Consider the following 45,500-nt stretch of genomic DNA (forward strand, 5'->3'; position numbering starts at 1 on the left):
GGAGCTTAAAAATCTTTCGCAACTAAATAACGCGCTAAGCGCAAGTAATCTTCAAAAAAGTTACTCGAATTATTAAAGCCGCCCGGTAACATTTCATATTTACGATTTACAATATACGTGGGCGTGCGGCTAACCGAGAATTGCCGCTGCAACGAACTCATACGATTCGCCAAACTACGTGCCTGCATACTATTGGTAGCACGATTATACATTTCTTCTTCCACACCTAAATCAAGCATAATTTGCTTCAATTCGGTAACACTGTTGCTCATGCGGTTACGAACAAAGTGGTTTTGAAATACTCGCTCTTTAAATTGTTTATCTATACCGAGTACTATTGCAGTAGCCCAAACGCTTTGAATATTATCGCGAATAGCAGCATTTGGAACCACAATATTCACATGATATTTGTTAAAACTGCTACCAAACTCTTCTGCCAACATATCGCTGAATGGCGCATATTGATAACAACCACCACAGTAGAACGAAAAGAAATCAATTATTTCTGGCGCTCGGCTTGGCGTATCGCCAATTACCCGATAATGCACGCCTTCTTGAAACTCTTGTGCTTGCGTTGGCGTTAGCGCCACGAATACCAAGGTTACTAATGCCACTATTAATTTTTTCATGATGGTTCCTTGTTACTTCATCTACAACGTAGCCAAAATTAGAACAAGTTCGTTATTCGCTACTACAGGTTATATTTCTACAAGTATGTGCATTATGCCGTTAGTTGAAACCCTGCTGCAAGCGCAGCGGTTCTTCATCAAACGCAGCAAGCTGCTCTTTCAACGTTAAAATTTGTTGTTCCCAATAGCGCGGCTCTGCAAACCAACTAAAACTGCGCTCAAATGCCGGGTCTATCCACCGCTCCGCTAGCCACGCCATGTATTGAATGATTCGAAACGCACGCAAAGGTTCAATTAAACGCAGTTCGGCTCGATTAAAATCAGCAAACTCCGCATAACCCTCCAGTAAAGTTTCTAGCTGTAATTGCTGTTGCGCTCGCTCACCAGAGAGCATCATCCACAAATCTTGAATCGCTGGCCCTTGCCTACAATCATCAAAATCCACCAGCGTTAAACCTTCTGGCCGCCACAATAAATTGCCAATATGGCAATCACCATGCAAACGAATATGTTGATAATCATTCCATGGCACTAATTTTAGGCGCGCGATTACCGCCTTTAAAATTGCCGCAAAGGGCGCTTGCAAAGCAGAGGGCAATAACGGGCAGGCTAATAACCGCTGCTCATGTTGCGCCAGTATATCTAAATCAATTAACGATACTCGATGGGCAAACGGCTTAGCGCGGCCAACCATATGTAAACGGCCTAAATGACGCCCTAGATCTTCAAGCTGTTCTAGCTGTTCCGGTTCAAGTGCTCGGCCACCAATACTTGGGAATAGTGCAAACCGATAGCCTTTATAGTGCAACAGGCTGGTTGGTAATTGCAGCGGGCATACTACGGGAATCTCCGCTTCATGCAGTGCAAAGGTAAACTCATGCTCTTCTTCAATTTGCGCATCACTCCAGCGATTGGGCCGATAAAACTTCACTACATAACGTTTGTTATCTTCGGCTAAAAACTGGTACACACGATTTTCATAGCTATTTAACGGCAAAAGGCCTGACGTAGGGTACAGGCCTGTGCTTTCTATTGCATCGAGAATAAAATCTGGTGTTAAATCTTGAAAGCTAAATTCTGCCAAAAATAATTCCCATCATTCGTGTTACTGATAAATAAAGTTGGTTTGCACATTCTTCCGAACACGGGCGTCATCAATGGCTTCTATGGTAAACTGAATTTCTACCATGGGCATTTCCAAGAAGTAGGGGTCTACCGCCACGGTTACCGGCACAGATTCGGTAGATTCAGCACCGAGCGTTACTTCTTCAATACCTTGCAATTGCATATCGTTAATACCTGTTACTGTAACACGATACGTTTGCGCCACTTGTGCTTTATTGGTCATCCGCAAAGTATATACGTTCTCTACCCAACCTTGTTGGTTCTCTCGATACAAGGTATTACGATCGCGAATTACATCAAATTCCAACGGTATACGTAAAAGGATATCAGCCACCAATAGCCCAGTTAACACAATCAACGCGATGCCGTAACCTACGCTCTTAAAGCGAAATACTTTTGTTTCTCCGCCCTCTAAACGGGTTTGCGTAGTGAAACTGATTAGTTTTTTCGGATAGCCCATTTTTTCCATTACATCATCACAAGCATCAATACAGGCACCGCAACTAATACACTCATATTGCAAACCATTACGAATATCAATGCCAGTAGGGCACACCTGCACACACAAGTTGCAATCGATACAATCACCTTTATTAATGCTCGCCGGATCTACCTTGCGCTTGCGTGGGCCACGTGGCTCACCACGCTCAACATCGTACGCCACAATGTAGGTGTCTTTATCAAACATGGCAGATTGGAAGCGCGCATAGGGGCACATGTGAGTACACATAATTTCCCGCATCCAGCCCGCATTACCATAAGTGGCAAAGGTAAAGAACAGCACGCCCCCGGTAGCCCAGGCGCTCGCGTTGAAGGTGAAGAAGTTAACAAAGAGTGGGCGAATTTCGGAGAAGTAGCCCACGAAAGTAAGAGAGGTAAGTAAAGCCACGATAATCCAAGCCGAGTGCTTGAGAAACTTGCGCACAAACTTATCCGCATCCATAGCCCGCTCATCAAGCTTCATACGCTGATGGCGGCTACCTTCAATTTTGCGCTCGAACCACATAAAAATGAAGGTCCAAGTAGTTTGTGGGCAGGTAAACCCGCACCATACACGGCCAAACAACGTGGTAATTAAGAATAACGCGAACGCCGATATCATCAGTATCCACGCTAAAATTGTCAGATCTTGCGGCCACAATGTAAGGCCAAAAATACGAAAACGCTGCTCGAAGATATTAAATAAAATGGCTTGCTCGCCATTCCAAGTTAGCCATGGCAATGCGGCAAATAAGGCCATGAGTAAAAAACCAAGCACGCGCCGGGTAGTTTCTACTTTACCTTCGGTTTCCCGCACATAAATTTGATTGTTACCGGGTGGTTTAGCGCCCGAACTCGTGTTCGGCTTTTGAATGGAAACGTTCTTTTTAGGCGGTGCTGGCTGCACCTGGATAGGTTGAGCGGTAACCTGCTCATTTGCGTGTTGCCCCTTGGTGTTTTCTGCCTTTTGATCAACCACGATATGTCCTATCATCTAATCTAACCTGGGAATGGGTTGATTATACGCCCATTCCCAAGAAAGATCAGCGCCGTTCGCTGATCTAGATCAACCCTACACCGGTGGGGTAAGGGTTAAAAATGCCGCAGCTATGCCGAAATAAATCAGTACTCCCCCAGCATCGGCAATTGTGGTTACTAACGGTGCGCTTGCAACCGCCGGATCCCAGCCCAAGCGCTTGAGTAAAAATGGCAATAAAATCCCTACGAAGCTGCCCACTAGCACAATACTAATCATACTCAACGCCACAATTGGGATGATTACTGGATCTACTCGGAAAAATGCTACAGTGGAAATGGCAACGGCCATGGTTACACCCAAGCCCACTGATACCAGCATCTCTTTACCCAGCATATAAAACCAATCTTTTTTCTCAACATCATTTGTGGCCATACCACGCACAATCAGTGTTGCCGCCTGGGCACCGGTGTTACCACCAGAAGCAATCAATAAAGGTAGGAAAAATAGCAAGGCAATGTTAGTAGCAATCACTTCTTCGAAATACATCATTCCCAATCCCGAAAAAATGTTTGCGAATACCAGTAATACCAACCAATTAATACGGCTGCGGTAGATTAAAAAGGGGCTCGCATCTTTGATACCGCCCTCCAACTTACCAACGGTTGCCGATTTATGCATGGTATCGGTATCTTCTTCTTCCACAACATCCATTGCGTCATCGAAGGTAACCATGCCGATCAGCACATCGTTATCCGTTACCACTGGAATCGCGATTAAATCATAACGGCTGATAATACGAGCCGCTTCCGATTGTGGCATTTCCGGGGTAAGTAGGACTACATCACGCGTCATGATGTCTTCTACTTTTTCAGTAGGTGCCAGCGTAATGAGCTGACGTAGTGACACCACGCCTTGTAACTTATGATCTTTATCAATTACATAGGCTTGATATATGGTTTCTTTTTCCGGCGCGCTTTGGCGCAACCGGCGCAACGCATCATCTACTGTGCCGGTAACAGGAATTACCGCATAATCCGATGTCATTACCGAGCCCACGGTGCCTTCTTCATAGCTTGCTAAGCGGAGCAAATCTTCGCGCTCTTTTTTCGCCAGCCGGCGCATTACCGCGTCTTGTAATTTTACATCAAGCAATGAATATACATCGGCTCGTTCATCCGACGACATATCCCGAAATAACTGCGCCAACACACCAATTTCCATGTGGCTGGCCAAATCTTCTTGATTACTTGGTCGTAAATAACCGAATACTTCAGCCTGTTGCTCGCTTGGCATTTTATCGAGCAAGGCAAGGGCACTATAAACTTCAAAGTTTTGATCGATGTATTCAGCCACATCGGCTGCAGGGATATCAGCCAAGGCTGCGCTGAGCGCTTGATCGTCGCCTTGGGCAACTAAATCGATGAGGTGCTCGTAACCTTCGTATGTCATACGCAACGCTCCTTGCCGAATATCTGAGTAATGGCTAACTGGGTGCTTGATAAGTTACAGCAAGCCTGTGGAGCTAAATATAGTTGATAACGCACAGATATACTCCTTTCTTGCGAGGAGAGCGCGAAGACAAAACACGGATGTAAAATCGGTATGCAAATTGAGGCTAGCGAACATAGCTAACAAAAGGTGTTAGCCGAAATGCTTGCTGCAACTTTACCGTAAGCGTTCAAGCTCGATAAAGTCGCAGTGACACTGAATCAGAGTAACTGGGAATTTAACGAACGTGAACGGCATATTCGTCGTGGACTGTCCAAGACTTACTCTCTCCATTTAAAAACATGGTATAAGTTTAAAAAATAGCGTTGCGCTGGTCAAGTAAAAAGGCCATCACAGAACCATTAGAGTGTTGTAGGAATTTCCATCGTATCGGCATGGTTGCGGCTAAATAATTCCGACATCACACTGGTAAACTCACCACCATCGCGGTACACAAATAGTGCGGCAATATTATGCGTATTGGCGAACTGCAAACCCTCTTTTTCGCCCAAAACCAAGAGCGCTGTGGCGAAGGCATCGGCTTCTGCAGCATTATCGCCAAGCACATGAACGGCCGCTAAGCGATGTGCAATAGGTTTGCCTGTGGTTGGGTTAATAGTATGAGAATAGCGAACACCATCTTCCTCGAAGTAATTACGATAATCGCCCGAACCCAACATAACAATATTATGTAATGGTAAAATATGCCGCACAACTTGCTGATTATCATTCGGTGCTTCTATACCAATTCGCCATGGCCGTTCATCGCTGCGCATGCCCTGAGCAATTAAATCTCCACCTATATTAACCAAGTGATTCAATATCCCTAGCGAGTGTAAGTAATTACTAACTTCATCAACCGCATAACCTTTCGCAATACCAGATAAATCGATGAACACATCCGAATGGCGTGTTACCGTTTGCTCCGCATGGTTTAGCTCTACATAGCGATAGCCAACTTCAGCTAAACGCTGCTCTAAAGCTGCCGTATCTGGGGCCCGAGTGATTCTGCCCTCTGGGCCAAAGCCCCACAGATTAACCAACCCACCAATAGTGTAATCAAACGCGCCGCCAGATATTTCGGCAATATCAGCACCGAGCGCCAACACATAAAAGAGCTCTTCCGGAACCGCTACGGGCTCGCCAATAGGGCCCCGATTTATCTGATTTAGTACCGAATCATCGCGATAGGTAGACATCTGCCGGTCGATTTCATTAAGCACAGCCAATACGCCTGCACGCACTTCATCTTCAGCAAACTCATGTTGAGTGCCAATCGATACTTGAAAGTAAGTGCCGAAAATTTGCCCTTCAAGCACTTTCGGCTGCGGCTCTGAAGCGGGGCTACACGCACTAAGCACTATAACTGTAGCAAGCATCGCTACAGCTACTTTCAATTGCTGCATACCCACCTGTATCTGTTGATTCACTATCACAAAAACCACCTTATTTAATGTGCTTAAACTCAACGCTATGCTGTTTACTCACTATTATAGAAAATACCACAATAATAATCCGCCAAGCACCAACCGATAAATTACAAACGGCTGCATACCAATGCGTTTAATAAAAGCTAAAAAGTAATGAATACATGCATAAGTACTAATTGCAGAAGCCACAAAACCAATGAGTAGCACATCCCAGCCCATGCTGGTTCCGCTGCGCATTAAATCAAGCGTGAGCAATAAGCCCGCCGCCGCAATAATCGGGATCGATAACAAAAACGAAAAACGCGCGGCGGCTTCTCTACTCATGCCTAAAAATAGTGCTGCTGTCATGGTAATGCCCGAGCGTGATGTGCCCGGAATTAACGCGAGTGCTTGGGCAAAACCGATAATCAGTACATCTTTTAACGATAATGAATATTCATTTCGGGTTCCCCGGCCTTTCCAATCGGCGAAACCAAGTAACAAACCGAATACGATTAACGCGATACCCATGATCACTTCGCCGCGTAAAACACCCTCAGCGGCATCTTTAAAGATAAGCCCCAAAACACCTGCGGGGATAGTGCCGATAATCACCCACCATGCTAGCTTGGAATCTTTGGTTTTTTCGCCGCCAGCCAGTGCTCCCAACCAATCTCGTGCCATGGTGAAAATTTCTTTGCGAAAGTACAATACCACCGCCACTAGAGAGCCCGCATGTAAAATCACATCGAACTCAAGCCCTTGATAAACATCGCCAAGCCATTGCCCGGCAAGCACCAAGTGGGCCTGGCTAGAAATCGGCAGAAACTCGGTAATTCCTTGTACTAAAGCGAGCCAAAACGCAGTGATATAATCCATACCTAATTCCGTTTTACTGAAAGCGAACAAAAATACGTTAAAATAAGGCGGCGATTGTAGCAGAGAAAGACACTGAATCACCAATAAGGTACACTTCCTCAATAAAATTTCAGCGGAAGAATCTACTCATGAAAAACTACTTACAGTGGTTAATTAAAGGCCTTGCCATGGGTGCTGCCGATATTGTGCCCGGTGTTTCTGGCGGTACTTTAGCGTTCATTCTAGGTATTTATGAGCGGCTACTAAAAGCCCTTACTGCATTTAATGTGCAAGCAGTGCGCCTGCTTTTTCGGGGGCATTTAAAAGCACTTTGGCGGCATATCGATGGGGCATTTTTATTATGTTTGTTCGGCGGCATTTTGCTTGCCATCTTTAGCCTTGCCAACCTCATCGTATTTTTGCTCGAATTCCACCCCGTACCGCTGTGGGCGTTTTTTAATGGTTTAATTATTGCTTCATTGCCATTACTAGTGCGCAACATAAAGTGGAATCTACTGCGCTCGCTCTTGTTTGTGCTCGGCGCCATATTCGCAATGCTGATTACTACCCTTACCCCGATGCAAACCAACCCCTCTGCTTGGTTGTTCTTTATTGCTGGTTTTATCGCCATTTGCGCGATGATCTTACCCGGCATTTCCGGCAGTTTTTTACTGCTCATCATGGGCATGTATGCGCCCATGACCACCGCCGTAAGTGAACTACAGATTAGCGTACTTATGTTATTTGCACTTGGCTGTGCCACTGGGCTGATGATTTTCTCGCGAGTGCTTAGTTACGCATTAAAGCGCGCTCATGATGCGATGTTGGCATTACTTTCTGGTATTGTGCTCGGCGCACTATTTCGCATTTGGCCGTGGCAAATGGAAAACCAACTGGTAAGCCCAACCCGCTATAGCGAACAGCTAGGTTCCAGTGGAATAGTTTATGCCGTTGTAGCATTTATTATTGGCGCACTCGTGATTAGGGGCTTGCTTCAATTGGAAGAATTGTTTAAAAATGGAGCAAAGGAAACGCCATAACCTGCTCTTAAGATAACTATCGAGCAGCAGAAGGATTTGTATGCAACCCAATGTTCAGCAAGGCCTGCGTAAGCGGCACTTAGTTATTCTCTATCTCTGTATATGCGCCATATTACTAGTGGGCGTATATAATCGCTGGCAAGCAAATGCAGCCGCCTCTCGATTAGGGGCGGATACTTCTTCGCTATCCACCACACCCGCTTCCGTTCAGCCTGAAGAGCAAGCACCTAGCAGCCAAGCGGAGTATCCGGATGCTGACGCGCTTGCAGAGCAGATAGCAGCTTTAGAGGAAGAATACGAAACCCTACTCACCGAACTTGAACGGCAAACTAGGGCTGTGCCCGTTACGGAACTTGCCGAGATGGACCAAATGCAACGCCGTTTAGATTACCTAAATACTATCGCCGTAGAAACCACCGATCCAACAATTCGAGCCGCCGTTCCCAGCGTAGCTTTTGGCCTTATCCCTCTGCATGAACGCTTCGCGATGCATACCGATGATTGGCAGTTTAGTGATGAGCAGAACTTTATAGAGGATTTTTACCAGCAAATCGGGTTTCAAAATGCTGAACTTGAGGAATATTTCGAGAGCTTTATCTGCACCCACAGCCACTGTGATCTGCAATTTAGCGAGCTTCCCGATCACCTTTATTCGTTAATGCAAGCAGAGCACCAAGCCTTATCGGGTAAGCAAATTCGCTATCACCCATACTTGAGCCTTAGTATTCACAGCTCTCCTTCTAGCAACAGAATTCGCTTAATCATTGGCCGTAAACCATGAATAAAACCATGATTCACATTATTTTTATCCCCATCATCGCCGCTTTACTGTTGGCATGGGGTTACTTTGGCAAACTCAGTGCGATGCATACTAGCGCTACAGATAGCCCCGAGCACAGTATGCAGCAAGTAGCAGAAGGGGGTACCCTCACGCAAGGTAAAGGCCAACAGCAAAGCAGCGCACGGCCGAAAGAAGACACGCTAGAACAAGAATATGCGCGTGCCCAGCGCGCCTACCAGTACGATACAGATCGCCACCGAATTGCCGATCTTGAAGCTAAAATCGCGGCAGTTCGGGCTGAACTTGATGTGCTGGAAGCGCACAGCGAGCAAAGCGCTACGGCAGAAACCATGCGCCTAAACCAATTGTTAGCCGATTTTGCCACGGGCATTCAGAACAGCCGCCATAGCGATATTAACGAGTTTGCCACCAGCGAACCACGCCCAGATACGCAGCGCGCACTTACCGATTTTCTTGTTGCCAACGAACATGTACGCAATTTAGGCATACAGGTTGGGGAATGCAAAGCCTTTGGTTGCGAGCTGCACATGAACGGTAATTACCACGCCACTCAGCCCATAACGCAGGTTATGCAATTAAATCGCGCAATGATAGAGCATGGTGAAAGCGAATTTGGCCAAAGTAGCTTGCACCTCGTGGGCCATGGTGCGGAACAGCGATTATTACTGGTATGGCACTAAAAAAAAGCCCGCCATGAGGAATGGCGGGCTAAAAGTACGGTTTTATGGGGGAACAACCGCAGTTCACTTACACCCCAGGGAAACTAGGAGAGATATTAGCCCCCTAAGGTGTCAGATTTATGACACGCTAAACATATTGCTTATTCAGCAAGCGAGCGTGCCGTTCTAGCTGCATTTAATACGGCAGCTAACTTAATTGATGTTTGAATGCCTTGCGCAGAAATATCATGCTTCAGCAACACACCCACATGCGAATCAATACACATACCACAGCCAGCTAATGCTGATACTGCTAGGGAAAATAGTTCAAAATCTGCCTTATCAACACCCGGGTTCGCCATGCCATTCATACGCAAGCCAGCCGGAAGTTTGGCAAACTGTTTATCGGTGCATAAGTGTAAGAACCGATAGTAAATGTTGTTCATGGCCATTAAGGTTGCAGCTAACTTCGCAGCGCTCACTACATTGGCTTCTACTTTGCCTTCTGCCTCAGCTTCTACTGCAGCAATAAGCTCTTTATCATTCATTGCATACACCAGCGATAACGCAGTGCCATAAAACTGGCCAGCTGTTAAACCTGAGGAATCAACGTTACTAAATAAGTTTGATAAATTTAACTTGGTGTCTTTGCCGTGATCGCCAAGCAATTGTTTGTAATCTGCGATGCTCATAATGCCTCCAGCTGAAAAAATAATTTGGTGCGCGCTTTAGTAAATAGTGCTTGTTCCGTAGTGTTGCTGTGCTGATGAAAGGGCAGCGCTATGCTGCCCTTCATTGCTCACTACGATGCACTTATGCAACTCTGCAATTACAGAGTGTCGCCACCTAGTGGGCGGTTACAAGGGCACAATTCATCGGTTTGTAAACCATCTAAAATACGAACGATTTCAGCTGGGTTACGGCCAACGTTTAACGCGTTTACAGAAACGTGCTGGATTACATTGTGTGGATCTACAATGAATGTAGCCCGCAGTGCTACGTTTTCAGCTTTGTCGCGAACGCCTAAGCCATCTACTAATGCACCTGAAGTATCAGCAAACGAGTACTGATTTAAGCCGTTCAAATCTGGATGCTCTCTACGCCATGCAAGCTTCACGAATTCGTTATCAGTGCTGCCGCCAAGTACCACAGCATCACGATCTTCAAACTCTTCGTTTAATTTTGCGAACTCAACGATTTCGGTTGGGCATACAAAGGTAAAATCTTTTGGATAGAAGAAAATAACTTTCCACTTTCCTTCGAAGCTATCTTGCGTGATAGTTTCAAATGCACTTACGCCATTCTCTTCTGGCATGTTAAAGCCAGGCTTCGCTGCAACTACTGAAAATTCTGGTAATTTATCGCCGATTGTTAACATCTGTTCCCTCCAAGGAATACTTTGAGATGAAAAGTTATTAGTAAACCCATTGCTTTTGGTCCGTTACCCTTCTGTGCTAAGCCTTTAGCTCGTGTACAAGCTAACAACAATGCCAGCAGAAGAAATGGCGCAAACGTCTAGGTTTACCTACTGCAAAACTCGAGGCGTATAGTAATTACTTGATCGGATTGATTAAAACGAAGAAAAACTATTACTATAATCGGATAAACTAATTGTTCGTTTTTTCTTTGTGCCGGTATCGCTCTGCGAATGGTAACCAACAGAAAAACTTAAGGCGCAACACCAATGAGGGCTTCATGAGTAAACTTCCAAGTTTAAAGAATTTGAGCTATTTGCTCGCACTTCACCAGCACCAAAACTTCAATCGAGCCGCGCAAGCCTCGTTTGTAAGCCAATCTACCTTGAGTAGTGGTATTCAAAACTTAGAAGAGCAACTCGGTTGCCAACTTATTGAACGTGATCATAAATCATTCTTATTCACCGCTATGGGCGAAGAAATTGTAGAGCGTTCGCGCGCTATTCTTACCAGCACCGAAGAATTGGTAAACTACGCGCAAAGCCAAGGGAATGTAATGGAAGGGCCACTGCGCATTGGTTGCATTCCTACAATCGGCCCGTTTTTGCTAGGTGTACTCAGTAAAACGTTACAACAACAGTATCCCAAGCTCGAATTACTAATTCGCGAAGATACTACCCAGCAACTCATGAATTTCTTGCGGGATGGCGAATTAGATGTGCTCATTCTGGCATTACCCGTAGATTTGCAAGGTAACCAACAATGGATCGTAGGCAAAGACCCCTTCAAGATGGTACTTGCCCCGGCGGTGGCGGAAATAGCTGGCGATCCGGTAAATTACAACAAGCTTCCCGATAAAAGTATTTTCTTACTCGAAAAAGAACATTGCATGACAGGCCACGCTGTTACCGCTTGTCGGCTCGGCAACAAAGAAAAAATCAATCCATTTACCGCTTCCAGCCTGCATAGTTTGATTCAAATGGCGGAAGCATTAAACGGCGCAACCTTTGTGCCACAGTTAGCGATTGATGCTGGCATTTTGGCGGGTACCGATTTAGTAATAAAAGATCCTAGCGATGGTGAAGCCTATCGCGAGATCGGGTTGGTATTTCGGCCTACCACTAGCCGCCGGCAAACCTTCCGCAAATTGGCGGAAACTCTTGCTGAATTATTACCCGAAGCAACATTGCGCTAGTTGCTAACTTTCGTGCTAGCGCTAAAGCTTGCATTAACAGCGCAGCATATCGTGTGCAACTAGCTACTAGCCGCGTTTACTTAGCCTTTACTTGATCTAATCACTAGGCAATGCGGTAATAAACCGCATAAAACGGAGGAACGATCGATGAAATTATCTATGATCAGCACCACAGCTATAATCGCAGCAACCGCTCTTGGTACCGCTACACTGAGTGCGCATGCAGATACTATTAAAACCCGTTGGGTAGATGTTGAAGTGGAAACTGTCGCCTCCGGCTTGGTTCGGCCATGGGGTATCGATTTTTTAGATAACGGCCGCATGCTTGTTACCGAGTTACCGGGCCGTTTACGTATTGTTGAAGCCGATGGCACATTAGGTGAGCCTATTTCCGGTTTGCCAGAAGTGCGAGTGCGTAACCAAGGTGGGTTGCTTGATGTAGCGCTAGCACCCGATTTCGCCGAATCACAACGCATTTATATCAGTTGGTCTGAGCCCGAAGAGGAAGGCAGTAATGTTACCAGCACAGCTGTAGCCCATGCGCGCTTAGAAAATGGTGCATTGCATGATTTTACTCGCGTATTTAGCGGCTATCCGAAAGTAGATGGCGGCCGCCACTATGGTGGGCGCATGGTATTCACACCGAATGGTGAGCACTTATTTGTAGGTTTAGGTGATCGCGGCCATCAAATGATGCAATCTCAAGAGCTTGATAGCCATACGGGTACGTTAATTCGGATTCATCCCGATGGTTCAGTACCTGCCGATAACCCTTACGTAAATACCGAAGGTGCGTTGCCAGAAATCTATTCATACGGCCATCGCAATATTCAAGGTATCGATATTCAACCTAGTACCGGCAAAGTTTGGGCTGTAGAGCATGGCCCTCAGGGTGGCGATGAAGTAAACGCTCCGGAACCTGCCAAAAACTATGGCTGGCCCGTAATTACCCATGGCGAGCAGTATGGCGGTGGTGAGATTCCACAAGCTGTAGGTTTCCAAAATGAGGGAATGGAACTACCCGTTTGGCACTGGACTCCATCAATTGCTGTTTCTGGTATGAATTTTTACCGTGGCGATAAATTCCCTGCATGGGAAGGTAATATTCTTGCTGGGGGATTACGCGGCCAACAAGTGGCGCGCTTAGAAGTTGATGGTGATCGGGTAATTCACCAAGAGGTGATGGAAATGGAGTACCGTATTCGGGAAGTTCGTGTGGGTCCAGATGGTTATATCTACTTACTTACCGATGAACGAGAAAATGCAAAAATTTTACGTTTGCGCCCTGCTGAATAGCGACATAAGCAAACAAGCAGGTACAGAAGCCAATACTTTGGCTTCTGTAGCCGTAATTTTGAGGTAATGCATGCAGTACTTAGCAAATGTAATCGCTCCACAAAAGCTCGCTTCCCCAGCGAGCTTTTCTTTCCCTGCGCTTAAACCATCGCTGTGCGCGCTTGCCATTGTTGCCGCTATCACAGGGATAAACCCCGCTGCGGCGAACACCGAACAAAGCGCAACGAACGAAGTGCAAGGCGAGAATATTGAACGGCTAGTGGTTACCGCCACGCGCACCACTCGGCGTTGGCTTGATACACCGGCTGCGGTGGAACGCATAGATGTAGATACACTTACTCCCGGTATGCGCACCGATGCCGCTGAGCTACTGGAAGGGATTGCCGGTTTACAGGTAGATACCCGTTATAACTTCGCCCAAGATACCCGCATTACCTTACGTGGCTTCGGTGCCCGTGCCGCATTTGGAGTGCGCGGGGTAAGGTTACGGCTCGATGGTATTCCACTTTCTATGCCCGATGGGCAAGCACAAACATCGAGTATTTTGCTTGATGAGCCTAGCAGTGTAGAAGTTCTGCGAGGGCCACTTGCGGCTATTCATGGTAATTCAGCCGGTGGCGTTATTGATCTACAAACCAGCCGCCCGCTACAAAGCACTGTGGCGGCAAGCTTTAGTGCCGGCAGCGCCAATCGCGCACGGCAACATTTACGCAGTGTGTATGCGGCTGATAACCAAGCATTTACCTTCGATTATGCCCGCTTTCGCACCGATGGTGATCGGCCCAACGGTTCGGTAGAACGTGATCAGTGGGCGTTACGCTGGTATCGCGATATTGGTGAACTCGCCGAGCTTATTGTGCGTATCGATGACAACGATGCGCCGCTACTCGAAGATCCGCTGGCTTTAAGCCCCGAGCAATGGCAAGAAAACCCTAAACAAACCGCACCCCAAGCGGCTACATTTGGAACCCGAAAAACCATTCGGCACCGCCAACAATCAGCTACCTTGCGAGCGCGAGAGCAAGGCACCAACGAATGGCTTGCCGATTGGCAATTTTCGGTATGGAACGGCAAACGTGAAATTGAGCAATACCTCGCGTTTCCGGGCACGGCAATTAGCAGTTCCGGTGCGGTAATCGATTTAACCCGACATTTCCGTGGCCTAAACCTAACCAGTACCCTGCAACCACTGCAGCAAACACCATGGCAGCTTACCTTTGCGATAGACCAAGAATATCAAAAGGATGAGCGGCTCGGCTTTGTGAACAACTTCGGAGAGCGCGGTGATCTGCGCCGTGATGAAACCGGCCGAGTAGAAAGCCGTGATGTATCGGTAATCAGCGATTGGCAGTTTCATCCGCGCTGGGTATGGGTAGCAGGGGCGCGCCGAAGCAATATTGATTTCAGCGTTGCGGATCGCTTTATTGTTCCGGGCAATCCAGATGATAGCGGGGAAGTGCGCTATCAAGAAAATGCGTGGAGTACAGCACTGAATTTCGCCGTTACCGATACGCTAAGCGTATTTGCTGGCACTGGCCAAGGCTTTGAAACGCCCACGCTTACCGAGATGGCCTACCGCAACGAAGGAACCGGTTTAAACACCGCGCTCGCTGCAGCAAAAGTGCGCCAACATGAGCTGGGTATTAAAATGCAAAGTACCGCGTGGTATCTGCAAAGTGCATTATTCATCGTAGATAGCGAAAATGATTTAGTGGTAGACCAAAGCATGGATGGCCGCACTACCTATCGAAATGCAGCCAGCACCATGCGCGAAGGGTTTGAGGTTAGCAGCCGCTATGCGCTCAGTAATGCTTTGAGTTGGCGCGCTAGTTACACCTGGTTGAACGCTACTTACGGCGATGTGGCGGGTGATACCAACAGCGGCAACCGTTTACCCGGCTTAGCCCGCAGTAATTTCTTCCAACAATGGCAGTGGCAACCAGTAGCTACAGGTGCATGGCAGCCTCTTAGCTTGCGCCTTAATCATCACTATCGCTCCGCAGTGCCCGTGGATGATGCCAACAGCATGTATTCACCAAGCAGCCACATTTGGGGCATCGCCGCACAAACCGAATTACTGCGCGGCAATACACTCATTCAACCATGGTTGCGGGTAGATAACCTTACCAACAAAGCCTACGTTGGTTCGGTGGTAGTGAACCAAGGCAATGGCCGCTCGTTCGAGCCTGCGCCGGGCCGCATTTGGATGGCGGGAGTAACGCTGCGTTGGTAGCGTTACTCTGATGGCCTGAACACTAGTGGCAATGAGTGGCGATGCACAAACTAACTGCTATCTTCTGCAAGCCAACGATATAAAGTGCGCCGTGTAACCCCTAAAATTTCCGCCGCTTTACGCTTGTTGCCGCTGGTTTCGCGCAGTACATAACGTACATATTCTTGCTGCACTTCACTGAGCGGCCGCAGAGCTTTCGCGGGTTCTTCTTGGCTTGCTGAAAGGCCATTGCCATTAGTATCTGCCGATAGCTCATGCAATGCATCATTTTGGTATTGTTGAATACGCTCTGGAAGATGCTCTTTTTCTATGCTGTTGCCATTACAAAAGGTTACCGCCCGCTCAATCGCATTATGCAGTTCGCGCACGTTCCCTGGAAATGGGTATTGATATAAACAATCCATAGCCGCAGCGCTAAATATCGGCTGCTGTTCTTTGTCGGCGGTTAAATCGGCCAAAAATTGCTGCGCCAGTAACTCACGATCATCGGCGCGCTCGCGCAGAGGCGGTACTTGTAGCGCCAGCGTTTCTAAACGATAAAATAAATCTTCGCGAAATTCTCCGGCTTGCACTTTCGCCTCCAAATCTCGGTGAGTTGCTGCTAATAACCGCACATTTACCGAAGTTTCCTTATCGCTGCCTACCGGCCGCATAGTGCCTTCTTGCAGTACCCGTAACAATTTCGCTTGTAGCTTGAGCGGCATTTCACCAATTTCATCTAGCAACAAGGTGCCACCTTCAGCTTCTTTTAGTAAGCCTGCTCGGGCCTTTTGCGCGCCCGTAAAGGCGCCCGCCGCATGGCCAAAGAACTCAGATTCCATCAGTTCCGCAGGAATACCCGCACAGTTCACCGCCAAGAAAGGCGCCTCGGCACGCTGGCTTTCAGCGTGAATGGCACGTGCTACTAACTCTTTACCGGTGCCACTTTCACCTAAAATTAATACCGCCGTATCCGCTCCCGCTACCTGTTCAATTTGCTGATATAACCCACGCATGGCCCGGCTTTTGCCAAACATGCCATAAAATGTGCTGGCGCTGGTTTCCGCGCGCATGGTTGCCACCATGGTGGTTAATCGGCGGTGGTTCAGAAGTTTCGCCACAGTAAGTAACAAATGCTCCATATCTAAAGGCTTAGTAAGGAAATCATCCGCGCCTTCTTTTAGTGCCGCAACAGCCTGGTTTACCGTGCCAAAGGCGGTAATCAGCAGCATCGCTGGCGCCACTGGCAAGCCTTTTATCTTCGGAATTAAACTCATGCCATTGGCGCCGGGCAAGCGTAAATCACTGATCACCAATTCTGGCTGCCACGCTTCAATTTCAGGCCATGCCGCCTCAGCAGTATCCTGATGGCGCACTTGATACCCTTCCGCATCGAGCTCTTCAACTAACAGCTCGGCCAAACCTGGATCGTCTTCAACAATAAATATCCGTTCCCGCGTCATACCTACTCCTTATCCGCCGCAGCAAGTGGCAACCATAACCTTACTTCACAGCCCTTTAAGCCATCATTGCGATTACTAATCTGTAACCTACCGCCATGCTCTTGCACCACGTTATCAACAATTGCCAAACCTAATCCGGTACCTTCGCCTTCACCTTTGGTGCTAAAAAATGGCTTTACCAACTCACGTTGGTTAACGCCCTCAACTAGGCCCGGGCCATCATCTTGCACACAAATACAGAGCCACAGTTGCTCTTTAGCGCTAGTTGAATTCAGTTCCAATTCCTTGGGCGCCTCAGCATAAGGTAGAATTTGCGTACTTAATCGCACCTGCTGCGTTGCCACTTGCGCAGCATTTCGCAACACATTTACCAGCGCCAGCTCAAGCCGCGGCTCATCGGCGATTAAGCGCCAACCTTGCGGTATCGGTGTTGCATCCATCATCAGTTCGGGGCTGTTGGCGGGTTGCTCATGGCGAACACTGGCCGCCACTTCATTCACTAAGCGTTCTATTGCCACCGCAGCAACCATCGATTCTTGCTCACTTGCAGGCCTACAGTAATTTAATAATTGCTGCACAATGCGCGTAAGCCGGCCCACCTGACCTCGTATTGCCTGCAGTTGCCGATGATTCTCGGCGTCATCCGTAGCCTTTAGTAACCGCCGAGCGCGGCCATCGATCACCGTAAGCGGAGCGCCGAGTTCGTGAGCAATACCCGATGCTACGCTACCAATAGCGGCCATCTTCTCTTGGTGCTGAAGCTTGTTCGCCATCTCTTGTTCATGCTGCCGATGCACCTCAAGCTCGCGCTCATTCGCCTGCATGCTATCCAACATTTGATTTAGCCCGCGCGCAATATTCGCCAGCTCACCCGGCCCCTGCTCAGCGGCCCGATGCTCCCTGTCACCCGCTTCAACACGGTTCATGCTCTGTTTCACTGTATTCACATAGCGGCCTACGCCGCGATAGTGGCCAAAAATCACAATGGTAATCGTTAACAGGGCCATCATTGCCCAAATTCCCCACGCCCACAGGCTTAAGCGCTTGAACGAGGCATCGAAATCACTAGCTTGGCGATTAATTTGAATAAATCCATTTGCTTGGCGAAAATCATCAAACACGGGCACAAAATGCGAGTACATTTGCATCCCGGAAATCTGCCGCACCCGCTCCTGCTGCTCGCCCGTCATTACCAGCTCTTGGGCAACCCGGCTGCGCGATAAATCAGCCTCGGCGATACCGGCCGAAGCCACGCGATTGCCATTTACATCGAACACCGAAGCGCCATATACCCGGCCTATTTCAAACACCGAATCAAGGGCTCGCTGCACCGCTTCATCATCGCCCGCCACCAAAGCTTCACCTACTGGCACGCGTATCGCGCGCCCGAGTAGTTCCAAATCATCCTTCAGGCGCTCAGATTCCTGTACATTCATGCGCTCGAGGCCCACACCAATGCCAATACCTACCACGGCCAGAATCGGTAACACCACGTACAGCAGCAGCGCTCGTTGCATGCCTGAAAGCTCAAATACCTTCATCGCCTTTAATCTCATTACGCTTTTCACTACTACCTCCACTTTGCGAGCTTATAGGTTAGTTACATGCTCGCCTGTGTATCAAAAAGTGACACTCGTGACATGGTCAGAATTAGCACATGTGTCATTATTATACACAAATAGAGGCGGTTTGCTTAGTTGCTCGGGCCGGGAATATTGGCATAAATGAAAATTAATGCTTTAAATCATGTGTTTACGCCTGAACTTCAAAAGTTGGCACGGCTTTCGCAACACTCTTTAGTGACAACTTTTAAAAACATTCGATTTCGCCAAATTTTTGCAACGAATGGCCAAACCGTTCTTGAAGGAGGACACACTATGTTGAAACGTACTTTTGCACTATCTGCTATTGCCGCTGCAATGTTCGCGATGCCAGCAATCGCCCAGCAAGACGACGCTCAGGCATACGCTCAGCAACAAATGGAGCAAATGGCCAACGAACCGGTAACGGAAGAGCAGTTGGAAACCTTTGTTGATGCAATTGAGCACATTGAACGGATTAATGATGAATTTGTAGAAGCTCTTGAGAACGTAGAAACTCAAGAAGAAGCACAGCAGCTACAAATGGATGCTCAGCGTGAAATGGTTGAATCAGTAGAAGAAACTGGCTTAACAGTAGAAGAGTACAACGCGCTGGCTTATCGCCTACAGAATGATCCTGAAGTACAGGCGAAAGTAGAAGCAATTCGCGAAGACCGCGAGAGCTAATCGCTACTGAACTAACGATTCGAATAGCGATACAAAGCACAGGGCTGCCATTGGCAGCCCTTTTTGTGTGCGCTACTAACATTGCATTTCCTGCCATACAGCCGTTATGATTAGGCCACACAACAAAAGCTAGAATACATAACCACCGCATATCACGATAGAGGAACTCATCATGCGACACTTTACTTTGTTCGCATCGGCTTTATTGCTCGCAACTGCATGCTCGCCAGCAACCGAAACTGATACGAACCCTTATGCACCACAAACCGATGCCGATGGCTTGGTTGATGCACATTTCAGCGATACCTATTATCGCCACTTAGAAACCATTTCTTCCGATGAGTTTGAAGGCCGAGCACCCGGTACGCGTGGTGAAGAACTTACCATTGATTACATTAGCACCATTTTTCGTGAGCTTGGGGTGCAATCGTTCACCAACGAAGATTACACCCAACCAGTACCTTTGGTGCGTATTGCACCAAGCCGCGTTACGTCAATGCAGCTCAGCCACAACGGTGAAGCAAGTGAACTTGAATACCGTTCTGAAATGATGGGCTGGACCAATCGTGTAGTAGATGCCATTTCCGTGCAGGATAGCGAAATGGTATTCGTAGGCTACGGTATTGTAGCGCCAGAGTTTGGTTGGAACGATTACGAAGGCCTTGATGTAGAAGGCAAAACCGTAGTGATGTTTGTAAACGATCCGGGGTACGCTACACAAGATGCGGCACTATTTAACGGCAACGCCATGACCTACTATGGCCGCTGGACCTATAAATTTGAAGAAGCAGCACGCCAAGGCGCTACCGGTGCCATTATTATTCATGAAGATGGCCCTGCAGGTTATGGCTGGGGTGTAATTGCAGGTGGCTCACCTGTGCGCTTCACCATGAAAACCGAAAACAACAACATGCACCGTGTGGAGCTAGAGGGTTGGGTAACCGCAAACAGTGCTGAAAAACTGTTTGCCAATGCTGGCATCAGCTTAGCGGAAGCGCATGAGCGTGCTTTGGCTGAAGATTTCAGCCCAATTGCGTTAAATACTACTGTTTCTATGGAAGTGGAGAATGAGTTCTCTGATTTAGATACCTATAACATTATCGGCTACATTGAAGGTTCTAAGTATCCAGAAGAGCACATCATTTATATGGCGCACTGGGATCACATGGGTGTAGACCCGATCAGTGGTGAAATCTTTAACGGTGCGCAGGATAACGCAACGGGTACCGCGGGTTTGTTATCAATGGCCGAGAAGTTTGCTGCTGGAGAAACTCCAGAACGAACCATTGTTTTTGCTTTTGTGGGAGCTGAAGAGCGCGGCTTGTTAGGCTCCGCTTGGTACGGTGAAAACCCGTTGATGCCGCTAGGTAAAGCTGTTGCCGGCATCAATATCGACATGCTGTATGCCCATGGTCCGGTACGTGATTTCGTAGTGGTAGGGTGGAATAACTCGGATATGCAGAACTTTGCGGAACCGCACGTTATTGCCCAGAACCGCTACATGGCGCCAGAGAACAACCCAGAAGCGGGTATTTTCTATCGCTCAGATCATTTCAGCCTTGCCAAGCAAGGTGTGCCAGTGCTGTATGCAAAAGGCGGCGTTGATCACTTCTTTGAAGGGCGTGAATACGGCGAGCGAGAAGCGGCAGATTTCCTAGCCAATCGCTATCACAAAGTAGCCGATAAATTTAACCCGGAGTGGGATTTACGCGGCATACACCAAGATTTATGGGTGTTCTTCCGTGTTGGTAATGATTTAGCCAACAGCCGTGTATGGCCACAATGGGCGCAGGGCAATGAGTTCGAAGCGAAGCGTTTAGAAACTGCAGACCAACGCAACTAAGGTTCGGCTTAACATTATCCTTAGCTATTAAATGCTAACAAGCTGCTGCAACTTCGGTTGTGGCAGCTTTTTTATTGGCTACTTTTATTGCCTTCTTTGGTGCATAGTACTGGCGAAGGCATTTTTAATAGTAATTGATTTGCCTTACGAACTCGGATTTTTATTGTTTTTGTAAGTATCCGTAATATCACTTAACTTTCCGTCGCGTAACTGATAAATAACCTGTGCATTCATAATCGTTTCAGGCCGGTGAGCAATTACAATTTGTGTCATGCTCAGCTTTTGTATTGCTTGGTTTACGTATTGCTCTAAGCTCACATCTAAATGGCTAGTTGCTTCATCCATCAGCAATATTTTTGGCTTTCGGTAAAGAGCTCGCGCAAGCAATAAACGCTGCTTTTGGCCGCCCGATAGCGCACTGCCCATATCCCCCACCAGAGAATTGTAACCCATTGGCATTGCGCTTATATCCTGATGAATGCCCGCCAAGTTAGCCACCGCCAACACCCGCTCCATACTAAAATTGGGATCAAAAAAACTGATATTTTCTGCCAACGTGCCCGACATTAGCTGGTCATCTTGCATTACGGCTGCAACTTGCCTGCGATAATTGCGTAAACCCACGTGCTTTATATCAATACCATCGACTAACACCTTGCCTTGCTCCGGCAACAATAGCCCCAACATGATCTTCATTAATGTTGTTTTACCCATGCCAGAGGGCCCAATAATCGCGATTTTAGCCCCTTTGGGAATATCTATTGAAAGTTCATTAAACAACATCGGTTCATTATCAGCATAACGAAAACTTATATTTTTAAGACTAAGTTGACCGCTTATTTCTTTATCGGGAGCGCTTAAACCTTCATCTTCTTTATCAGTGAGGGCTATATCGGCAAGGCGGTCAAGATGCAGCCTTGTCATTTTTATTTCTATGAGCTTTTCAATAAGTGCTGCCATACGATTAGTAAATTGCGTTTTGTATGCCATGAAGGCGAACAACATACCCACAGTAATATCGCCACTCATTACCGCAAGGGCCGCTAAATACACCACTAAAACGTTCTCTAAACCAAAAAGTAACTGATTAATGGTTTGGTACGAAATTTGCCATTTACCTAATCGGTATTGTTGGTTAATGGCATCAGCATAGCGGTTTTGCCATTGGCTTAAGCGTTCTGTTTGTTGTCCAAACAGTTTAATGCTTTGCATGCCGCGTACCGATTCCATAAAATTGCTTTGCTCTTTAGCGCCCGCCATGATGCTAGCTTCTGTCAGTTGATGTAGAGGGCGGTATAAAATAAAGCGAATCGCAGCGTATAGAAGCACCGTTAATAAAACGACCACTGCCAATTTAGGGCTATACAAAAACATCATTACTAATACAGTAACCGCCATTAGCCCATCAATAATGCCCTCTACTAAGCTATTCGTAAGTAATTCACGCACAGCGTTTAACGAGCCGAAGCGCGATACCACATCACCCATATGGCGTTTATCAAAGTAACTCAGCGGTAAATGCAATAAGTGGCGCATTAAGTTAGTAGCCATTTGCACGCTCATAACCGAGCCTAAATGCAATACCACCCAACCGCGTAGGGTTTGCGTAACCACCTGAAACAAAACCAGCAAACCAAAACCTAAAGCCAATACAAGCAATAGAGGCTTATCGTGGCTAATGAGTACTTCATCCACCACTAATTGTGTGTAGTAGGGGCTTGCGAGCAAAAAGAGTTGGAGTAACAGAGATAACAGGAATAACTTACCCAGCGAGGGCATCAAGCCTTCAACTTTGGTCCAAAAAGCGGTAAACCCGAGCTGTACTCGCTCATCGATTTTCTTAAACTCTTGGGTAGGGCGAAGTTCTAACGCAACGCCCGTAAACGCTTTATCCACGTCACGCATGTGCAGGCGACGTTCACCCATAGCTGGGTCGAGAATGGTAATGCCATTACGGTGCACCTTTTTCAGCACCACAAAATGGTTCATTTCCCAATGTAAAATACAGGGAGTTTTTAATTTCTTTAAATCGTCTAAATCGAGCTTTAGAGCCCTACCCGCCAACTCTAGTTGATTACCGAGTAGCATCAGTTGCTGCAAATTAGCGCCTTTAAAAGAGACGCTATAACGGTTTCGCAAGGTAGTTAAATCGATTTTATGGCCATGGTGGTTGGCTATCATAGCCATACAGGCGAGGCCGCATTCAGCGGCTTCTGATTGGTAAATCATTTCCAAGCCTTCAAGAACTAATAATCATCAAGGCGATCTAAACTATAAAGCAAGCTCGTGATCTTGTGGACAACAAGTGCGAATAATACAGCCAGTATTACAATACTAAATAATTCAAAATCTGTTTGAGCTCGCAGTAGTATACCGAGGACGGCACCACCGATGGCTTCACCAAAATAGTGAGATGCGGTCTTCGGTATATAATCATGTCCGCAGTACTTACAAGTACCATTAAACTTATAAATTAACTCTAACCTGTCCTTTAGAACAAGCTTTTTATCACAATAGGGGCATTTTTCAGTTAACATATTAGCTCTTCTGTTTTATTGACGCCTGACTCAGACTCTTGCTTAGGGGACGCCGCTTACCATATAGATAGCCAGAGCTGAAAAATGCTGCAGCTGTCATAACAAGCCCTAAAAAAACCGCCCTCTGTTACATTTCTTAACTCAAGAGAACGCCTTCGAACCATATCAATATAAACGTAGAGAGATTCAATGCTGTATGAATTGAAAAAGCTGCAAAAAATGCAATTTTTTTAGAGTGCTTTCTCCAGTCTAAATAAGCGTTAGTAAAAATAAAAAATGGGAAGAATGTAAATATCCCCCACAAAGGGTAAAAAACAGAATGGGCCCCCGCCCATAAAAGTGCATTAAAGATAGAGATGTATACCAAGCGGACTGAAACAAAGGCTAACAGAATTTGAGTGGTAAAAATCATAAGTACTGTTTCGATAGCTGGACTAAGAATAACCGCTCTAAAAAAACCAAGTATCGATATATCCACGCCTGGCCCATCTTCTGGATTGCTAATTATAAAAGAGCCTATAATTAGCAATCCGTATGTGACTAGTAATGTTAGGGCTATCGCCTTAGCAAGGTACTTGCCAAGTCTTTTCTCTTGAAAAAGAATCATATTAAATAACTCATGAGTAATTAAAACATTGAGCGTGGTTGATTAATGATCGTTATTGGTTTCTTTCTATGATCCCAAAAGGAAACCACACCTTACCCCCGAGAGAATACCTCTGAGAGCTTTAAAAAAAGCAATAAAAAACCAAAAATCAAGCCAAAACCCGCGATATCAAGCATTAACTTCCCCACGTCAAATGGTTCCAAAATGAAATTATAATGCATCCCCAAAAATCGTGTAATAACGCTATGTATTACCCATGAAGCAATTAGGGTTTTTAAGCTTCTCATATAAAAACCTTTAATAATGTGTTGTATAGCCATCTAGGCTAACACCTAGATGGCTTCTATTATCCACTACTAATCTAATAGTATTACAACATACCGCTACTATCATTTTGTGTTACGTTATCAACACAATCCTGAGCGCTCATTCCCTCACATGGATTTTTGTAATTGTCAGGATGATTCGCATCTATTATGGCATCCATAATTTTGCCGAAAGTGTAACCAATCAACAACATTCTAGCTCCGCCACTCACTTCCTCCACTTGCTCAAACTTTAATTCTTGCATAGTATCTCTCCTTGAGACGATTTACGTTTATGGTTGGCCTACGAGACTATATTTGTCCTCGTAGGCTTGTGATCGGCTCAAACAACCAGCTTAGTAAACTGCGTTGTTCAAGCACGATATCTGCGCTTAATAGCATTCCCGATTGCAGCGGGACACTATTGCCGTAAGCGCGGATCTCTTGCGAGCCCAGTGTTACCTCTACTCGATAAACAGGCTCTTGCACGGCTACAGGCATATCTACTTCCCCCGGAAGTACTATCGCCTGTGCCGTGCGTACTACTTCCCCGTCATATAATCCAAAGCGTTGATACGGAAAAGCATCAAAGCGAATTCGTGTGTTTTGCCCTGGCTGTACAAAGCCATATGCCCGGGTGGGCACTAATAGAACTGCTTGTAGTTCTGCGTTATCAGGAAGAATAGTAAGGAAAGGCCGTTGGTTAGTTATTGTGGTGCCAATATCAGCGACCATATTGGTAATACGCCCGCCAATTGGGGCGGTAATGAGGAGTTCATTACGGGCGGTTAATTCTACTTGTTGTTGCTGTATTCGTGCTCGCTCAGAATCTAACGATGAAAGTTGTTGCGCTCTATCAACGGGTAACCGCTCAAGTTGCCCCTGAAGTTGTTCAATTAAGCCTTGTTGCTGCTGCCAACTAGCATTTAGTTCTGCGAGTTGTTGGCGAAGATTAAGCAAAACTTCGTTTTGCTGTTGAACGTCATGAACCGAGAGCGCTCCATCTTCTTGTAATCTACTATAGGTATCGTAACGGCTTTGATGGAGAGTGAAACGTTGCTGTATAAGATTACGTTGATCTTCAAGTTCGCCCAGCATTTGCTCACCCAAGAACAAACGTCGCCGCGTTTCTAGTATTTGCTGTTGCGTTTGTTGATGAATTTGTTCTTCACGAATATCGATAAGCTTTATTTGATGCTCTAACCCCTGCATTAAGCCTTGTGCCAAACTGCTACCATCGGCTAGATGCTCAGGTATGTGAATGAGAGCTATTGGAGCGCCGGCGAGAATTTCTTGGCCATCTTCTATATAAAGCTGCTGAATTACACCAGAGCGGGGAGAACTAACTTTAGCCAAGCCTAAACTTGGCTTTAAATATCCGTAAACGGTTTCTTTTCGATTAAATGATGAGAGTGCTAGAAAGGTAACGAGTAATGCGACGAGAACGAACATTATCAACGTGAGAACACTTGCCGCCAAAGGCTGTGCAATGATTACATCGCCTTCAAGCCTCCCTGCCTGTTCTTTTATCGCCGATTCTCTAAATAATCCGTTATATGCCATCCGCTATTCACATCCCTGAACACCAATATGTTAACCATCATATGCGCATTTAGGGGGGGGGTATCAATAATAATTTTCAACTTTTTTTTAACTATTCAAGCCGAAAGCGCGATCCGGTGCGTACTTTGCCAGAGACGTTCATGTAAACTTTGCACCGAATCTTTTGCACCGCTAGCAAGCCAAGTAGCTAGTACGGGGCCCACATCAGGCCACTCCATGCGCACAGAGCTGCGTTGCTCCAACCATTGCTCTACGTAATTCCCATTCAGCGATTCCATAACCGAAGCAAGCCGGCGAGTAGCTAAGCAATGCGCATTCGCAAGCTGCTCAAATTGGCCGCTTAAGGGTTTTACCAATAGCTTCTTGCCATATGCTAGGGCTTCGCTAGCGGTTTCAAAGCCCGCATTTGCAATTACACCTTCAGCGCGAGCAAAAGCTTCAGCAAAGCCCTGCCGTGAGGGAGCAAAACATTGAATGTGCCCATGATTAGCGCGCTGCGTTTCTGGGTGATATACAGAAAATTGATACTCCGGAAAGCTTTGTAGCAATGCGAGTACCTGTGGCAATGGCTCAAATGGCAAATACACTAAAATTTCGTGGCCAAGAATCGGTTCTGCATTGGGAATATGGTGAATTAGGGGCGGCAATACATGTGCACCAATATCTTCCCAATGCATTCCTACCGCAGTATCGCATGGCGCGAATTGGCGCAGCATTGAGCGTTGCAAGATGTTCGTAGGTAGAGCTGCGCTTTGTTTGAAGAAGGCATACTGCCGGCCCAAACCAATGCAGCGAACACCTTGCCGGCGAGCGGCCCACGCGGTAACTGGTTCAAAATCAGTAACTACCAAATCGTAGCTACTTAGATCAAGATCGCGCACATCTTGCCAGAATTGCGCCCAAGGGTTTTGGCTAATGGTATCGAGCACCGAAATCCGCCCCTCACGCACTTGGAAGCTAAGGCCTTGGCGCCACTGATAATCACCGAAACATTCCATATCAAATAGCTTCTCGCGAGCTCGCCCTGATACTAAGTAATCTACTTCTAGGCTAGGCTCTGCAATAAATGCTTGAGCTAATGCATGGCAGCGGCTTAAGTGGCCGTTACCGGTGCCCTGTATGCCTACCAAAATCTTCATATGTTCACCATATATCCGCTTGCCATTTGCAATGCTACCCACGCCAAACCTGAGCCGAGTAGGGCTCCGGCTAAAATATCGGTAGGGTAATGAACCCCTAATGCAATGCGCGATAACCCCACTAAACTCGCCCAGGCAAATACCCACGGCGTTAAGCTCGGCATAAACTGTGCAGCTAAGCAGGCAAACATAAATGCGGCAGTGGTGTGCCCAGAGGGAAAGCTGAACTTATCACTGGCTTTAATCAATGAGGTGAACCGTTTAGAACGCTCATATGGGCGGGTGCGGCGCAAGGTGTTTTTTAGCAGCCAATAGATTGGTAGCTCAATCAGAAACGCGAGCAACAACACGATTAACAGTGCTGCTGCATCAGGATCACCCAGCATAAACGCGAATAAGCACACCAATAAGTAGCCGTAGCCATCACCCGATTTGGATATCCAGCGCGCTAGGGTGCCACCTGAAGGGCGGCGTAAATGGGTGCTTAGCCAGAAAAAGGCGATTTCATCAATTCGCTGTATCTGCATCAACCATTTCATTAGCAATCCTCATTGGTTATATGCCGCAAGTGTAGTGTGGCTAGATGACACATTTGTTACAGCTCAGTGATGTTTCAGTTAATTATCCATCACACACCGCGATACATCTGCTGCAAAAGCGCTGGTGCGATGAGCGCAAATTTACTTGCGGCAACAATGCTGGCGGTGTCATTATGCAGCCCTTAGTTGCAACCACCGCAGCTTGCTGCGCAGCCCTATAGAGGATGATTATGAAATTATTTGGTAGCTATACCTCGCCTTTTGTTCGCCACATTCGCATTGCTCTCGCTGAAACTGGCCTCGCGTATGAATTGGTGGAAACGGATTACGCGCAAAGTGCCGCGCAATCGCCAGCGCAACGGGTGCCGTTTCTACAAGATGAGGAACTCCAACTTACTGATTCAACTTCAATTTTGCGCCATGTTCGAGAGCGCGCTGGGCAGCCGTTTTTAGCAGATATACAACGCTTAGATATGTATTGCTTAGTGAATACAGCGCTGGATACTACGATTAATTTATTCTTACTTGATCGCGAAGGCTTAAAAAGCGATGCCAACCCGTATTTGCAACGCCAGGCGGCACGAATTCAAACTACTCTGCAGGCACTAGAGGCAGCTTCTGTACCTGAAGCCTTTGTGTGGGATGATGCTACAATTCGCTTGGCCTGCTTCATTGATTGGGCCATCTTCCGCCAACGTTTGGATTTCTCCGCCTATCCAAATCTATTAGCCGTACTAGAAAAAGCTAACCAGCAGGCTACATTTATCGATAGCAAGCCTCCAACGGCATAGCAAAACCTATGCAGAACGATCGACACGGTTTCTTCTTTGCACTCGCAGCGGTTTTACTTTGGTCTACCGTTGCTACCGCATTTAAAATTACCCTTAGTTACCTTACCCCAGTACAAATGGTGGCGGTGGCTAGCTCCGTGTCGTTCGTGTTTTTATTTGCTTGGGTAGCGGTTAGCGGTGAGCTTAAAGAAGTGTGGCCAGCGTTAAAAACCCACCCTCGCTACTACCTATTGCTCGGTTTATTAAACCCATTACTCTACTATTTAATTCTATTTCAAGCCTATGCTTTGCTGCCCGCATCACAAGCCCAACCACTAAACTACACTTGGGCCATTGCCCTCACGTTTATGGCGGCATTATTCCTCGGCCAGAAAATACGCAAACGTGATTGGATAGCATGCTTTTTAGGCTACTGCGGCGTGTTAGTAATCGCCACGCAGGGCAATGTGCTCGCATTTGAGTTTGTAAGCGGTTTGGGTGTAGCTCTTGCGTTAATATCTACATTTTTGTGGGCTGGGTATTGGATACTGAACACTCGCCATCCAGGCCGCCCAGTAATTACCTTGCTTTTGTGTTTTGCCTTAGCTACACCAATCGCTTGGCTCGCAACATTCATGTTGCCTTGGCTTGGTGTAGGCGATTTGTTGGCACCAGCAGAAAGTGTTGTTAGCACGCTGAATTTCTGGCAAGCCTATTGGCAAAGTTGGCAGCAAATTCCATGGCAAGGTTGGTTAGCGGTTAGTTACGTTGGCTTGTTTGAAATGGGGCTTACCTTCGTGTTGTGGCTAAAAGCCATGAAAATGAGCTCAAATACCGCGAAAATAAGCAACTTAATCTTTATTTCCCCATTTATTTCGCTGCTGTTACTCGCGTTGATTATTGGCGAGCATGTGGGCATCGCTACCGTTGGCGGTTTACTACTGATTATCGGTGGCTTAATTGTACAGCAATGGCAGCGCAGAACCCCTGTAGCCGGAGAGCCAAGGCCGCGCAAAGGCTCTGGTGTATTCCAAAGCCGTAAGCCCGATTAGCTCAACACTAGCGTAGCAGCTACGCCTACCAAAAAACCTATCGCAACGGCTATCGCGAGCACCATCGGCGGCAAATGGCCGCCAATAGCAATTAAACTATTAAAAATTAAGGTAAAAATGCAAATACCCTTGGCGCCAGCCCATACTACTGAAATTGTACCCTAAGCGCGCACCAAGCGCTGCGTTAAGGCGCATATCAATTCCCGCGCCCGCTACACCTTCAAAAGAACGCTTACTTGTACGCCGAAAATTACGCGTTGCATCGCTATCAGAGTAACTGCGCTGGCGGGCATCATCGCGATACCAAATATCAGCCTCCACCAACTGCACACCACCACGAACAAATAACTGCGCCCGTTCCGTAACGGCAAAGTGTTGTAGTGCCGCTAACTCTAAATAATCAAAATCCAGTTTCATTAAGCCATTATCCCGCTGCTCGCGAGGAGTGAACCCGGGTAGGAACTGGCTCTCAGCTGAAATCCCAGTATAATACCCGAGCTCCAGTGATCTGCGCTTTGCAAAACGAACGCCAATACCCAGTGCGCCGTTAATTTTGTCTTTATCGGTATTCGGGGCTTGTTCTGGTAGTTGCTGAAATGCCTCTGGGATCTTGCTCTGCGAATATGCCAACGCATCGCTCATATCCATTCGGTATATTTGTGTGAGCGCGGTACCAAAAACATAGTACTCACGTTGTGTTTCTTCTGCCCGTACATTTTCTGCACGTACAATGCCAAAACCTAAACTCAAGATAAGTAAGCTAACGGCTAGAGTTGTTTTCTGCACCATATTCCCTCAGTATTTTTATTACCACAAGCGCCCATGCTACCAAAATGAAAATCTGAAAAGGCATTGATTATGTAAGGAAATATGTCTTGTTTGTGCGCATGCAGAGTGAAGAAAAGCCTGTACCTCGAAAAGCAATGCACTATAGTTAGAAAGCTATTACGATCTTTGAACACAGAACGGAGCGCGTGCATGAGTAATAAACCAGAACGCACAGTAAGTGATTTGGCCACGCCTATCTATGGGCTGTTTATTCTGGCTATTTTGTATACCTTTTACTTGGCGCATGAAGTGATATTGCCAGTAGTGTTGGCTATCTTGGTTACCCTACTGTTTTCGCCTATTGTTGAAATTTTATTGAAGCGCTTTCGTATTCCAAAAGCTATTTCATCATTGTTTTTATTGCTTGGTTTAGTTGCCGGTATCGCCGGAATTAGCTTTGCGATTAGTGGCCCGTTATTGCAATGGGCCGAGCGAGCCCCTAGCACGGTTTCTGAATTGTTGGTGGGCGAAAGCGAAGTGCAACAAGGCTTGCGCCAAATTACCGATACGGCAGAGCAAATAGAAGAACAAATAGAAGAGCAGCTTGGAGACGATGCAGAATCGGCCCAAACCGTAGTTTTGCAAACCGATTCATGGCGCAGCCAGCTCACTTCAGGTTTATATCAAACCGCTGCTGGCGTAACTCTCGCATTGGCACTTACTTATTTTCTGCTGGTGAGTGGTGATCGCATGCTGCTTAATTTAGCCGCACAACTTTCGCGGCAAAAACGAGCCATAATGCTCAGTATTGTTCGCAATGGCCAAGAGCAAATATCACCGAAAGAATTCGAGGAGCCTGATAATGAGCAATCAAACTGATTCACATAGCTATACCACTGGCGAAATTGAACACAGTAGCAAACGTATTGCCTCGCGTACTTCAGATGTAGGTGGTATTCCGGTTGCGCGAGCACTGCCTACTCGCGAGCAGAGAATGATTGGCCCATGGTGCTTTTTAGATCATGCGGGGCCAACCTTATTCAAAGAGGGTGAAGCGGGCATGCAAGTTGGGGCTCACCCGCACACCTGCTTACAAACCTTTACCTGGATGATTTCTGGCACGGTAATGCACCGCGATAGTATCGGCAGTGAGCAACTTATTCGCCCAGGGCAAGTGAATTTAATGACCGCAGGGCATGGTATTAGCCATACCGAAAGTTCGGTATTTCAAACTGATGCCGATAGCAAAAACAGCACCGATGAACGCTCTTTGCATGCCGCCCAATTATGGATCGCACTACCGGCTAACAAGGCTAACATTGCACCGCGTTTTGATCATTACCCGAAATTACCCGTATTCAATCAAGATAGGGTGCAGATTACGGTATTAATAGGCGAGTATGCCGGAGCTAAAGCGCCTACTTTACACTTTTCGCCCATTGTTGGCCTCGAGTTACTATTCACCGAGCAAAACAGCGTGCGGCTTAAGCTGTTACCAACATTTGAATACGGCCTGTTTGGCTTCGAGGGCGGTTTTACTGTAAATGGCGAAGCCTATGCGCAAGATGAGTTAGCCTTTATTTGCCAGAATGGCAGCAAAGCGCTAACCGTAACGGCCGAAGAGGGTGCGCGATTACTGCTCATTGGCGGCGAACCATTTGCTGAAAATGTAACGATATGGTGGAACTTCGTTGGCCATAGCAAAGAGTATATTGCCGCTGCTCAGCAGGATTGGCATGCTCAAAACGAGCGTTTCGGTAGTGCTCCGTTACAAGAATGGTTAACTAAAAGTATTCAGGCCAAACGCCTAGATGGCCCGCCCGTTCCTTGGTAGTAACGGCGCAGCTGTTACCGTATTTAACTCAAAATAAAGAGGATGATAATGAGCTCAGAATCGAAAAAAATTCTTATTTTTGCTGGCAGCCTTCGCGGCGCCTCATTTAACCGTAAGCTCGCCGCAAATGTGGCACAGCTTGCCCAACAACAAGGTGCGCAAGTTACGTTACTCGATTTGAATGAGTATCCGTTGCCGATTTATAACGGCGATATTGAAGATGAGGGTATGCCGGAGAACGTACACAAGTTGCAAGCACTGTTTGCCGAGCACGATGCTATTATTATTAGCACCCCCGAATACAATGGTGCGGTGCCGGCATTAGTAAAAAATACGCTCGATTGGATTAGCCGCAAGCAAGCTAATGGCGATTCAGGTATTGAGGTACTGCAAGGTAAAGTTGCGGGTATTGTAGCGGCATCACCAGGCGCATTAGGTGGCTTACGGGCGCTGTTAGCACTGCGCGATCAGTTGGCCAAACTGAGCCTATGGGTTGCCCCTACGCAATTCGCACTTGGTAAGGCTTCTGAAGCCTTTGATAGCCAAGATGAGCTGAAAGATAACCAACACAAAGAAAAGATTACGCAAATTATCAATGAAGTGATGCGTTTTTAGCTAATACTCATTAGCTAATGAACAGTTAAGGCGGCTCACAGATGTTGGCGAGCCGCATCACAAGTAAGGCAAGCTGCAACTGCCGAATCGTTACCTCAAGGAGGAAAAACATGAATATTCTAAACGCTTTCAGCGTTACCAAAGTGCTAGTTATTGGCGCGCTGCTCGTGGCTATGAATCCCGGCCTCAATGCAAACGCTAATGAGCCGGTGGTACTCGATATCGAGCCCGGTAAATGGAAGCATAGCTTTCGCATAGAAAGCGAGAGCGGTTTATATGAAGAAGCGATGGCCGAAGCTCGCCGGCAGTTAGAGGCGATGCCGCAAGCTCAGCGACAAATGTTTGAAGACATGCTAGCGCAGCAAGGCATATCTCTAGACAACGTGGGCGGTAGTGCTGAAATTTGTATCTCGCAACAAGAAATTGATGCAGGCATCATGCCTCAGCAAGAAGGATGCAGCCAAAGCTTAAGCCCGAAAGATGGCGCCAATAACGTGTATCAAACGCATTTTAGCTGCGAAGCGGATGGAGCCGAAGGTGTTGGCGAAATCACGATTGTGGATCGGCAAAATTACAACGCTGTTATTGATGCTGTAGTAGCCATGCAAGACCAACCCGAAATGATCACCATCCACCAAACGGGAGAGTGGCTTGGCGAGTGCGATAGCTAAATTCTAGGTTTTCTCGCATCTCGCTTTAAGTAAGCAAAAGCCAGCGATACTCATACGAGCAACGCTGGCTTTTTCAGTACATTTCAACTCACTATTTCGGGCTATTAACCGAAATCAGGTAGCTCTGGCTTTACTGCAGGCTTGCCGGCTTCAAGCCAAGCATCAAAGCCTCCGGCAATAGAAAGCACATTTAAGTAGCCCATCTCTTTTAGCGCTACCGCCGAAAGCGCGCCACGCCCACTAGTTTTGCAGTACACCACGATTTTCTTATCGCGATCCTGCAACTCCGGTGTGCCGCTCAAGCGAAATTCGAGCATTCCACGTGGAACATTAATGGCGCCAGCAATGTGCCCAGCATGAAATTCATCTGGCTCACGCACATCAATCACCACATCGGCTGCTTGAATAGCACTCTCCGCGCTTGCCACATCCACTTCACTAATCTTTGCTTTTGCTGCCATTACTAAATCTTGTGCATTTTTCATTTTCATACCTCGTTAGTTGCATTAAAGAAAGCATAACGCACTCAGCTACATTAGCAACTGTTAATGGAGGTGTGCATTTTTTTACAATTTCTGACATGAATAATCACGGCGCATAGGCTACATTATGCTCTAACTAGAGTAACCAATGCTTTAGGGAGTGTCGCTTTGAAATCAATCATATCTTCCTGCTTAACGGCCATAGTGCTTTTCTTTCACGGCCCGTTATTAGCCTTTGATCTGCCCGAAAAGGCTCATGCGTTGGTCGAGGAAGCGGAGAAAATACGAAGCCAATCACCGCAAATTGCGCAGATATGGCCTGGATTCTGGTCGGAGAGCGAACCGTTTATCGTATTTAATAATGAGGGTGAAACCTTAATTTTCACCACCGGAGAGCCCCTTCCTGGGTATTCCGCAGAACAGGATAATTATTACTACTATACCGAACGCCTTCCGAATACTAGCGATTTTGCTTTCTTCATCAATTACCCATTACCCAATAATCAAAGGGCTACCGCGGTACGAATGGGGGATAACCGCAGTGACACGCTAGATACGTTGGTGCACGAAGCGTTTCACGGGTATCAGGATACACATTTCAAAAATTTACATCAGTTATCGTTTATAGAGCCGAGCTATTTTAGCAGCCCTATGATACGCGGCTTAATTCGCTTCCAATTTTCTTTAGCGCAAAAAGCCCATGCAGTGCAAAGCGAAACGCTAGTGCGAGATTGGCTTACCTTTCGAGTAGCGTTTCAGCATGCTGTAGCACCCGAAGTGGGCGAGTTATTAGCTGGCTTTGAACATCTTGAGGGCACAGCGCATTGGGTTGGTATTCAAGCGGCCTACGCAGAGCATTCGCGCAACCAGTTAGGTGATTTTCTTCGCCATTTCCAGGCGCGCTTTGAAAATAGTAATGATGTTCGCACTTCAAGCTACGCAACGGGCGCTTTTTTAACTGATATTTTGAACGAATATGCGCCCGCCTCGTATTATTGGCGAACTAAGCTCGAAGAAGGCAGCACGCCCTTAAACGTTGCCGCTGCGCTATTTGAAATTGATGGCGAAACAGCCATGCAAGAAATGAATGCGCTGCTTGAGCGCCACAATGCAAACGATTACATTCAGGCAGCAGAGAGTATGGCTCCTAACGAAACACTAAGATTTTCAACGGTTGAAGAAACATACCCTTACAACCTAACCATCATACTTTCTCTAGATATTAACGAAGATGAATTTAGGCTACCCCTGCATTTTTCGCCTGGCGCAGATGGCTTCGAAAACCTTTCTAGTAGCGTGATGTTTACCCCGAATCCAAGCACGTTTCAGGTGAATTACAAAGGCACTCGTATTGATATTCGCGGGGTTCCAGCACTATACAATTTGGAAACTGTGGCTAACGGTAAACTGCGCATACAAGTGTGGAGTAAAACACCTATTGTAAATCCTTCTGAACTCGCCTTAGATCAGCCGCTAGTATTAGAATTCGGCGATAGTATCATTCGCTCGAGTAGCAAATGGCGCCTGCTATCACAAGAGCCAAATACGCAAACTATAGAAATAGATTAGTAGCACTAATCTATATTATTAAACCTAGCTAACCGTGCTAATGCCACGCATTTTTTATTTCTAAATGTTGCTTACTTATGGGTAACTTTACCACCGATCATTTTGTATGCTGGCGTTCCCCGAATCATTGTTTCCCGAGCGAACTCTTGCCCACAGCTAGGGCAGTGGCATGGTGTATTGGTATAATTCTCAGTAATGCGCTCAAGAAAACACTTTACCAAAGCACCTTTGCCGCCTTTTCGATATTTAAACAACTTGGCTTTACATTGCGCGCAAAAAATATCCACCGCGCGCGAAGGCAGCTTTTTTCTTGGTTTTGCCATAAAACTACAACCATATTTGCATAGTGTTACGTAAGTAATTTATGTAATAGTGGGTACACTTTAACATAAGCGAGGTTTTTGATGCCAAACGATACCTATACACCGCCAAAAATATGGCAATGGGAGCAAGGCAGCGGCGGTAAGTTTGCCAATATTAATCGCCCGGTATCTGGAGCTACCCATGAGAAAGCATTACCGATGGGGAAGCACCCTTTGCAACTCTATTCACTGGCCACCCCGAATGGCGTAAAAGTTACCATTTTGCTGGAGGAGTTGCTCGAAGCTGGTTTTGCCGAGGCCGAATATGATGCGTGGTTGATTAACATTATGGAAGGCGAGCAGTTTAGTTCTGGTTTTGTGGCAGTAAATCCAAACTCGAAAATTCCAGCGCTACTGGATAATAGCACTTCGCCGCCAACTCGGTTGTTTGAATCGGGCTCTATGATGCTCTATTTAGCCGAGAAATTCGGTGCCTTTATTCCTACTGCGCCAGCGCAGCGAACCGAGTGTTTGAACTGGTTGTTCTGGCAAATGGGTAGCGCACCAATTTTAGGCGGCGGCTTCGGCCACTTCTATGCCTACGCCCCAGAAAAATACGAATACCCCATTAACCGCTATACTATGGAAATAAAGCGCCAGCTCGATGTGCTTGATAAGCATTTAGCGAAGCATCGTTTCATGGCTGGTGATGAATATACCATTGCCGATATGGCCATTTGGCCTTGGTACGGCGCCTTAATTAAAAATGAGGTATACGAAGCAGCTGAGTTTATCGCCGCACACGAGTATCAACATGTAATACGTTGGACCGATGACATCGCGCAACGCCCAGCCGTGCAGCGCGGGCGTATGGTAAATAGAGCTTGGGGTGAACCTCATGAGCAACTACACGAGCGCCATGCCGCCAGTGATTTTGCTTTGCGCACCCAAGATAAGCTCGAAGAATGAAACTATTTGCAGGAAACCGCATCAAAGTTATTGAGCGCGTATCTAGTTTTGCTGCGCGTAAATGATTAGGAGTATGGCGATGAAACAGATCAGCACAACTGATTATGTTGTAACAAAGGGCCTTGCACTGCAAAGCTTGCGTCGCCATGCAACAAATGTGGTAATGCTAGCATTGCTCGCAGGTTCCGCCGCAACGAATGCCAACCAAAGCGATACTGCAGCGCCGCTGCAGCATGTGTTTTTCTCTGATTGTTCACACTTATTATTTGATTCTCGCGGGCGAGAAGAGCTTACCCGCGCAGAACGTATTCGGATGATGGATACGGATATCAAAAGCAATTTAAGTAACTATGAGCGCTGTATTGAGGCGGCACTAGAAAATAATCGTGAACGCTTAAGCGAAGCATCTTCGCCTCCGGCGGGCTCTACTGCTGGCGCTGAAACAACTGGAATCGAGCAAGCTGTAGCGGAAAGCGTGAATAGTGAAGATGCAAGCGCCACAGAAGAACAAACAGAGAGCCCAACGGCACCATCGCAACCGCATGTGCGAGGACAACGCCAAGGTGGCAGCAGCAGTGTTTGCGATGCCATTCGTGCAGGCCTAGAATCAGCTACTACTGATAAAGAAAAAGAGCATTTCCAATCGCTAGCCAAAGAGTATGGCTGTTAGTATTGAATTGCGAACGATGAGAACAAGGAATATTTCATGAAGATAGTGCACACTAAAGGTTCACGGATTAACTCACTTAAGTTTGTTGTGCTTGCATTCACGGCGTTCGCGCTTAGTGCCTGTGCAACAACGAATCGTACTAACGTGCCCACGGTAGGGCCAAGCACTACTTCTCCTACTAGTAATTCGTCTTTCCAAGCCCCTGCACGGAACTACAACTACACCTCGGATGTATATTTGAACTTAGTAGTTCCAGTGTTTGATCCTGGGCTACCAATAGATAGCAGCGGTAATTTAGATTATGCAAAAATTCAAGAAAAGGATATTTGGCCGCAAGTGCGCCGGCTAGAAGCGAACCGTTTTGCGGTAGATACCAAGCGTGCGCTAGAACAAACTAATGCGTTTGAATCGATTAATGTTACGCCCGATTCTTCAGCATCTGCTGATGTTTATGTGCTTGGTGAAATTAAGCACTCTGATACTGAAGTAGTAACGCTAATGATTCGCGTGCTAGATGCCACCAATCGGGTTTGGGGCGAAAAAGAGTTTAGTTACCGTGTTCACGAAGGGTTTTATCGAGATGCCTTTAATCAAGGTAACAATGCTTACGAGCCTGTTTTTAACAGCATTGCTAGCTACGTGTATGATTTACTCAATGAGCGCTCCGATGAAGAAAAAATTGCCATTCAGCGCGTATCTGAACTGCGTTATGCCGCAGTTTACAGCCCCGAAGCCATGGCAACATACCTGAGCCAACGTTCTACTCGCAATGGCCCGCGCTTTGCTGTTGATGGCTATCCAGCAGACGAAGATCCTATGCTGCAGCGTATTCGCGCTATTCGTGAAGAAGATCGCGCGTTTATTGATAGCTTGCAGGGTAACTATGAGCTTTATTATGCCGATAGTAACGATAGCTACTTAGATTACCATCGCGAAACACTGCCAGTGGCTGCAGCTATTCGCCGTGAGCGAGAAAGCCGGGCGAATCGGCAAGTGGCGGCTTTATTTGCAGGGGTAGGCGCCGTATTGCTTGCCCGCAACTCGGGATCAGCAGCAGGGGAAATTGGTTCTCTGGTTCTGGCAGCCACCTCGCTGTACAACCTCACCGGGGTTATTGAGAACAACCAAAACCTCCGCTTTCAGCGCCAACAACTGAGCGAGATGGGGCAAAACTTGGATATCCAAGTAACACCGCAAGTGATTGAGTTTTACAATCAACAAATTGAACTCGAAGGTTCCGCACGAGAGCAATATATCCAGTTACGAGCACAATTACAGTCGATTTATGAGCTTGAAGAAACGCCAGACACGCAACTGTAAATGCTGCTAATTTAAGTACACTGCTCTATATAGCGCGGCCAAACTACACTAGGGTTTAATTGTGAGTGAATTTGATAACACCATTGCGCGTGATAAAGAGAAAAAACGCGCTCAATTCAAAACAGTAAGTATCGTTATTGCGGTAAGCATCGTGCTATTTACGTTGCTGTATATTGGCGGTAAGGCGATATTCAGTGGCATGGCAGATGATGCCCACAATGGCAGCGCCATCACCGAGCGCCCCACAGTTGCAGTAGATAGTGAAACGAACGCAGCCTTACGAGAGCAAGCACAAGCCGCTCTTAGCGGAACCCGGCAACAATTAAACGCAGTAAATGACCAGCCCGCATTTAAAGCGTATTTAGATGCACAATACACCGAACTACAAGAGCTGCTAGATGAAGCACTTGTTGCCTATACGAGCACCCATTATGCCGAGGCACTCGAGCATTTACATAGCATTCAACAGCAACTTTCGCGGGCCCAGCAAGAGCACCAAAGTGCCTACCAAGATGCCTATACCCGCGCACAGCAAGCGTTCAATGCGGGCGATATAGATTCAGCACAACAAGCAAACCAACAATCGTTGCGCCTTAATCCTGATTATTCTCCCGCCCTAGCCCTGCAAAACCGTATCGATGTATTCGACGATGTGGCCGATTTAATGCGCCAAGTGCAAATTGCCATGGTGGAGAAAGATTTGCCAAAGCAGCAAGATGCCTTACAACAAGTTCTACTGCTTGATTCAGAGCACGAGGAAGCGAAGGAAGCGTTGCGTGATGTTGAGCAGCAGCTAAACGAGCAAGCCTATGCAGCGGCAATTGCACGCGCCATCAGATTTCTTGATAGTGGCCAACTAAATCAAGCCGAAAGCGCGCTTAATCAAGCCAGCCAGCTCTTTAGTAATCGCAGCGAAGTAAACAATTTACGCATGCGCATTCAAACCGAGCGTACTGCGTTAGAATTACAGGCGATTGAACAGCAATTAAACGTATTTCAAGCTGCCGATGAGTGGCCTACAGTAGTGATGGTTGCGAATAATGCCTTACAAAAGCACCCTTCCCATGAACCTTCACAGCGCGCACTAGAGCTCGGCCAAACCATTACCCAAATGCAATCTGCGGTAAACCGCTACAGCTCACAACCGAGCCGGCTAAGTGATCTCACGGTGCTACAAAATGCCGAGCAACTGCTGCTTTCTGCGCGCGTTTTTACTAGCCTAAGTGGTAAGTTGGCTGCCGCAGTAGCAGAGCTGGAAAACGTAATTGAAGTAGCCAATACACCGATCGATGTTCTTTTAATCAGTGATAATCAAACTTTTGTGCGCGTACTTGGCGTGGGCAATGTGGGCACTCATGCTGAATACCAGTTCCAATTGAAGCCTGGCGTGTACCAATTTGAGGGGCGCCGTTCCGGGTATCGCTCCAAAATCGTTACAGTTACTGTTACGCAATCAGAAACTCCTATTGAAGTAAGGTTGGCTGCTGATGAGCGAATCTAATTCACCACCGCCGGCCGAGCCAGCGCAGCAGAATCATAACGGCATTGATGCCGACATCGATAGCGGCCGTAAAAAACATCGTGTATTGGTGGCCGTAAGCATGTTCGCGTTGATTGGTGGGATGCTGTTATATCTTGCTTGGTTGCTCATAATTCGCGGTTATGCGATTGCCATTGAGCCGGCTGATGCCCGAGTGGAATCAAGCATTCAACGAGTTTCCGGAGCGGGGTTCATGATCGGCTCTTCCCTATACACTTTTGGCGGCCAAGTAACAGTAGAGGCGCGAGCGCCATTATATAAACCGGGGCAAGCCACGCTAAATCGCAATTCTGCGAACAACGTTACGATTACGCTAGAGCCTTTACCGGCCTTACTTACCGCTACAAGTACCCCAAGCCGAACTGAAAGCCGCTGGCTTATCGATGGCGGTATGGCGGTGCAGGGCGAGCAACTTGTTACCGAGTTGCCCGAAGGGGAGTATCAACTAACCCTATCCCACCCACATTTCATTGCTGAACATGCCACAATTCTTGCCGAGAAAGGCCAACAGCTAAACCACCACTTTAATCTTACCCCCGTATCTGGCATGTTGCAGATCGAGAGCGTGCCCGCTGGCGCGGAAGTACTGATTAACGGTGAAGCGGTAGGTAATACGCCACTCACATTAGAGCGTGATGGCGGTAGTTATGCCGTTACGGTGAGCGCATCTGGTTTTGAACCCATAGCGGATACCTTAGAAATTACCGAACGCCAACCGCTTGATAGCCGCCGATATAATATGCAGTTACTCGGGGCTACTTTAACCGCTGAACTGCAGCCTAGCAGTGGCGTACTTACCGTAAATGGCGCGCCGATAACAGAGCCATCGTTATTTCGTGTGAATGCGAATGAAACGCTGAACATCCGCTACACCAAGCCCGGCTATGTATCTGCAACGCAGCGCCTAGAGCTTAGCCCCGGCGCGCAGCAAACCGTGCGTTTCAACTTAGCACCGGAATTTGGTGAGCTGCACGTTTCATCGAACGTGCCTGCACAAGCCACTATTAATGGCCAATCCCAGGGCGAAACGCCCCTTGCCCAACGGGTACAAACATTACCCCAAACTATTCAGCTACAGCGCCCCTATTATCGCAGTGCAACGGTAACGGTTACGCCAGAAGCAAATAACGTAACGCGCAGCCACATCGAATTAATTCCCGAATTTGATGCCCGTAGACAAGAAGGCCGACCTTTATTTGCCAACAGCATTGGTATGCAACTCATTCCTGTAGAGCTTGATAGCTTCACTATGGGCTCGCCGTTAGGAGAGAGCGGTAGGCAACGTAACGAAGTGCAACGCGAGGTTAGCTTCACCCGTGATGTGTGGATATCCGCTACCCATGTTACCGAAGGGCAGTACGCCCGCTTTACAGGCCAAGGCAACAGGGAAAGTAATTTACCGATTACCAATATTAGCTGGCTCGATGCCGTTCGTTTCACCAATTGGTTAAGCGAGCAAGAAGGGTTAATGCCGTTTTATCTTATTCAAGGCAATCAAGTTACTGGCATTCGCCGAGCATCACGAGGCTATCGGCTACCCAGTGAAGCGGAGTGGGAATTCATCGCCAAGCACTTCCGCCGAGCAGCTCGCACGGCTTATATTTGGGGTAATCAAGCAGTATTACGCGATCGCCAAGCCAACTTTGCCGACAAAGAACTGCAGGGCGAGCAGCCCTTTTTCTTCCGCGATTATGAAGATGATCACAAAGGCGTAGCGCCGGTTGCCAGTTATCGTGCCGACCGCAATGGCTTCTATGATTTAGATGGTAATGTGCGCGAGTGGGTGCATGATGCTTATTTGTTGCCGGCAAGCGGCGCTACGATTCCTGCACAAATCGATTACTTGGGCCCAGATTCTGGCCGTGGCCATGTGATTAAAGGGGCATCGTACCTAACCGGACAACTGCCATTGCTGCGAGCTAGCGTTCGTTATCAGGGCAATGATCCCGCTCCCGATGTAGGCTTCCGCGTAGCTCGGTACCACCAAGCAGGAGATTAACATGAAGAAACGTACAGCAATTATTATCGGCATTGTGCTACTACTCGCTACAGCCACGGCAGCAGCCTATTTTGTATCGCTCGATGCACCACAAGATTTTCCGATCAATATATAACGGAATCATCACGTACCCAACTTAAGGAGCAGGGCATGGAAATTAAGAATAAAAGCGCCACAATGAACCCAGGGGTTCTGGTGAGCAGCTTGGCCGTGTTAATCGCATTTACGCTCGTGCAATTATTGTATGCTGGCGTAATTCGCCCTGCGGCAAGCCAAGTTGTAGCGCAAGAAGGTACGCTTTCGGTAGGTTCAATTTGGGTAGTTCTCAGCGGTTTCGAACAGCAAGTATGTATTTCTCTGATGCTGGTTACCATTTTTTTAATGGGTTACAAAATTTGGCGATTGGTAGATGAAGAAACCATTTACAATCGTGATTTTCTGCAAAGCCATGATAAAAATGAACCACTGAATGTGAATGCCGCCCTCACCGAACTGGAAAGCTCCAAGTACCGCGATAACCCAGCCTTAGCAACATGGATTATGTGTATTCGCCGCTTCAAACACACCGGTAACGTGCAACATGCCGCCGATGCGATTGCGGCTTCGGTGGATAATGTCGCCTCGCAGCTAGAAACCGGCAACAATATGATTCGCTACATGATTTGGGCTATTCCCAGCATAGGCTTCGTGGGCACTGTGCGCGGCATTGGCCAAGCATTAGCGCAAGCTGATGAAGCGCTAGCAGGCGATATTTCCGGCATGACCGCCTCGCTTGGTTTAGCCTTTAACTCTACCTTGGTGGCACTACTGATTTCACTGGTGCTGATGTATTTAATGCATTTACTCAACAGCCGCCAAGATACTATGGTGCTGAACATTCAAAGCTCATGCGAGAAGAGCTTACTTGCCCATTTGCATCGGTAACTAGTAATGAAACTGCGGCGCCGCTCTAGCGATGGTTTCAACATGTCATTCATTGATGTAATGGCATGTGGCCTTGGTGCCGTAATTCTGATCTTTATCTTGCTTGATTTCTACGCTGCCCGCATTGATCCAAGCGATGAGCTAGCACGCCTAGAAGCCGAACTTTCCGCCGCCTCCGCTGCGGAACAAGAAATTGATGATGTAATCAGTTCGATTATTAACGATATTCAACTCACCCAAACAGAACAGCAACTTTCAGAGCGGGCCCAGCAAGAGCAATTGCAGCAACAGCAAATATTGCTGCAAGCAGTTTCCGAGCAAATTGCGGCGATCGCTGAACTACAGGAAGAGCTGAGTGCCTTAGCCCAAATTGAAACGCCCGATTCCACCATTGAGCTAGCTGGCGCAGGTGAAGAAAACTACATTACCGGCATGTTGGTAGAAGGCCGCCAAATTGGTATTCTGCTAGATCGCTCCGCATCGATGATGGATGAAAACTTACTTGCCATTCTGCGCTCGTTGGCATTAACCCCAGCCCAGCGCCAGCAACGCCCGAAATGGCAACGCACAGCACGAACGGCCAAGTGGCTGTTGGCGCGCGTTCCGGAAGCGGCGAACGTTACCGTGGTGGCGTTTTCCGAAGCTGCCGAAGTACTGGGGCAAAATCGCATTAATGCCGCCCAGGATGGCAATGCCATGCAAGCAATTGCCCGCGATATTGAGCGGGTAACGCCAGATGGCGGCACAAATCTGCAAGCGGGTATGGATAAGCTTTTGCAAGCGAACCCAAATATCACCGATGTATATTTGATTACCGATGGCTTGCCAACCTTGGGAGATGGCTTAAACTTGCGTTGTCGCGCGGTTGCCACACGATCGCGAACCATTAGTTCAGATTGCCGCCAGCAACTTACGGTGGCTACCATTAGCCGTATTTCGCAACGCTTCCGCATGAATGTGATTTTATTGCCGCTTGAAGGCGACCCCTACGCACCATCCATATACTGGGAGTGGACCAATGCAACGCAGGGGCGCTTACTCGTACCTGCTGAAGGATGGCCACAATGAGTACGCGTAACCGCCTGAACCGGAGAATTAAACGGCCTCCTATCGAGATTTTTAACCTCTCCTTTTTGGATATCATTGCTTGTGCATTCGGAGCCGTGGTGCTGCTGGTACTGTTGGCGAAGAATAATGAAGTGCCCGCCGATCTCTCTGCCGATGAAGTAATTGTGCGCATCGAGCAATTGTTAGCGGTACAAAGTAGGGTTGATGCACTTAGTGATGAACTTACCGCCAAGCAAGAAACCTTATCTGCAGCGGAAGCTCAAGCAGCGCATACGATAAACGCAGAACAAGCGCTGGAAGCATCAATACCGCGGGCGCAAGAGAGTGTTGCGCGGCTGCAAGCACAAGCACAATCGCTACGAGAACAAGTACGCCTTGAACAGGCGCGCATTAATGCTACTAGCGTTCCGGAACAACCATCCGATAATGTGGGTGGTATTCCTACCGATGCTGAATATGTGATTTTTGTGATCGATACCTCGGGTTCCATGGCACTTGGCCGAGGTTGGCAACAGGTAACCAGCGTTGTAGCCGATATCATCAAGAATCACCCACAGTTAAAGGGCTTTCAAATTATGTCGGCTGATGGGGATTTCATGTTTGGTAGCGCGCAAGCAGGGCGTTGGTTAAACGATTCCGAGAGTATGCGCCGTAGAGCTATCGCGGGCTTACAAAACTTTCGTGGCGGTGGAAGTGCCCCAGAAGTAGGCATGAAACGCGCGCTGCAGCTGTATCGTAATCAACAGGGAAAGGTGAGTATGTATGTGTTCGGTGATGATTTCCGCCTCGGCACCCTCGATGATATCGTACTGGAAATCACCAATTTAAATCTAACCGCCAACGGCAAAGCCCGGTGGCGTATTCATGGCGTGGGCTTCCACCGCCAACGCTATGGCAACGCCGAGCAATTTGCCGCGTTTATGAAAGCTGTTGCGCAACGAAATCGCGGCGCTTTTGTGGCCTTACCTAACTAAATAACCTAACTAAATAGGCCACATAAAAAACCCCCAGCGTTGGTTAGCAACGGCTGGGGGTTGATATTATAGGCTATTCACATCTTACTCACGCGGAAGCTCTGCGTAACCCATGTTATACAG

Annotated in this window: 43 protein-coding genes; 23 read left to right on the forward strand and 20 right to left on the reverse strand. The window is 47.2% G+C overall.

The features are described 5' to 3' along the window. Window positions 1-5 precede the first annotated feature (5 nt). The 6 genes from ACNA7P_RS07130 to ACNA7P_RS07155 form a co-directional block, all read right to left on the reverse strand. The gene (locus ACNA7P_RS07130) at window positions 6-629 is read right to left on the reverse strand and encodes a DsbA family protein (protein WP_416257933.1); all 624 of its coding nucleotides are present in this window, start codon (window positions 627-629) and stop codon (window positions 6-8) included. Between the two features lie 100 nt (window positions 630-729). Next, a complete protein-coding gene (locus tag ACNA7P_RS07135; RefSeq protein WP_416257934.1) occupies window positions 730-1,713 on the reverse strand; it encodes a serine/threonine protein kinase in 984 nt (327 codons plus the stop codon). 21 nt (window positions 1,714-1,734) lie between these two features. After that, complete coding sequence (ccoG, locus tag ACNA7P_RS07140) at window positions 1,735-3,141, reverse strand: cytochrome c oxidase accessory protein CcoG (RefSeq protein WP_416257975.1); 1,407 nt, start codon at window positions 3,139-3,141, stop codon at window positions 1,735-1,737. A gap of 165 nt (window positions 3,142-3,306) precedes the next feature. Next, entirely contained in the window at window positions 3,307-4,662 is a 1,356-nt protein-coding gene (gene mgtE, locus ACNA7P_RS07145; protein WP_416257935.1) for a magnesium transporter, read from the reverse strand. Window positions 4,663-5,063: 401 nt separating this feature from the next. Continuing rightward, on the reverse strand, window positions 5,064-6,137 hold the full coding sequence (locus ACNA7P_RS07150) for an FAD:protein FMN transferase (protein WP_416257936.1): 1,074 nt from the start codon (window positions 6,135-6,137) through the stop codon (window positions 5,064-5,066). A gap of 54 nt (window positions 6,138-6,191) precedes the next feature. Beyond that, window positions 6,192-6,989 carry an undecaprenyl-diphosphate phosphatase gene (locus tag ACNA7P_RS07155; RefSeq protein ID WP_416257937.1) on the reverse strand — a complete coding sequence of 266 codons (798 nt, stop codon included), beginning with the start codon at window positions 6,987-6,989 and terminating at the stop codon, window positions 6,192-6,194. 128 nt (window positions 6,990-7,117) lie between these two features. On the opposite strand from ACNA7P_RS07155, the gene ACNA7P_RS07160 reads away from it, so the two are divergent. The 3 genes from ACNA7P_RS07160 to ACNA7P_RS07170 are packed head-to-tail and all read left to right on the forward strand — an operon-like array spanning window position 7,118 to window position 9,490. Beyond that, window positions 7,118-8,008 (forward strand): DUF368 domain-containing protein, encoded by an 891-nt coding sequence (locus ACNA7P_RS07160; RefSeq protein ID WP_416257938.1) that lies wholly within the window; start codon window positions 7,118-7,120, stop codon window positions 8,006-8,008. A 40-nt stretch (window positions 8,009-8,048) separates the two neighbouring features. Then, window positions 8,049-8,789, forward strand: coding sequence for a hypothetical protein (locus ACNA7P_RS07165; RefSeq protein WP_416257939.1), 741 nt, complete (start codon window positions 8,049-8,051; stop codon window positions 8,787-8,789). A gap of 8 nt (window positions 8,790-8,797) precedes the next feature. Continuing rightward, window positions 8,798-9,490, forward strand: a complete 693-nt coding sequence (locus tag ACNA7P_RS07170) for a hypothetical protein (RefSeq protein ID WP_416257940.1) — start codon at window positions 8,798-8,800, stop codon at window positions 9,488-9,490. A 140-nt stretch (window positions 9,491-9,630) separates the two neighbouring features. Here the strand turns inward: ACNA7P_RS07170 and ACNA7P_RS07175 are convergent, their stop codons facing one another. Together ACNA7P_RS07175 and ACNA7P_RS07180 are read right to left on the reverse strand one after the other, a co-directional pair. Further along, window positions 9,631-10,161 carry a carboxymuconolactone decarboxylase family protein gene (locus tag ACNA7P_RS07175; RefSeq protein ID WP_416257941.1) on the reverse strand — a complete coding sequence of 177 codons (531 nt, stop codon included), beginning with the start codon at window positions 10,159-10,161 and terminating at the stop codon, window positions 9,631-9,633. Between the two features lie 137 nt (window positions 10,162-10,298). After that, complete coding sequence (locus ACNA7P_RS07180; protein WP_416257942.1) at window positions 10,299-10,847, reverse strand: peroxiredoxin; 549 nt, start codon at window positions 10,845-10,847, stop codon at window positions 10,299-10,301. A 317-nt stretch (window positions 10,848-11,164) separates the two neighbouring features. Here ACNA7P_RS07180 and ACNA7P_RS07185 point away from each other — a divergent pair, with 317 nt between their 5' ends. From ACNA7P_RS07185 to ACNA7P_RS07195, 3 genes are all read left to right on the forward strand, one after another. Continuing rightward, the gene (locus ACNA7P_RS07185; RefSeq protein WP_416257943.1) at window positions 11,165-12,079 is read left to right on the forward strand and encodes a LysR substrate-binding domain-containing protein; all 915 of its coding nucleotides are present in this window, start codon (window positions 11,165-11,167) and stop codon (window positions 12,077-12,079) included. A gap of 147 nt (window positions 12,080-12,226) precedes the next feature. Next, window positions 12,227-13,375: a PQQ-dependent sugar dehydrogenase gene (locus tag ACNA7P_RS07190; RefSeq protein ID WP_416257944.1), complete on the forward strand. Its 1,149-nt coding sequence runs from the start codon at window positions 12,227-12,229 to the stop codon at window positions 13,373-13,375. 70 nt (window positions 13,376-13,445) lie between these two features. Next, a complete protein-coding gene (locus ACNA7P_RS07195; RefSeq protein ID WP_416257945.1) occupies window positions 13,446-15,608 on the forward strand; it encodes a TonB-dependent receptor family protein in 2,163 nt (720 codons plus the stop codon). Window positions 15,609-15,658: 50 nt separating this feature from the next. On the opposite strand, the gene ACNA7P_RS07200 is transcribed toward ACNA7P_RS07195, so the two are convergent. Then, on the reverse strand, window positions 15,659-17,050 hold the full coding sequence (locus tag ACNA7P_RS07200; protein WP_416257946.1) for a sigma-54-dependent transcriptional regulator: 1,392 nt from the start codon (window positions 17,048-17,050) through the stop codon (window positions 15,659-15,661). Between the two features lie 2 nt (window positions 17,051-17,052). Further along, on the reverse strand, window positions 17,053-18,591 hold the full coding sequence (locus ACNA7P_RS07205) for an ATP-binding protein (RefSeq protein WP_416257947.1): 1,539 nt from the start codon (window positions 18,589-18,591) through the stop codon (window positions 17,053-17,055). A gap of 336 nt (window positions 18,592-18,927) precedes the next feature. On the opposite strand from ACNA7P_RS07205, the gene ACNA7P_RS07210 reads away from it, so the two are divergent. Then, window positions 18,928-19,317: a DUF4168 domain-containing protein gene (locus ACNA7P_RS07210; RefSeq protein WP_416257948.1), complete on the forward strand. Its 390-nt coding sequence runs from the start codon at window positions 18,928-18,930 to the stop codon at window positions 19,315-19,317. Window positions 19,318-19,489: 172 nt separating this feature from the next. Continuing rightward, window positions 19,490-21,160 carry a M28 family peptidase gene (locus ACNA7P_RS07215; RefSeq protein ID WP_416257949.1) on the forward strand — a complete coding sequence of 557 codons (1,671 nt, stop codon included), beginning with the start codon at window positions 19,490-19,492 and terminating at the stop codon, window positions 21,158-21,160. A gap of 144 nt (window positions 21,161-21,304) precedes the next feature. Here ACNA7P_RS07215 and ACNA7P_RS07220 read toward each other — a convergent pair whose 3' ends face one another. The 7 genes from ACNA7P_RS07220 to ACNA7P_RS07250 form a co-directional block, all read right to left on the reverse strand. Beyond that, entirely contained in the window at window positions 21,305-23,389 is a 2,085-nt protein-coding gene (locus tag ACNA7P_RS07220; RefSeq protein ID WP_416257950.1) for a peptidase domain-containing ABC transporter, read from the reverse strand. A 17-nt stretch (window positions 23,390-23,406) separates the two neighbouring features. Further along, complete coding sequence (locus tag ACNA7P_RS07225; RefSeq protein ID WP_416257951.1) at window positions 23,407-23,697, reverse strand: hypothetical protein; 291 nt, start codon at window positions 23,695-23,697, stop codon at window positions 23,407-23,409. Between the two features lie 136 nt (window positions 23,698-23,833). Continuing rightward, a complete protein-coding gene (locus tag ACNA7P_RS07230; RefSeq protein WP_416257952.1) occupies window positions 23,834-24,304 on the reverse strand; it encodes a hypothetical protein in 471 nt (156 codons plus the stop codon). A gap of 370 nt (window positions 24,305-24,674) precedes the next feature. Then, on the reverse strand, window positions 24,675-24,875 hold the full coding sequence (locus ACNA7P_RS07235) for a hypothetical protein (RefSeq protein WP_416257953.1): 201 nt from the start codon (window positions 24,873-24,875) through the stop codon (window positions 24,675-24,677). A 46-nt stretch (window positions 24,876-24,921) separates the two neighbouring features. Then, window positions 24,922-26,172 (reverse strand): HlyD family secretion protein, encoded by a 1,251-nt coding sequence (locus ACNA7P_RS07240; RefSeq protein WP_416257954.1) that lies wholly within the window; start codon window positions 26,170-26,172, stop codon window positions 24,922-24,924. Between the two features lie 95 nt (window positions 26,173-26,267). Further along, complete coding sequence (locus ACNA7P_RS07245) at window positions 26,268-27,311, reverse strand: glycosyltransferase family protein (protein ID WP_416257955.1); 1,044 nt, start codon at window positions 27,309-27,311, stop codon at window positions 26,268-26,270. After that, the gene (locus ACNA7P_RS07250; protein WP_416257956.1) at window positions 27,308-27,850 is read right to left on the reverse strand and encodes a phosphatase PAP2 family protein; all 543 of its coding nucleotides are present in this window, start codon (window positions 27,848-27,850) and stop codon (window positions 27,308-27,310) included. Before ACNA7P_RS07250 ends, ACNA7P_RS07245 begins: the two co-directional genes overlap by 4 nt. Window positions 27,851-28,080: 230 nt before the next feature. Between ACNA7P_RS07250 and ACNA7P_RS07255 the strand changes: the two genes are divergently transcribed. Further along, window positions 28,081-28,641, forward strand: a complete 561-nt coding sequence (locus tag ACNA7P_RS07255) for a glutathione S-transferase family protein (RefSeq protein ID WP_416257957.1) — start codon at window positions 28,081-28,083, stop codon at window positions 28,639-28,641. Window positions 28,642-28,649: 8 nt separating this feature from the next. Further along, window positions 28,650-29,672, forward strand: a complete 1,023-nt coding sequence (locus ACNA7P_RS07260) for a DMT family transporter (protein ID WP_416257958.1) — start codon at window positions 28,650-28,652, stop codon at window positions 29,670-29,672. 99 nt (window positions 29,673-29,771) lie between these two features. Here the strand turns inward: ACNA7P_RS07260 and ACNA7P_RS07265 are convergent, their stop codons facing one another. Continuing rightward, on the reverse strand, window positions 29,772-30,461 hold the full coding sequence (locus ACNA7P_RS07265; protein ID WP_416257959.1) for an outer membrane protein: 690 nt from the start codon (window positions 30,459-30,461) through the stop codon (window positions 29,772-29,774). 189 nt (window positions 30,462-30,650) lie between these two features. Here ACNA7P_RS07265 and ACNA7P_RS07270 point away from each other — a divergent pair, with 189 nt between their 5' ends. The 4 genes from ACNA7P_RS07270 (at window position 30,651) to ACNA7P_RS07285 (ending at window position 33,560) form a co-directional block, all read left to right on the forward strand. Beyond that, entirely contained in the window at window positions 30,651-31,319 is a 669-nt protein-coding gene (locus ACNA7P_RS07270; protein WP_416257960.1) for an AI-2E family transporter, read from the forward strand. Then, entirely contained in the window at window positions 31,303-32,274 is a 972-nt protein-coding gene (locus tag ACNA7P_RS07275; RefSeq protein ID WP_416257961.1) for a pirin family protein, read from the forward strand. Before ACNA7P_RS07270 ends, ACNA7P_RS07275 begins: the two co-directional genes overlap by 17 nt. A gap of 48 nt (window positions 32,275-32,322) precedes the next feature. Then, on the forward strand, window positions 32,323-32,889 hold the full coding sequence (locus tag ACNA7P_RS07280) for an NADPH-dependent FMN reductase (protein WP_416257962.1): 567 nt from the start codon (window positions 32,323-32,325) through the stop codon (window positions 32,887-32,889). A gap of 110 nt (window positions 32,890-32,999) precedes the next feature. Next, the gene (locus tag ACNA7P_RS07285) at window positions 33,000-33,560 is read left to right on the forward strand and encodes a DUF3617 domain-containing protein (RefSeq protein WP_416257963.1); all 561 of its coding nucleotides are present in this window, start codon (window positions 33,000-33,002) and stop codon (window positions 33,558-33,560) included. A 104-nt stretch (window positions 33,561-33,664) separates the two neighbouring features. On the opposite strand, the gene ACNA7P_RS07290 is transcribed toward ACNA7P_RS07285, so the two are convergent. After that, on the reverse strand, window positions 33,665-34,045 hold the full coding sequence (locus ACNA7P_RS07290; RefSeq protein ID WP_416257964.1) for a rhodanese-like domain-containing protein: 381 nt from the start codon (window positions 34,043-34,045) through the stop codon (window positions 33,665-33,667). Between the two features lie 165 nt (window positions 34,046-34,210). Between ACNA7P_RS07290 and ACNA7P_RS07295 the strand changes: the two genes are divergently transcribed. Beyond that, entirely contained in the window at window positions 34,211-35,611 is a 1,401-nt protein-coding gene (locus ACNA7P_RS07295; RefSeq protein ID WP_416257965.1) for a hypothetical protein, read from the forward strand. Between the two features lie 71 nt (window positions 35,612-35,682). Here the strand turns inward: ACNA7P_RS07295 and ACNA7P_RS07300 are convergent, their stop codons facing one another. Further along, a complete protein-coding gene (locus tag ACNA7P_RS07300; protein WP_416257966.1) occupies window positions 35,683-35,934 on the reverse strand; it encodes a hypothetical protein in 252 nt (83 codons plus the stop codon). 81 nt (window positions 35,935-36,015) lie between these two features. Here ACNA7P_RS07300 and yghU point away from each other — a divergent pair, with 81 nt between their 5' ends. The 8 genes from yghU to ACNA7P_RS07340 all read left to right on the forward strand — a co-directional run bounded on the left by yghU (window position 36,016) and on the right by ACNA7P_RS07340 (window position 45,377). Next, on the forward strand, window positions 36,016-36,882 hold the full coding sequence (gene yghU, locus ACNA7P_RS07305) for a glutathione-dependent disulfide-bond oxidoreductase (RefSeq protein WP_416257967.1): 867 nt from the start codon (window positions 36,016-36,018) through the stop codon (window positions 36,880-36,882). 79 nt (window positions 36,883-36,961) lie between these two features. Beyond that, entirely contained in the window at window positions 36,962-37,552 is a 591-nt protein-coding gene (locus tag ACNA7P_RS07310; RefSeq protein ID WP_416257968.1) for a hypothetical protein, read from the forward strand. Between the two features lie 36 nt (window positions 37,553-37,588). Continuing rightward, window positions 37,589-38,872, forward strand: coding sequence for a hypothetical protein (locus tag ACNA7P_RS07315; protein WP_416257969.1), 1,284 nt, complete (start codon window positions 37,589-37,591; stop codon window positions 38,870-38,872). Between the two features lie 61 nt (window positions 38,873-38,933). Beyond that, complete coding sequence (locus ACNA7P_RS07320; RefSeq protein WP_416257970.1) at window positions 38,934-40,373, forward strand: hypothetical protein; 1,440 nt, start codon at window positions 38,934-38,936, stop codon at window positions 40,371-40,373. Next, complete coding sequence (locus ACNA7P_RS07325) at window positions 40,360-42,411, forward strand: SUMF1/EgtB/PvdO family nonheme iron enzyme (protein ID WP_416257971.1); 2,052 nt, start codon at window positions 40,360-40,362, stop codon at window positions 42,409-42,411. The genes ACNA7P_RS07320 and ACNA7P_RS07325 overlap by 14 nt, the downstream gene beginning before the upstream one ends. Before the next feature lie 150 nt (window positions 42,412-42,561). Beyond that, window positions 42,562-43,335 carry a MotA/TolQ/ExbB proton channel family protein gene (locus ACNA7P_RS07330; RefSeq protein ID WP_416257972.1) on the forward strand — a complete coding sequence of 258 codons (774 nt, stop codon included), beginning with the start codon at window positions 42,562-42,564 and terminating at the stop codon, window positions 43,333-43,335. A 6-nt stretch (window positions 43,336-43,341) separates the two neighbouring features. Then, window positions 43,342-44,403, forward strand: coding sequence for a VWA domain-containing protein (locus ACNA7P_RS07335; RefSeq protein WP_416257973.1), 1,062 nt, complete (start codon window positions 43,342-43,344; stop codon window positions 44,401-44,403). Then, window positions 44,400-45,377, forward strand: a complete 978-nt coding sequence (locus tag ACNA7P_RS07340) for a VWA domain-containing protein (protein WP_416257974.1) — start codon at window positions 44,400-44,402, stop codon at window positions 45,375-45,377. Before ACNA7P_RS07335 ends, ACNA7P_RS07340 begins: the two co-directional genes overlap by 4 nt. Window positions 45,378-45,500 lie beyond the last annotated feature (123 nt).

Source organism: Aliidiomarina sp. (assembly GCF_047920995.1).
GTDB lineage: Bacteria > Pseudomonadota > Gammaproteobacteria > Enterobacterales > Alteromonadaceae > Aliidiomarina.

Excerpts from the sequence above, each read along its gene's own strand:
- ACNA7P_RS07210 (WP_416257948.1), top strand. The coding sequence starts at position 18,928 with ATGTTGAAACGTACTTTTGCACTATCTGCTATTGCCGCTGCAATGTTC.
- ACNA7P_RS07260 (WP_416257958.1), top strand. The coding sequence starts at position 28,650 with ATGCAGAACGATCGACACGGTTTCTTCTTTGCACTCGCAGCGGTTTTA.
- ACNA7P_RS07190 (WP_416257944.1), top strand. The coding sequence starts at position 12,227 with ATGAAATTATCTATGATCAGCACCACAGCTATAATCGCAGCAACCGCT.
- ACNA7P_RS07165 (WP_416257939.1), top strand. The coding sequence starts at position 8,049 with ATGCAACCCAATGTTCAGCAAGGCCTGCGTAAGCGGCACTTAGTTATT.
- ACNA7P_RS07270 (WP_416257960.1), top strand. The coding sequence starts at position 30,651 with ATGAGTAATAAACCAGAACGCACAGTAAGTGATTTGGCCACGCCTATC.
- ACNA7P_RS07330 (WP_416257972.1), top strand. The coding sequence starts at position 42,562 with ATGGAAATTAAGAATAAAAGCGCCACAATGAACCCAGGGGTTCTGGTG.
- ACNA7P_RS07180 (WP_416257942.1), bottom strand. The coding sequence starts at position 10,847 with ATGTTAACAATCGGCGATAAATTACCAGAATTTTCAGTAGTTGCAGCG.
- ACNA7P_RS07340 (WP_416257974.1), top strand. The coding sequence starts at position 44,400 with ATGAGTACGCGTAACCGCCTGAACCGGAGAATTAAACGGCCTCCTATC.
- ACNA7P_RS07315 (WP_416257969.1), top strand. The coding sequence starts at position 37,589 with ATGAAGATAGTGCACACTAAAGGTTCACGGATTAACTCACTTAAGTTT.
- ACNA7P_RS07255 (WP_416257957.1), top strand. The coding sequence starts at position 28,081 with ATGAAATTATTTGGTAGCTATACCTCGCCTTTTGTTCGCCACATTCGC.
- ACNA7P_RS07200 (WP_416257946.1), bottom strand. The coding sequence starts at position 17,050 with ATGACGCGGGAACGGATATTTATTGTTGAAGACGATCCAGGTTTGGCC.
- ACNA7P_RS07225 (WP_416257951.1), bottom strand. The coding sequence starts at position 23,697 with ATGTTAACTGAAAAATGCCCCTATTGTGATAAAAAGCTTGTTCTAAAG.
- ACNA7P_RS07245 (WP_416257955.1), bottom strand. The coding sequence starts at position 27,311 with ATGAAGATTTTGGTAGGCATACAGGGCACCGGTAACGGCCACTTAAGC.
- ACNA7P_RS07215 (WP_416257949.1), top strand. The coding sequence starts at position 19,490 with ATGCGACACTTTACTTTGTTCGCATCGGCTTTATTGCTCGCAACTGCA.
- ACNA7P_RS07220 (WP_416257950.1), bottom strand. The coding sequence starts at position 23,389 with ATGATTTACCAATCAGAAGCCGCTGAATGCGGCCTCGCCTGTATGGCT.
- ACNA7P_RS07300 (WP_416257966.1), bottom strand. The coding sequence starts at position 35,934 with ATGGCAAAACCAAGAAAAAAGCTGCCTTCGCGCGCGGTGGATATTTTT.
- ACNA7P_RS07240 (WP_416257954.1), bottom strand. The coding sequence starts at position 26,172 with ATGGCATATAACGGATTATTTAGAGAATCGGCGATAAAAGAACAGGCA.
- ACNA7P_RS07285 (WP_416257963.1), top strand. The coding sequence starts at position 33,000 with ATGAATATTCTAAACGCTTTCAGCGTTACCAAAGTGCTAGTTATTGGC.
- ACNA7P_RS07310 (WP_416257968.1), top strand. The coding sequence starts at position 36,962 with ATGAAACAGATCAGCACAACTGATTATGTTGTAACAAAGGGCCTTGCA.
- ACNA7P_RS07290 (WP_416257964.1), bottom strand. The coding sequence starts at position 34,045 with ATGAAAAATGCACAAGATTTAGTAATGGCAGCAAAAGCAAAGATTAGT.
- ACNA7P_RS07175 (WP_416257941.1), bottom strand. The coding sequence starts at position 10,161 with ATGAGCATCGCAGATTACAAACAATTGCTTGGCGATCACGGCAAAGAC.
- ACNA7P_RS07160 (WP_416257938.1), top strand. The coding sequence starts at position 7,118 with ATGAAAAACTACTTACAGTGGTTAATTAAAGGCCTTGCCATGGGTGCT.
- ACNA7P_RS07195 (WP_416257945.1), top strand. The coding sequence starts at position 13,446 with ATGCAGTACTTAGCAAATGTAATCGCTCCACAAAAGCTCGCTTCCCCA.
- ACNA7P_RS07275 (WP_416257961.1), top strand. The coding sequence starts at position 31,303 with ATGAGCAATCAAACTGATTCACATAGCTATACCACTGGCGAAATTGAA.
- ACNA7P_RS07280 (WP_416257962.1), top strand. The coding sequence starts at position 32,323 with ATGAGCTCAGAATCGAAAAAAATTCTTATTTTTGCTGGCAGCCTTCGC.
- ACNA7P_RS07130 (WP_416257933.1), bottom strand. The coding sequence starts at position 629 with ATGAAAAAATTAATAGTGGCATTAGTAACCTTGGTATTCGTGGCGCTA.
- ACNA7P_RS07170 (WP_416257940.1), top strand. The coding sequence starts at position 8,798 with ATGATTCACATTATTTTTATCCCCATCATCGCCGCTTTACTGTTGGCA.
- ACNA7P_RS07230 (WP_416257952.1), bottom strand. The coding sequence starts at position 24,304 with ATGATTCTTTTTCAAGAGAAAAGACTTGGCAAGTACCTTGCTAAGGCG.
- ACNA7P_RS07335 (WP_416257973.1), top strand. The coding sequence starts at position 43,342 with ATGAAACTGCGGCGCCGCTCTAGCGATGGTTTCAACATGTCATTCATT.
- ACNA7P_RS07205 (WP_416257947.1), bottom strand. The coding sequence starts at position 18,591 with ATGAAGGTATTTGAGCTTTCAGGCATGCAACGAGCGCTGCTGCTGTAC.
- ACNA7P_RS07185 (WP_416257943.1), top strand. The coding sequence starts at position 11,165 with ATGAGTAAACTTCCAAGTTTAAAGAATTTGAGCTATTTGCTCGCACTT.
- ACNA7P_RS07250 (WP_416257956.1), bottom strand. The coding sequence starts at position 27,850 with ATGAAATGGTTGATGCAGATACAGCGAATTGATGAAATCGCCTTTTTC.
- ACNA7P_RS07155 (WP_416257937.1), bottom strand. The coding sequence starts at position 6,989 with ATGGATTATATCACTGCGTTTTGGCTCGCTTTAGTACAAGGAATTACC.
- yghU (WP_416257967.1), top strand. The coding sequence starts at position 36,016 with ATGCCAAACGATACCTATACACCGCCAAAAATATGGCAATGGGAGCAA.
- ACNA7P_RS07235 (WP_416257953.1), bottom strand. The coding sequence starts at position 24,875 with ATGCAAGAATTAAAGTTTGAGCAAGTGGAGGAAGTGAGTGGCGGAGCT.
- ACNA7P_RS07265 (WP_416257959.1), bottom strand. The coding sequence starts at position 30,461 with ATGGTGCAGAAAACAACTCTAGCCGTTAGCTTACTTATCTTGAGTTTA.
- ACNA7P_RS07325 (WP_416257971.1), top strand. The coding sequence starts at position 40,360 with ATGAGCGAATCTAATTCACCACCGCCGGCCGAGCCAGCGCAGCAGAAT.
- mgtE (WP_416257935.1), bottom strand. The coding sequence starts at position 4,662 with ATGACATACGAAGGTTACGAGCACCTCATCGATTTAGTTGCCCAAGGC.